Below are 57166 nucleotides of genomic sequence, written 5' to 3' on the forward strand. Positions count from 1 at the left end.
GATTCGAACCCCGGATACGTTGCCGTATACACACTTTCCAGGCGTGCTCCTTCAGCCACTCGGACACCTCACCATATTGTTGTTCCTGTGCTACCGGAACGGGCGCTAATGTAGGGGAAACACCGCCCCGTCGTCAATCAACTTTTTGAAAAAAATGTGCATTTACACAAACTTCAAGCAACATGGAGCATAAATAAGCGGGAATTGTTTTTTTTGCCAGCATCCTAAAATTTGCTACTCTGATGTTCCCTCGGAAAATGATGATAATAAGTGCGAGAAAGTTCCGCACAACAATGTTCAGGAGACAATGTGGATATAATTTTCTATCACCCAACATTCGATACGACCTGGTGGATTAATGCGTTGGCAAAGGCAATACCTGGTGCAAACGTACGTGAGTGGAAAGCGGGTGATAATGCACATGCTGACTATGCGCTGGTCTGGCATCCGCCGGTTGAAATGCTCGCAGGACGAAAATTAAAAGCCGTATTTGCGCTAGGCGCGGGCGTCGATTCTATTCTCAGTAAACTCAATGCTCATCCGGAAATGTTGGATGCGTCGATCCCGCTTTTCCGTCTGGAAGATACGGGTATGGGCCTGCAAATGCAGGAATATGCGGTTAGTCAGGTGCTGCACTGGTTTCGTCGCTTTGATGATTATCAGGCATTGAAAAATCAGGCGAAATGGCAACCGTTGCAGGAATATACTCGTGAGGATTTTACCGTCGGGATCATGGGGGCAGGTGTATTGGGCGCAAAAGTTGCCGAAAGCCTGCAAGCATGGGGATTCCCACTGCGCTGCTGGAGCCGTTCGCGTAAATCCTGGTCTGGCGTGGAAAGCTTCGCCGGTACTGAGGAACTGGGCGCGTTTTTGAGCCAAACTCGTGTGCTTATCAACCTCCTGCCTAATACGGCAGAAACCATAGGTATTATTAACGCTGATTTACTTAGCCAATTGCTGGATGGCGCCTACGTACTGAACCTGGCGCGTGGCGTTCATCTCAATGAAGACGATCTTCTGGCATCGCTGGACAGCGGCAAGGTGAAAGGTGCCATGCTGGATGTCTATAGCCGTGAACCGCTGCCGGAAACCAGTCCTCTGTGGAAACATCCGCGTGTGGCAATGACGCCGCATATTGCCGCGGTAACGCGCCCGGCGGAGGCGGTGAACTATATCTCCCGCACGATTTTGGATCTTGAGAGCGGGAAATCCGTTACGGGTCAGGTCGATCGCGTTCGGGGATACTAATGCTAACCCGGCGGATGCCGGGTTTCAGCTAATAAATAGCGGCGATACCTGCTATCCTTGACGAAAAATGACTACAGGAGAGAGTTATGTATCCCGTTGACCTGCATATGCATACCGTCGCCAGCACCCACGCCTACAGCACCTTAAGTGATTACATCGCTGAAGCCCGTCGCAAAGGCATCAAGCTGTTTGCTATTACCGATCATGGACCGGACATGGCGGACGCGCCTCACCACTGGCACTTTATCAATATGCGTATTTGGCCACGTGTTGTAGATGGCGTAGGGATCCTGCGCGGCATTGAGGCGAATATTAAGAATATTGAAGGCGAAATTGACTGTTCAGGTCCGATGTTTACCTCTCTGGACCTCATTATTGCGGGCTTCCATGAGCCAGTTTTTGCACCTCACGATAAAGAAACCAATACCCAGGCAATGATAGCCACGATGGCCAGCGGTAATGTGCACATCATTAGCCATCCGGGAAATCCCAAGTATCCGGTTGATATTACTGCAATTGCCCAAGCGGCGGCAAAGTACCAGGTTGCACTGGAAATCAATAACTCTTCGTTTTTGCATTCGCGTAAGGGCAGTGAGGATAATTGTCGTGCGGTTGCTGCGGCTGTGCGCGATGCTGGCGGCTGGGTGGCGTTAGGGTCGGATTCACATACTGCTTTCACGCTGGGAGAATTTGGCGAATGCCGTAAAATCCTGGATGATGTTAATTTCCCTGAAGACAGAATTTTAAACGTCACACCTAAACGCCTGTTGGCGTTTCTGGAATCGCGAGGCATGGAGCCGATCGCGGAATTTGCTGAACTGTAATTGTTACTAACTGGAATATATCAATGAACGAGTTTTCTATCCTGTGTCGTGTACTGGGCTCGCTGTTTTATCGCCAACCGCAGGACCCTTTACTGGTTCCCCTGTTTACCTTAATTAGTGAAGGTAAACTGTCCGCCAACTGGCCGCTGGAACAGGACGAACTGCTCACTCGTCTGCAGAAGAGCTGCGATATGCCCCAATTGGCTGCAGATTACAACGCGCTGTTTGTCGGTGAAGAGTGTGCTGTGCCGCCTTATCGTAGCGCCTGGGTAGAAGGGGCGAAAGAATCGGATGTTCGTGCATTTCTTTCTGCCCGCGGCATGCCGCTGGCAGATACGCCGGCAGATCACATTGGTACGCTGTTGCTGGCGGCTTCATGGCTTGAAGACCAGTCTGCGGAAGATGAAAGTGAGGCGCTTGAAACCTTGTTTGTAGACTACCTGCTGCCCTGGTGTGGTACGTTCCTTGGCAAAGTTGAGGCGCACGCAAACACGCCGTTCTGGCGTACCATGGCGCCGCTAACACGTGATGCTATTAGTGCAATGTGGGACGAATTGCAGGAAGATACTGACGAGTAAATGTGATTTAAATCACTTTAAACTGCAACGCAAATTACATGCTTGCATAAATTGTGTGCACGATCTCATTCCTATGTCGTTTTTCTGCTAAGATACGCGGCATGAACATACTTCTCTCAATTGCAATCACAACGGGCATTCTCTCTGGGATCTGGGGATGGGTGGCCGTTTCTCTTGGCTTACTCAGTTGGGCTGGCTTTCTGGGTTGCACGGCCTATTTCGCCTGCCCGCAAGGTGGGCTAAAAGGACTGTGGATCTCGGCGTGTACGCTGCTAAGCGGTGTGGTGTGGGCGTTGGTGATTATTAACGGTAGCGCGCTTGCCCCGCATATGGACATTATTGGTTATGTCATGACGGGAATTGTCGCGTTTCTGATGTGTATCCAGGCAAAGCAATGGTTGCTTTCATTTGTACCGGGCACGTTTATTGGCGCATGTGCAACATTTGCAGGGCAGGGCGACTGGCGACTGGTTGTACCGTCACTGGTACTGGGCCTGGTATTCGGCTATGCGATGAAAAACAGTGGTCTGTGGCTGGCATCTCGCCGTGAAAATCGAATATCGCCGACGCTGACCAGTAAATAAAAAAGCGTGAGGGTTTTCCTCACGCTTTTTATGCAGTAAAGATCCATCAGGATTCTGGCGGTACCGACATATGGCGGTATTTAACCAGAATGTCATTATCAACTTGTTTCTTATCCTGCAAATCCCACAATCCGCGATCGATGCCGTCATTAATTAAGAAGATAACGCCTGTTTCAATCGCTGACATCAGACAAAGCATAACCGGTTCGTTAGAGGTGTAGCCAATTTCACCTTCCAACAGACGCTGGTAGTCAATAAAGCGGAACACTCCAGCCTGTACTTCATAAGACAAAATGGTTTTACTGGTGTTCACTGACGACAGGATCTCACCGGTGCTGACGTTAACTACGCGCAGGTTTACCGCTATCTGGTCGAGCTGGTATTGCGTATCGGCGCCAATACCGAAATAACGCGCACCGACACCACCCGATTTAACGTTGCTTTCATAACCGATAATTGACCCTTCCACCATGACGTTTGCCGCGGTCAGGGACTGTAGCGGGATCCGGTTATTAATCGCAACCGTACCGTTTTCCTGAGCCGCACGAATGATTTTACGTTCGTTCAGCAAGTTCTGTAGCCCCTGACGTTCCAGAGGGACGAACCAACGAGAATCTTTCAATGCGGTGACAAGCATAGCCGTGGCGCTTTGCGGGACGGCGGTAGAGAAGTTACTTGCCGGGTAAGGTTTAAATTGGCCAGTCTCATCCTGAATGTTGTATACCGACACAAAGATCTTACCTGTAGGCATAGGCAGATGCGTCAAATCTTTATAGCTTTGGGCCCGGGGCATTAATGTCGGCTTAGCGGCTTCTTGAGGCGGAGCTGTTAAACATCCGCTGAGTAAAATTACTGCCACCATGATAAGTAAGCGCTGCATGATTTTTTCCTTTCGTGGCTATAATTTAGAAATCGGTCGACTGATTTTGTAAACCCGACACTTCAATAGTCGACGTTCTCCCCGTTTTCCTGTCCGTGACATTCAGTTGCAGTTGCCCATCCCGGTTGGCGATATCAACGATAAAATCGCTGGTTACCATCCTCCCCGGTTTACCGGTATTGATATTGGTGAGCAAGCCACCGAGTATTTGCGACTGTATTGCCTGGGTAAAGTTATCCAGTGCTGATGGGGTTTCAATCCCGTAATCGCCAGCACTCGGATCCTTATACGAGTTTTGCGCCTGAGCGCTGTTCAGTAAAAAAGAGCCGTTATTTGGGTTGCCACCAAAGTTAGGGTTGCGGAACTGGAACGTCATATTTCCGGCCCAACTTAATGGTGAAATCAGCATGAGCAAAACCACTGCATGTTTGACACGCATGAAAGCCTCCGGACAAAATCATGTTTTAGAATTCATCGCGCGCTAAATCGCTCGTACTTAATAGCGTTTGATCTATTTGCCGACGATTTAATGCTTCCTCAGTTTCTGCCAATGCGAAGACCACAATTTTGTCGAAGTCTCTTTTCGTCGGGAATAAAAAAGTCTGGAAGATAACGTCCTGATTGACAGTTATGGTGATCCAACTTCCCCAACGTGCACTGGGCCTTTCATTAATGGTTAAGTTTCCTGTGTACTTACTTTCCCACTTGTCACTAAAGGCACGATAAAAATCATGGCCAATAGAAGAGACAGTGTGGTCAGTCAACAGTCCGGGAACCTCCACCTCTACAGCAGCGTGTAGATTCCCGGCAGCAAGGAACAAATTTGCTGCCACAATCCAGGACAAATAGCTTTTCATGGCTTTATCGCCTGAGGTTATCATTGGCCCACGAGACCGCCTGCGTACGATTTTTGACAGCTATCTTTTTGAAAAGATTATAAAGATGTGTTTTAACCGTATTTTCACTAATAAATAGTGAACGCGCGATTTCAATATTTGAGGCGCCAATACGCAGTTTATTAAGGATTTCTTTTTCACGGTGCGTAAGTAATGCCGACTCCGTGCTGTTATAGCGGTAGTTCCCGGAATGCGTGATCAGGTAGCTGGCAAGTTTTTGTGAAAAGTAGCATTCGCCACGCAACACACCTTGCAATCCGCTGACGACACGCTGCTCATCTTCCGTTGCGTAGAATACGCCATTGATATGCGGCCAGTTTTCAATATCCCGATAAGGATAATCATCTGGGGTATTCAACAATAACGTCTTTATATTGTTGTTTTTTCTGCTCAAATTATCTTGCCAGTAATGGATCAGTTTTTTGTCTGCCTCCATCATGTCCAGTAGAACAATGCAGCTGGAGGAAATATCATCCAGAGAACGTTGAATATTATGTAGTTTTCCGGTTAACGCCAGCGATTGTTTTAAATGCTGTAATAACGCAGTTGCCTGCAGGGATGGTTTAGTGATCAACAATAATGTATGACCATGAATACTATGGACTTCATTAAACATGATGAAACTCCACTTTTTTAGTCGCACACCTGACAGCTGTCTCTACTAAAATAGAGGCACCAGAAGTACTGACAGATGTTGCACTGCTGTGTAGAAATAAAATATCGACCCAACGGGGTGAAAATATTAAAACAAATGGACTTCAACTGATTTCAATCTAGCTATTACAAATCTTAAAGCAAGTGTTAAACATGTTACATAATGTAAATTTATATATTAAAATGTGATTTTTGGGTTTTTTAGAAGTTTAGATTTGATAGTAAAGTTGTACATTTTGGCGATACTGCATAGATTTAAAAAATCATACAAATTATAATATAGTATTGATTTTAAAGGATTAAATTTATGCTTAGATGGTTTTTGATTTCTAATAAATTCCGATCTTTTCGTCTTACTTTAAGTTGGACAATTTTAGATAGAAAAAAATGACGCTTGTCACGACTTGTACTGCTAACTATCGAAGTACCTCGCTACGAGGCCCAGAAAACGCGGAAAACGCGTTTTTTTTGTTACTGCATAGAAATTCATTCACCGGGTTAAAAAAGAAATGAAATCCAGAGCTGTAACGGTATTGTTCGCTGTTAATTAGTACTTTGGGGTGAATCTGAATATAAAAATACAACTGGCGGGTGAGTTATTTAAAATGTTTCCGCAGACATACTCTTCATCGTAACGTGGCATTAACAAATGTAAGTCATGTTAACAACAATTTGAGTGGTAATTAATTTAACTTCATGTACGACCAGGTCCAGGGTGACAACATGAAAAACAAGTTGTTATTTATGATGTTTACAATGCTGGGTGTGCCTGGGATTGCAGCCGCGACTACAAGTTATGATTTAGCTAATTCAGAATATAACTTTGCGGTAAATGAATTAAGTAAGTCTTCATTTAATCAGGCAGCCATTATTGGTCAGGTTGGCACTGCGAACAGTGCAAATACCCGCCAGGGGGGCTCGAAGTTATTGTCAGTCATTTCGCAAGAAGGTTCTGGTAATCGAGCGAAAACAGACCAGACGGGATCATATAACTTTGCATATATTGATCAAACGGGTAGTTCCAATGATGCGAGTATTAAACAAGGTTCATACGGTAATACGGCGGTAATTATCCAGAAAGGCTCTGGTAATAAAGCCAATATTACCCAGTACGGTACACAAAAAACAGCAGTTGTGGTGCAGAGACAGTCGCAAATGGCAATTCGCGTGACTCAACGCTAATCCATTAACGACGTTTAAATCAATCCGATGGGGGTTTACCATGAAACTTTTAAAAGTGGCAGCATTCGCAGCAATCGTAGTTTCTGGCAGTGCTCTGGCTGGTGTTGTTCCGCAATGGGGCGGCAATCATCATGGTGGTGGCAGTAATTATGGCCCAGACTCTTCACTGAGTATCTACCAATATGGGTCAAACAACTCTGCAAGTGCTCTGCAAAGTGATGCGCGTAAATCAGATGTCACCATCACACAACACGGGCGTGGCAACGGAGCTGTTGTTGGTCAGGGTGCTGATGACAGTACCATTAGCCTGAAACAGACCGGCTTCCAGAACAGTGCCACTATCGATCAGTGGAATGCAAAAAATGCTGATATTAGCGTGACCCAGTTCGGTGGCCGTAACGGTGCGTTGGTTAATCAGACAGCCTCTGACTCCAATGTGCTGATTCAGCAGGTTGGCTTTGGTAACAACGCTACAGCTAACCAACACTAATTCAGTTTTCTGACTGATAATAAACAGGGCGTGAGCCCTGTTTTTTTTTCGGGAGAATATTATGCATACGCTATTACTCATTGCCGCGCTGGCAAATCAAATAACATTCAATACAACTCAGCAAGGTGATATGTACACCATTATTCCTCAGGTGACGTTAACTCAACCGTGCGTATGTGAGGTACAAGTCCTTGCCATACGTAAAGGGTCCGGGGGACAAAGCCAATCGCAGCAGAAAACAAGCCTTTCGGTCCCCGCTAATCGGCCGATTGAATTAACTAAACTGAGTTTTAATATTTCACCTGAGGATTCGGTCAAAATTATCGTTACCGTTTCGGATGGGCAGTCTCTGCATCTGTCTCAGCAATGGCCAGATTCAAACGGTCACCCGTGATTTTTTGATGTATTTGCATTAAGGGTGTGGCTGGGAATGCACTGCTGTTCTATGAATATAGAGACGTTTGAACGTTTTAATTTGATCGTTAATCACAGCGGCGAAGGATCATTTCGATCCCTCAAGGATGGCTAATCATTGAGGAACCCTTATGTGTACATTATTAAAGCGTTTTTTAAGTATCAGCTTGTGCAGCATTTCTCTTTTTACCCTCCCCGCAATGGCGCAACAAATCTCAACCGGCGGGGTTATTCATTTTCGCGGTGCAATAGTTGAATCACCTTGCGATGTTAACGCTCGGCAGCAGCAAATTGAATTGTCATGTATGCGCGACGGCACCACCCGTAATAGTCTCTACAGTCAGCAACAGGTCGCGACTGCCCCTCAAAATGTGCAGCAAATTGCCACAGTCAAAATGCACTATCTCAATGAACAGAAAAACATGGCAATTCTTAACATTGAATATAAATGAATCATTCCGGCGTACATATGCACACGTTTGGTTAAAAAGTGAGATTTCCGGGAAAACCCTGCTGTACACTTAACAAATAGTGTTTGGTCAGGGGAAACTTATGCAATCACGTGTTCATGTGTTACATGGCGATATTACGACGATCGCTGTTGATGTGATTGTCAACGCGGCGAATCCATCGCTATTGGGCGGAGGTGGCGTCGATGGAGCGATTCATCGCGCTGCAGGGCCTGCGTTGCTGGCGGCCTGCAAACAGGTTATCCAGCAACAGGGCGAATGCCCAACCGGTCATGCGGTTATCACCCTGGCGGGAAACTTGCCCGCCAGGGCGGTGATCCACAGCGTGGGGCCCGTATGGCAGGGTGGCGATCATCATGAAGCTGAACGCCTCGAAGAGGCTTACTTTAATAGCTTGCAACTGGCCTTAGCCAATGGCTATCAGTCCATTGCTTTTCCGGCGATTAGCACCGGGGCTTATGGTTATCCCCGCGCTGCAGCGGCAGAGATCGCGGTTAAAACGGTGTTGAAATTTATCACCCGACGTGCGCTTCCCGATCAAATATACTTCGTGTGCTTTGATGAAGAAAACGCTCGGCTATACAAGAGATTACTTACCCAGCAAGGCGATGAACGCACGGACTGATATGACGCGACTTGAGCGTGCCATCACGCCACTTTGTGAAAACCACCCGGGAGAATGCGGCATTCTGACGTTGGATGACAGCCTGGATGCATTTGCTGCTCGCTATCGGTTGACGGAAATGGCGGAACGTACCCTGGATGTTCAGTATTACATCTGGGAAAGCGACATGTCCGGGCTATTACTATTTTCCGTTTTGCTGGCCGCGGCGAAGCGGGGCGTCCGGGTGCGTTTGTTGCTGGATGATAACAACACGCCAGGTCTGGATGACACGCTGCGTTTGCTGGACAATCACCCTAATATAGAAATCCGTCTGTTTAATCCCTTTTCCTTTCGTATCCTGCGTGCACTAGGCTATTTAACCGATTTTGCCCGGTTGAATCGACGTATGCACAATAAAAGTTATACCGCTGACGGCGTCGTAACTCTCGTGGGCGGGCGAAATATCGGCGATGCCTATTTTGGCACAGGCGAACAACCGCTGTTTTCCGATCTGGATGTTATGGCTATCGGGCCGGTGGTCCAGGATGTTGCTGACGACTTTGAGCGTTACTGGCACTGCCGCTCGGTTTCAACATTGCAAAATGTACTTGAGGTGGCTGAGCCAGCTTCAACGCAAAAAATCGAACTTCCAGAATCCTGGTATAACGATGACATCACGCGTCGCTATCTACATAAGCTGGAAACCAGCCAGTTTATGACCCACCTCGATCAGAGGTCGCTACCGCTGATTTGGGCGAGAACGCGCTTGCTGAGTGATGATCCCGCAAAAGGAGAGGGGAAAGCGCCGCGCCACTCACTATTACCGCAGCGTTTGTTTGACGTGATGGGATCTCCCACCGAGCGTATTGATATTATTTCCGCCTACTTTGTACCAACTCGCGCCGGTGTGGCGCAGCTCCTGAGACTGGTGAGAAAAGGCGTTAAGATCGCGATTTTAACTAATTCTCTGGCGGCGAATGATGTCGCAGTCGTTCACGCAGGCTATGCACGCTGGCGAAAAAAGCTCTTGCGCTACGGTGTGGAGTTATACGAGCTCAAACCAACTCGCGATCGCGTTTCAGCAGTACATGACCGGGGATTAACCGGTAATTCAGGCTCCAGCCTGCATGCGAAAACCTTCAGCATTGACGGTTGTAAAGTGTTTATCGGCTCGCTTAATTTTGATCCCCGTTCAACGCTGCTCAATACGGAAATGGGGTTTGTGATTGAGAGTGAAGTACTGGCCGAGTTGATTCATAAACGTTTTATGCAAAGCCAGCGTGAAATGGCCTGGCAACTACGTCTTGATCGGTGGGGAAGAATCAATTGGGTCGACAGACTTTCTGGCAGTGAACAGGTACTGAAAAAAGAACCCGCCACAGGATTCTGGAAGCGGGTTCTGGTAAAGCTGGCGTCCGTGTTACCCATTGAGTGGTTGCTCTGAACCACACAATGATTGACGGAAAACTAACCGGCCACGGCCTTGTTTTTATCCTGCCTGACGGGTGGTTTACCCGAAAAGAGAAACTTCAGCACCGGGATCCGTAAATGGATTTCGTACAGTATTACCGCAATCCCGACTACAAACAGTAGACCGCAGAGAAAGCCCAGCAAATTCGACTTGATATGCGGTGTGATGTAAGCGCCAAAAAACAGCGTTAACGGATGATGCACCAGATAGATAAACAGAGATGCGTTGACAAAATAGGTTACGCGGGCTGACTGGAAATTCAGCAAACGGTGACCAAGTGAAAAGACGACGTTCACCATCCACAGGCCCATGACCATGGTAATAACATATTCGGTTTCATACATCCAGGCATCGCCGTTGCCGTAACGTTGATTGAGCAGGTATGCGACAAATGCGCATGCGGCGCCCAGCGTGCAGCCGCGCGATGGCGTGGTAAACAGCGCTTTCAGATTAGGATTGATAAACGCCAGCGCACCGAGCATAAAGAAAGGCACATAAAACAACGTTTGCATAACGATAAAATTAAACATGCCATCGCTGAGAATCGAAGGGTAGAGGATGAAAATCGTCCTTCTGACGGCGGCATAACCGAAACCCAGCACTGCAAAAATCAGCGTTAACTTCGTCATTGACACCGCAGGCGCGCTGCCGACGTCTCTTTGCGTCAATCTGTGTTTCATCTGGGTAAACACCCACATGCTCAGGGTCGTTAACACCACGAGAACCAGTAAAAACCACAGATGGGAAATCAGCTCCCAGGCCAGCGCGTTGTATTTATCGTAGCCGCTGAGGGTATGCCAGCTGTCTGCTTTCCCTTTCACGTATTGCAGCATGATAAATTGCGGCAGCGTAAGCAGTGGAATCGCAGTCAGCATAGGGATCCCCACGCGTTCTACACGCACTTTCCACCAGCGCTTTAACGGATAGCGTAGAAATAGCATGTAGGAAAAATAACCCGAAATGACAAAGAAGACTTGCATGCGAAAAGCATGGATAAAGTCATTGAACAAGGTCAACCACCACGATGGTTCTGCGCTGTTCACGTGCCATGTGTGGGTGGAGTAGATCAATGAAATATGAAACGGGATCCCTAACAACATTAGCCAGGCACGGATGGAGTCAAGAAAATATTCGCGTGGTGGTGATACAGAGCTCATAGACAGTTATGTATTCTCAGACTTTTCGTCTTATCCCTAAGACGAATAATGGTTACATTCGAGGGCAACCCTACACGAAGTCTAACAACCTGTCTCCAGGATAAGCACGCAAAGTGAAAACAGGCAGACGAACCTGCTTAAACCATGAGCCAGCGCGCGAACAATACAGGGATTCAGTTGTCGGAATACCCGATTATCCATTAAAATGGATCGGATCAATATAAGCACACAAAGGGGGAAGTGCTTACTAATTATGAAACATAAACTACAAATGATGAAAATGCGTTGGTTGGGTGCAGCAGTCATGTTAACGCTGTACACATCATCAAGCTGGGCATTCAGCATTGATGATGTTGCAAAACAAGCTCAATCCTTAGCCGATAAAGGCTATGAGGCGCCAAAAAGTAACTTGCCCTCCGTTTTCCGCGACATGAAATATGCGGATTATCAGCAGATCCAGTTTAATCGCGATAAAGCCTACTGGAGCAATCTCAAGACCCCATTTAAGCTCGAGTTCTACCACCAGGGTATGTACTTCGACACGCCGGTCAAAATCAACGAAGTGACCGCTACTGCGGTGAAAAGAATCAAATACAGCCCGGATTACTTTAATTTCGGCGATGTTCAGCATGATAAAGACACGGTAAAAGATCTCGGTTTCGCCGGGTTCAAAGTGCTGTATCCGATCAACAGCAAAGATAAAAACGACGAAATCGTCAGCATGCTCGGTGCCAGCTATTTCCGTGTTCTGGGTGCAGGCCAGGTCTACGGCCTTTCTGCGCGCGGTCTCGCGATTGATACCGCTCTGCCTTCTGGTGAAGAATTTCCCCGCTTTCGTGAGTTTTGGATCGAGCGTCCGAAACCAACTGATAAACGTTTAACCATTTATGCCTTACTGGATTCTCCGCGTGCTACCGGAGCGTATCGCTTTGTCATCATTCCTGGTCGTGACACGGTAGTCGATGTTCAGTCCAAAGTTTATCTGCGCGACAAAGTGGGCAAACTTGGCGTGGCACCGTTAACCAGTATGTTCCTGTATGGACCTAACCAGCCTTCTCCGACGACTAACTATCGTCCAGAACTGCATGACTCTAACGGTTTGTCCATCCACGCTGGCAACGGCGAATGGATTTGGCGTCCGCTGAATAACCCGAAACATCTCGCGGTGAGCAGCTTTGCTATGGAAAATCCGCAAGGTTTCGGTCTGTTGCAGCGTGGCCGTCAGTTCTCGCGTTTTGAAGACATCGACGATCGTTACGATCTGCGCCCGAGCGCCTGGATCACGCCAAAAGGCGATTGGGGCAAAGGTAAGATTGAGTTAGTTGAAATTCCAACTAACGATGAAACGAACGATAACATCGTTGCGTACTGGACTCCGGATCAACTGCCTGAAGCCGGTAAAGAAATGAACTTTAAATATACCCTGACGTTCACGCGTGATGAAGACAAGCTTCATGCGCCTGATAACGCCTGGGTACAGCAGACACGTCGTTCTACCGGTGATGTTAAACAGTCCAATCTCATTCGTCAGCCTGACGGTACCATCGCGTTTGTGGTGGACTTTTCCGGCACCGATATGAAAAAGCTGCCGCAGGATACGCCGGTTACCGCACAAACCAGTATTGGTGACAACGGTGAAATCGTTGAAAACACCGTGCGCTACAACCCGGTCACTAAAGGTTGGCGTTTGGTATTGCGCGTGAAAGTGAAAGACGTGAAGAAAACCACTGAAATGCGTGCTGCCCTGGTCAATGCCGATCAGACGCTGAGTGAAACCTGGAGCTACCAGTTACCTGCCAATGAATAAGACAACTGAGTATATTGACGCAATGCCGCTTTCGGATATCGAAAAAGCGGCACTGCCGAAAACTGACATCCGCGCTGTTCATCAGGCGCTGGATGCTGAGCATCGTACGTACTCGCGCGAAGATGATTCACCGCAGGGTTCTGTAAAAGCTCGTCTTGAGCAAGCATGGCCGGATTCTCTGGCTAAAGAGCAGTTGGTTAAGGACGATGAGGGGCGCGATCAGCTACAGGCGATGCCAAAAGCAACGCGTACCTCTATGTTCCCCGATCCCTGGCGTACCAACCCGGTTGGCCGTTTTTGGGATCGTCTGCGTGGGCGCGATGTGACTCCGCGTTATCTTTCGCGTTTGACCAAAGAAGAACAAGAGAGCGAGCAAAAATGGCGTACCGTAGGCACCATCCGCCGCTATACGTTGTTGATCTTAACGCTGGCGCAAACGGTCGTTGCAACCTGGTATATGAAGACGATCCTTCCTTATCAGGGGTGGGCATTCATTAATCCTGCAGACATGATGGGGCAGGATTTGTGGGTCTCCTTTATGCAACTGCTGCCCTACATGCTCCAGACCGGCATTCTTATTTTGTTTGCCGTACTTTTCTGTTGGGTATCAGCGGGGTTCTGGACCGCGCTGATGGGCTTCCTGCAATTGCTGATTGGACGGGATAAGTACAGTATCTCGGCCTCAACGGTCGGGGATGAACCGTTGAATCCTGAACACCGTACGGCGTTGATTATGCCTATCTGTAACGAGGACGTTGATCGCGTATTCGCGGGACTTCGCGCCACGTGGGAGTCGGTCAAAGCAACGGGCAACGCTGAGCATTTCGATGTTTACATTCTGAGCGACAGCTACAATCCAGATATCTGCGTGGCAGAACAAAAAGCGTGGATGGAGCTGATTGCCGAAGTGCAGGGCGAAGGACAGATTTTCTACCGCCGTCGCCGTCGTCGCGTGAAGCGTAAAAGCGGCAACATTGATGACTTCTGCCGTCGCTGGGGAAATCAGTACAGCTACATGGTTGTGCTGGATGCGGACTCAGTGATGAGCGGTGACTGTCTGAGCGGCCTGGTGCGCCTGATGGAAGCGAATCCGAATGCCGGGATTATCCAGTCTTCACCGAAGGCTTCCGGTATGGATACGCTGTATGCGCGCTGCCAACAGTTTGCGACCCGTGTTTATGGGCCGCTGTTTACCGCCGGGCTTCACTTCTGGCAGTTAGGCGAATCGCACTACTGGGGCCACAACGCAATTATCCGCGTGAAGCCGTTTATCGAGCACTGTGCGCTCGCGCCGTTACCGGGCGAAGGTTCGTTTGCGGGATCGATTCTCTCCCATGACTTCGTGGAAGCGGCCTTGATGCGTCGCGCTGGCTGGGGCGTGTGGATTGCCTACGATCTACCGGGCTCTTATGAAGAGCTACCGCCGAACCTGCTGGATGAACTCAAGCGTGACCGTCGCTGGTGCCACGGCAACTTGATGAACTTCCGTCTGTTCCTGGTTAAGGGGATGCACCCGGTTCACCGCGCGGTGTTCCTGACTGGTGTGATGTCCTATCTGTCCGCGCCGCTGTGGTTTATGTTCCTCGCGCTCTCTACCGCATTGCAGGTGGTGCATGCGTTGACGGAACCGCAGTACTTCCTGCAACCGCGTCAGCTATTCCCGGTATGGCCGCAATGGCGACCTGAACTGGCGATCGCGCTGTTTGCTTCAACGATGGTGCTGTTGTTCCTGCCGAAGTTGCTGAGTATTTTGCTCATCTGGTGTAAAGGGACGAAAGAGTACGGCGGGTTTATCCGCGTTACGCTGTCGCTGCTGCTGGAGGTTCTGTTCTCCGTGCTGCTGGCACCGGTGCGCATGCTGTTCCATACCGTCTTCGTCGTGAGCGCTTTCCTCGGTTGGGAAGTGGTGTGGAATTCGCCGCAGCGCGATGACGATTCCACCCCATGGGGTGAAGCGTTTATGCGTCACGGTTCTCAGTTACTGTTGGGGCTGGTGTGGGCTGTGGGTATGGCCTGGCTGGATCTGCGTTTCCTGTTCTGGCTGGCACCGATTGTCTTCTCGCTGATCCTGTCGCCGTTTGTTTCAGTGATTTCCAGCCGTTCCACGGTGGGGTTACGTACCAAGCGCTGGAAGCTGTTCCTGATCCCGGAAGAGTATTCCCCGCCGCAGGTGCTGGTGGATACCGATACTTATCTGGTGATGAACCGTAAACGTACGCTGGACGATGGCTTTATGCATGCGGTGTTTAACCCGTCGTTTAACGCACTGGCCACGGCCATGGCGACTGCACGCCACCGCGCCAGCAACGTGCTGGAGATTGCACGCGATCGTCATGTGGAACAGGCGCTGAACGAAACGCCGGAGAAACTGAATCGCGATCGCCGCCTTGTATTGTTGAGCGATCCGGTGACCATGGCACGTTTACATTATCGCGTCTGGAATTCACCTGATAAGTATTCTTCGTGGGTGAACTACTATCAGGGGTTGACTCTGAACCCGTTGGCGCTCAGGAAAAAATAAGCGTTCTGTTACGTGAAAATACCGGCCTGGTGCCGGTATTTTTTTATATTGAATAGAATGAGACGTGAGGTAGCAGGTGCGAATATTGGCTGTAGGAATAATGATCTTCTTCCTGAGCGGATGCGGCAGCATTATTAGTCGTACCATCCCAGGGCAAGGACACGGAAATCAATACTATCCTGGCGTGCAATGGGATGTTCGGGACTCCGCATGGCGCTACGTCACTATCCTCGATCTGCCTTTTTCGCTGGTGTTTGATACGTTGCTGCTACCGCTCGACATACATCATGGACCTTACGAGTAATTATCGCTCATCCCATTCATCGGCTGCGGTATGCCCCTCTTCGGTATCAAGGGGAGGTTCCAGCTGGAATTCACCTTCATCCCATTCGTGAAGCGTATTTTCTTCCTGCCACTCCTGGCGAATTTCAATTTCATCATAGTCGCCATCAAAAACGCTCTGAGCCGCTTCTCCGCTCAGTATTGGTAGACATTCACCATCTACATCATCCTCGTCAGCAAAGAATTCCGCCTGCCACATAATGTCGCCATCCTGTAGCACGTATTTTTGGATGCTTAGCTGTTGAACGCTGGCGTCGTCTGACTCAAGGTCAGGGTTATCAGCCAGAAACACTTCACGAGCCGCATCAATAGCCTCTTCCAACGTGGCATAAAAATTCATGTCATTCTTTGCCATATTTCTTCTCCTAAGGCGAACAATAAAGGGGGATGATTCAATCTATAGACGGCGATCCGCAGAGCGTCAAACCCGTTAGCTGCATGGCTAACTCAATCAGATGATTACTGCCTGCAATGCCAACGAGAGCAGGTGAAAGTAACCTCGATAGTTTATGAAAAAATTTACATAGGCAGATACTGAAGCCGACGTAATATCAGGAAAAAAATTCAAGAAAAAAGAGTAATGTATGTGGTTTGCAATGCAGTAATGAAAATCAAATAAATAAAAGTTGGCGTTATATTAGAAAATCTTCAGTTTTAAACACCAATTTTTATGTGTTTTAGAGGGGGAATGCGAACGTTTATGAATTAATATTACATAACTCAATCAAAATAAAGGAGAAAATTAATGCCCAATACGGAAGTGTTGCAGAGGTAATCAATGAAAGTGGCTAAACTTAGTGGTGTCTCTGGAAGTGACAAAGTGTCTTTTGCGTATAGGGGTTGTGAATGGTGCGAGTGATACTGGAATAGTATACATAATAAAAGATTATTAATGACAAAGGTTATAAATCTATAAGAAACCATTAAATAAGAAATGAATTAATGTTATTGAAATTGTGCGGGTATAATAGTTTGCAAAATCTTATGCTTTATTATATAAAATGCAAAATTAAGAATTACCTTAAGGTTGTTATGGATAACTATAATTCAAATAATGGAAGGTTAATGGCTTTCTATATAATCTGTTTGGCTAGCTATGTTCTTGGCGGTTTGTGTCTTACACAATTTAAATTAACGATGCAAAGTGTCCCGCAAACAGTATATCTGATTATAATTGTAGGGTTGTTCTTTTTATATGGAATAATTTTCCTGTTTATGTTATTTCAGTATCTTTGTAGAAAAGATCTCACCTGCCTCATGATATTAGGCATGGCGTTTCTTGGCAATAACATATTTTTCGTCGAGACTATCTACATCGTTCAGGACTTGATTAATGATCATGCATCAATCGAAAAAAGAACTAACGATATAGCTATATTTTATTACTTTCGGCAGATTAGTTTCATCGCTCTGCTATTTGTTTCATTGAAATCTTATAAAATATCCTCGACAGTTATTGAAACCAAAGAAAGAGAACCTTGCTATATCGTTCTGTCTTTTTTAATCATGCTTGTTATCGCGGTGATGGCGCACACTCTGGCCAGTTACAACCCTAATTTTACACTCGAGATAACAAGCCTGAAGCCTGATAATGTCACGGTGCACTGGCATATTGGGTACATTTATTCGCTTATTATATCCTGGGGGCTGGTCCTGTTGTATTTAATCATAAAAACCAGAACGCACAACATCTTGTGGAAAAGTATAGGGCTACTGTGTTGCTCAGCAATATTGACCAATGTACTACTTCTGAGCCTGGATGAATATAGCATGTATATTTGGTATGTTAGCCGGGGAATTGAGGTGATAAGTGCCCTGTGTATAATCTCAATACTGATGTACAACACCTTCATCATCTTAAAAAAAGAAACGGATTCAGCTATTAAAGACGCAATGACTAAAATATATAATCGTAAACTATTCTATAAGTCATTAAAATCATCATTAGCAAAAGGTGCAGTGTGTGTAATGGTTCTGGATATTGATAAATTCAAACGGATTAACGATACCTACGGTCATCAGGAAGGTGACAGAGTAATAATCAGCATTGTCGATATTATCAATAAATCAATCAGAGATACGGATATTTTTGCCAGAGTAGGAGGCGAAGAATTTGCGATCCTTCTTAAGTGTAACGATAAAGATGAGGCAATTGTTGTTGCAGAACGAATTAGGCGAAATGTGGAGAATGGTACGACAATACCAAATTCATATGATTTAAAAGAAAAAATGACGATAAGTATCGGTGTATATTGCAGTAAAATTGATGATGAATCAGCGGATAAAGTTGTTTCATATGCTGATGCCGCTTTGTATGAAGCCAAAAACTCTGGCAGAAATAAGGTGTGTTACTATTATCATTAAGACTGAAATATATGTCATGTGAGATAATTTTTATTCTGAACCTAAGAATATAAATATATAAATCATCCCACGACCTCTGTACTCCGACGACGGCGCAGGCTATTCCACGAGTACAGGGCGTTGAACAGTACGACTCCTGCGGTCACACAGAATACAGCACGAAAACCGTAGTTGGCGGATATCGCTGCCCCCATTAGAGGTCCTGTTACGTTACCAATGTCGCGAAATGACTGGTTATAACTGAAAATACGTCCAGCTATTTGATTAGTCGAGTTATAGACCAGCAGCGTTTGTACCGCCGGGAGCAGAGCGCCGTCGGCCGCCCCCAATAAAAAGCGCAGAATACCAAGCTGCCAGGGCGTCTGGACAAATGACATTGGAATTAGCAGTAACACGGAAACGATCAGCGCGACGATCAGGATCTTCTCCGGGCCAATCCGATCGCCTAATTTGCCAAGTTTAGGGGCGCTGATTAATGCCGCAACGCCGGGGACAGAGGCTATCATCCCACTGATAAACGCAATATTGCTGACGTTGCCAGCCAACTCTCGAACGTACAGTGTCAGTATTGGCGCGATAGAACCGGTGGCTACCTGAATGATCAAAGTGGTGACAAACAGGCTCAGCACCAGTTTGGGGTTCCTTAAAGAGGCCACGACTTCACGAATGTGCAGCATTTCCTTCTTGCTCACCGGATGGAAACGCTCGCGGATAAAAAATAGCGTCAGGATGAAGCAGACCAACAGCACGCTGGCGGTGATGAAAAATACGGGACGCAGTCCGTACTGATCCGCGAGGAGGCCGCCCGCTAGCGGCCCGAGCAGTGCGCCACTAACGCCACCGGTGGAAAGCGTTCCCAGTGCCCAGCCGCTTTTATTGCGTGGAACCTGGGTGGCGATCAGTGCATTCGCATTGGGGATGAATCCACCAAGCAGCCCCAACAAGGCGCGCAGGATCAAGAACTGCCAGATATTTTGCGCCAGTCCCATCAGCAGCATCACAACAGCCATACCCAACGCAGAGCGTAGCAGCATGATTTTTCGCCCCTTGCGATCGGCAAGGCCGCCCCAGAAAGGAGAGGCGATAGCGGAAAAAAGAAAGGTGATGCTGAAGACCAGGCCTGACCACATATTCAGTGCGCTATGTCCCGTGACGCCGAGACTTTCGACATAAAGCGGCAAAAAGGGCATGACCAGGCTAAATGCTGCGCCGGTTAAAAAACAGCCTAACCAGGCAACAGTGAGGTTGCGTTTCCAGTTTATGGGAGCATCTGAGGGTGACATAGCGTTCCGCAGTGTGGCGCGCTGTTTGCGCTATCGATTGAATATAAGTAAGCAGGCTAATTATGCGCTTGGTAGATAATTGCTGCAATGCGGATAGCAGTTAAACCTAAAGCAGGCAGGGAAGGTGTTGCAGCCCACAGGGCTGCAACAGTGTTTTAGTACAGGGAAGGAGAACCTTCAGGGCGCGTCTTGAAGCGACGATGCAGCCACATATACTGCTCTGGCGCCATCATGATGCATTGCTCAACAATTTTGTTCATCCACGCGGCAGTGGTCTCTGCGTCGTCCAAAGGCGGTGAACACTCCGGAGGCAGCATAATCAATTGATACCCTTTACCGTCAGGTTTGCGGCGAGGAACAAACGGTACCAGGCAGGCATTGGACATGCGCGAAAGCATCCAGGTCCCAGAGGTTGTTGCGGCTTGTTCAACGGCAAAAAGTGGTACAAACACACTGGCACGAGGGCCGTAATCGTGATCCGGCGCGTACCAGACCACTTCGCCCTTTTTCAACGCTTTAATCATCCCTTTCAGGTCTTTACGATCGAGCATTGATTTATTCGAGCGCATACGGCCCCAGGTTTGTAGCCAGTCGAGAAGCGGGTTGTCGTTAGGGCGATACACACCAATACCCGGTTCCTGCAAACCAAACTGACGCGCACCCAGTTCCAGAGTCAGAAAGTGCAGACCCACTAACAAGATCCCGCGTTTTTGCGCCTGAACGTCACGGATATGTTCCATCCCGATCACTTCAGTCCAGCGTGAAATACGCTTATCGGACCAAAACCAGGCCATTCCGGTTTCCATTACGCCCATGCCCACGGATTCGAAGTTCTTGACGACCATCTGCTGGCGTTCCTGCTCACTCATCTGCGGGAAGCACAGTTCCAGATTTCGGGAAACAATTTTTGCCCGACGTTTCATCAAACGTAGCGCCAGTCGACCTAATGCACAGCCCAACTTAAAGAGGATGGGGTAGGGTAACTGCACGATTAACCAAAGGATGCCAATACCCAGCCAGGTTAACCAATAACGTGGATGCAGTAATGCAGCCGAAAACTTGGGTAAATTCGTCATGTCTATCCTGTTTTCAAACGACCAATTCCCTGTATTGTCGCATTTTTTCGCGCGTATCAAAAATTTGTGACGGGAGAACGGTGATTAATTCCGCAATTGTTGTTGCAACTTTATAGTGAAGTATGAAATGTAGCGTAAAATGTGTGGATGTAAATTGGCGATGTTTGCTTTATTATGCCGCCGATTTTCATTTATTCCCTATTTGCAGGATACGTACACCATGCCAGTGTTACACAACCGCATTTCGAACGACGCCCTCAAAGCCAAAATGCTGGCCGAGACCGAGCCGCGTACGACGATCTCATTCTATAAATATTTCACCATTGCCAATCCTCAGCACACGCGTGATGCACTGTACCAGATGTTCACCGCATTGAACGTCTTCGGGCGAGTATATCTTGCCCATGAAGGAATTAATGCGCAAATCAGCGTACCGCAAAGCAACGTCGAGGCATTTCGCCAGCAACTCTATGTGTTTGATCCTGCATTGAACGATTTACGTCTGAATATTGCGCTGGATGATGACGGTAAATCGTTCTGGGTACTGCGTATGAAAGTCCGTGAACGTATCGTGGCGGATGGTATCGACGATCCAGACTTTGACGCCAGCAATGTGGGGGATTATCTCAAGGCAGCAGAGGTGAATGCCATGCTTGACGATCCTGAAGCGGTATTCATTGATATGCGCAACCATTATGAATATGAGGTGGGTCACTTCGAGAATGCGCTGGAGATCCCGGCAGACACATTCCGCGATCAGCTGCCGAAAGCGGTTGAAATGATGCAGGCGCATAAAGATAAAAAAATCGTGATGTACTGCACGGGTGGGATCCGCTGTGAGAAAGCTAGCGCCTGGATGAAACACAATGGATTTAGCAAAGTCTGGCACATTGAGGGCGGTATTATTGAGTATGCCCGCAAGGCGCGTGAGCAGGGACTTCCGGTGCGTTTTGTCGGTAAAAACTTTGTCTTTGATGAGCGCATGGGCGAAAGGATCTCTGAAGATATTATCGCACATTGTCATCAGTGCGGCACGGCGTGCGATAGCCATACTAATTGCAAAAATGATGGCTGCCATCTGTTGTTTATTCAGTGCCCGGCTTGTGCGCAGAAATATAAAGGCTGCTGTAGCGAGCTGTGTAGCGAAGAGAGTGAGTTGCCGGAAGAGGAACAACGGCGTCGTCGCGCTGGGCGTGAAAATGGCAATAAAATCTTTAATAAATCACGTGGTCAACTGAATACCAAACTGGGTATTCCAGACCCTGCGCAATAACATGATTCCGGATGAGGGGCAGAACCTCATCCGGCAATTCATGCGTTACTTCTGTTGAACACCTTCCACTGAGATGATTAAATCGACTTCCTGTGACGCCGGACCGAGATCGGTGGTGATGTTGAAATCCTTCAGCTTAATCTTACCTTGCGCTTCAAAACCAGCGCGCGTACCGCCCCAAGGATCGCCGCCCTGACCGATGAGCTTCGCATCCAGCGTAACCGGTTTGGTAACGCCGTTCAGGGTCAAATTACCGGTGATATCCAGGTCATTACCTTCTTTCTTCACGCTGGTGGAGCTGAAGGTCGCCTGCGGGAATTTCGCTACGTTAAGGAAATCTGCGCTGCGCAGATGCTTGTCACGTTCGGCGTGATTAGTGTCAACGCTGTTGGTGTTGATGGTTACGTTAACCTTATCGGCTGCGGGATTTTTCTCATCAAAGGTAAACGTACCGTCGAAATCTTTAAATGTGCCATACAGCCAGCTGTAACCCAGATGCTGAATACGGAAATTAACAAAGGCATGCTGTCCTTCCTTGTCAATTTTGTAATCTGCCGCCACGGCCGACCCGGTGGTGAATAACAGAGAGGCGAGTGTAAGTCCCAGCAGGTTTTTTTTCATTTTAAGCTCCATAGTCAGATGACGATTTTCCCAACATGCGATTGAGGGTATCGTCGTTATCAATAAAGTGATGTTTCAGGGCCATCAGTCCGTGCAGTAGGGATAAAATCACCACGGTCCACGCAAGCCACAGGTGCAAGCTACCGGCGAGGTCGGCCTGAGCACCTGCGTTGGCAACGGTGGCTGGAATGTCGAACCAACCAAAGACGCTTATCGCTTTGCCATCTGCGGTGGAAATTAGATATCCGCTAATGGCAATCGAAAAGAGCAGCAAATAAAGTGCGAGGTGACCCATTGCCGCTGCGATGCGGGTTAAACGGGAGTAGCTTGCCAACGCAGCAGGCGGAGGGGAGAACAACCGCCAGATAACGCGGATAACCAGTCCCATCATGAGTAGGATGCCGATGCTTTTATGCAGTTCAGGGGCCTGGTGATACCAGCCGTCATAGTAGCTAAGCGTGACCATCCATAAGCCCAAGGCGAACATGCCATATACAGCAATTGCAACCAGCCAATGTAATGTGGCTGACACTACGCCATAGCGCTGTGGACTATTTTTGAATTGCATAAGCACACCGATTTATATTTCAGAAGTGAACGAAAATGGCGTGTAAAAGACATTAATGCAACTAATAAATAACAATGATGATGATATTTGTTTTTTGTTCAGTAAAGTTGACTGATTATTGAATTAATCATCAAGGGATTAGTGTGAGAATAGGTGGGAGTGCTTGGTTTATGGGTGGTTATGATTTTTATTATTATTCAGTTTATTGCAATGAAATTAAGCTAATTTAAATTTTTGTCAATTATTGTCAGCGCACAGGAATCAGAAAAACATAATATATATTACATCCATAATGGCCAGCAGCGACCATAAAATAATGTAGAGCATAAGATGCTCGCGAATATTATTAACCAGATAGTGAAAGATACGGCGCATTGACGTTATTCCTGTCATTAAAAATGGCCTCACCGTCGAGGCCATTCATTTATTATCACTTAAAACGGCTTAGCCTGAAGGGGGTCAGGTCAAAGTCAGACGGTTTGTCCTGAGCGAAGTTTGCCGCAATCTCTCCCAGAACAGAGGCAAACTTAAAGCCATGTCCGCTCAGCCCGGTAATGATTAGCGTGTTGTCGTGCGCTGGCAGAGTATCGATAATAAAGTCTTCATCCGGTGAATTATCGTAAGTGCAGGACGCGCCGTGCAGGCAGCAGCCAACGCCCGGCAGAATTGTGCGCAGGAATGGGAAGGCTTCAGAACCATCGCTGGCTACAGCGGCAAATGGCTTACGCTCATCAGCAGAGTGAATGACTTGTCCGCCGTTGTGCTTACCAATTTTCAGCTCGTCGTTTTCTGCCGGGAAACCGTAGTATTGATCACCATTTGGCAGCTCGCCGGTGAAGGCTGGGAAGTTATTTTTAACGCTGTAGCGCCCATCGGCCTGATACCAGGCGAACACTTTGCGCACCGGTTGTATCGGTAGTTCAGGGACTAAAGCCTGCACCCAGGTACCGGCGCTGATCACTGCTTTTTTCGCGTGGTAGTCACCGTCAGCCGTTTCTACCGTGATGCCATCATCACCGTGATGAATTGCGCTGACCGGGCATTTAAACAGTTGCGCACAGCCTGCTTCTTCCGCCAGACGGATCCAGGTTTTAATTGCTAACTCACTGCGTAAAAAACCGGACTCCGCTTCAAACAGACCGATATAGTTGTCAGGTACACGAATCTCTGGCCAGCGCGCCATGATGGCTGCCGCATCCAGTTGTTCAACGTTGAGTTGCCACTGTTTGGCGCTTTGCGCTGCAGTCGCTAAGAAGGTGGACTCTGCCGGACCGAGGTTGATAACACCGGAGCGAACAAAAATCGGTTCTTCATTATGGGTGGATAGTTCATCCCACAATGTTTGCGCACGTAGCACTAGCGGAACGTATTTTTCACCTTCGCCATAAGCATGACGAATTAATCGAGTGTCGCCGTGGTGGCTGCCCTGCTGATGCGGAGGCATATGTGCATCGATCATCAGAACCTTCAGACCGGCACGAGTGGCATAGTATCCAGCTGCGGCGCCTACTGAACCGCTGCCAATAATGATTAAGTCGTATTTCATCCGCTTCTCTCTGCAATCGCGATAGTAGCAGGTTAAATAACTGACCCGGAATATTCAACCTGGAAATAAGAAAGGCACCGTTAAGGTGCCTTTTGATGGTTGGATGTATCAGGTTCAATGTCGCTGATACTCATTTACCTGGTAATCGCCAGATTCAATTTTGGCGATTCCTGCTTCTAATATCGAAATAAATTGCCTGGCAACATCAGTGGTTAACCAGAGCGTTTGACCAACTTCAGTCCCATCCGGGTCAGGGCGATTCGGGGTCTGGTAGTGCAAACGCAGCATCAGCGCATCGTAGCTATCAACAGTGCTGATGTCCCACCCTACAAGCGGATGAGTCTGAATGACTTCATTATTCTTTTCCATCATGCCCCCTAATTCGTGTTACTAGACAACGGTTTTCGAGGTTCAATGCGTTTTTTTCTGAAGCAACTTCAGTATATCAATAAATAAGGGTATTCATTGAAAATTTAAAGAGGGAAGGGCATAAATTTTTTGTTTTCAGCGTTATCTGACTAAGAAACCAACATGTTATTCATTTTTTTTTAGTATGTTGCACAATTATTTTGTTGTTTTGGTTAAAAGATAATCGGTGGGTTAATATTAAATTAAATACTCGTCAGAAGAAATGCGCGATTGATTACAGGATAGTGTGTATAAAAAAGCCGGGGCGACCCGGCAAACAAACATCACTGCATATCATTATTTATTCGTTGATGAACCAGTCATCCGCGCTTTCCCAGGTTTCCTGTAGGATCTCGCTGATGCGTTCTTTGTCCTCTTTAGTCGCGCCAATAACCGACAAATTGTTTGCGCCGGCATAACGGACGGTAACGTTACCTTCGTTATCCGGAAAATGGTGCTGAATACGGCGGGAGAGTTCACCTGCCAGTGCGTCAATTGCACCGGCAGGTAAAGGTGAAGTTTTGGCAATAGTGACTTCAATACGCATAGTAGCCCCCTGTGGAATATACTGTTTATTTATACAGTTATTCGCATCGATTGGCTACACTTTTTTTAGCTTTTTACTGACCAGCGTACCGTTTCGCCACCCAGGAAAGGCACCAGCGTATCGTCTTCCAGTGCAATGCTCTCAGGAACCAGGTGCTCCATGCGTTCCAGCTCAATAAAGGTCTCATTTACCGGCAAGCCATAGAACTGTGGGCCGTTGAGTGAGCAGAAGGCTTCGAAATGGTCCAGCGCATTCATCTCTTCAAACACGGTGGCATAGCTGCCCAGCGCGGTCGGTGCATTAAAACAGCCCGCACAGCCACAGCTTGACTCTTTGCGATGACGCGCGTGCGGCGCTGAGTCGGTACCGAGGAATGCGCGCTTAAACCCGCTGGCAACCAGTTCACGCAGCGCCTGTTGGTGGACGTTACGTTTGAGGATTGGCAGGCAATACAGGTGAGGGCGAATCCCGCCAACCAGCATGTGGTTGCGGTTAAACATCAGGTGCTGTGGCGTAATGGTCGCAGCCAAAAGTTCGTTACCATCACGCACGTATTCGGCAGCATCTTTGGTGGTGATATGCTCGAACACCACTTTCAGCGAGGTCAAACGCTGACGCAGAGGTTCCATCACCGTTTCAATAAAGCGCGCTTCGCGATCGAAAATATCGATATCTGCATGCGTGACTTCGCCGTGCACCAGCAGTGGCATACCCAATTTTTCCATCCGCTCCAGCACCGGCATGATGGCGTCAATAGAGGTTACGCCATGCGTCGAGTTGGTGGTGGCATTGGCTGGATAGAGTTTTGCCGCGGTGAATACGCCTTCGTTGAATCCACGTTCCAGCTCGTTGGGATCCAGCGTATCCGTTAAGTAGCAGGTCATTAATGGCGTGAAGTCGTGTCCGGCAGGTACCGCGTCAAGAATGCGCTGGCGATAAGCGATAGCCGCGTCAACCGTGGTGACGGGCGGTGCCAGGTTCGGCATGACAATGGCGCGGCCATAAACTTCACTGGTATAGGGCACGACAGTTTTTAACATGTCGCCATCGCGAAAGTGAAGATGCCAGTCGTCTGGGCGGCGGATCTTTAAAACCTGGGATGGTGCAGTCATCAATATGCTCCGGCTGAGGATAGTCTTTTTTGCCGGAAACAAAGGATAAGCGGAAACGTTTTCGTTTGCACGAAAAAAAAGGGCGCATCAGCGCCCTCAGTTTTATTAGTCGGTGAACGGGATGATGATTTCACCCGGTTTCACCTCAATACCTTTCGCCAGTTTTTTCGCCAGCGCTTCACCCTGGCTGCTGTCATCCTTCAGAATGTACGCTGGTTGCTGGTTGAAATAATTACGCAGCGATTGATTTAAATACGGCATCAGCGTTTGCAGTACTGACTGCATTTTTTCTGGCGTGACGGTGGCGTCGACGACTTCCATCTCTTGCAGATAAATCGCGCCTTTTTCTTTATTGAAAACCGGTAAGGCTTTCAGCTTCAGCTTCATGGTCGCTTTCTGACTGCCAAACAGGGAGTTCATGTCCAGGTTGGCATCGCCGGTCAGGGTTACTTTGTTTGGCTCTTCACGACCAATCTGGCTGGCGAGATTATTCAGTACGATATGTGCTTCAGCAACGCCGGGCAAACCGATGTCTTTTGAAAAGTTATTATGCTTTGCCAGGGCTTGATTAATTTCTTGCTCGCTAACCGTGTATTGCGTGAGTTGATTACAACCAACCAACAGGCCGCTGACAATCAGTGCAGCGGCAAAAAAAAACTTTTTCATGGGGTTCCTCAACATGATGCATGTGGTGTAATCGTGACACAAAGCATCATCGAGTACCAGCGCCCCGGACGCCAGCAGAAAAAACTGAAAAGTGCCCGGACGCAGGTTCGGCTATCAGGCGTCTGGCTCCAGCATACCTCGCGTTGGGCGTTTGAGACTGAATTGCCAGCCCAGCGCCAGGAAGGTGATGAAGCCAATAATACCGAGCATCATCCAGGGCAGCTCAGGCTGTGCCAGGGCCTTGCCCATGTCAAACAGCCAGCCGCCGCCGACATAGCCAATTGCGCCGCCGATGGCGAGTCCCAGTCGGCTGAAGCCCATATAGCTTCCTCTGGCCCGCGCATTCGCCAGCGAGGCGCTCAGAGTTTCACGCGCCGGTTCGGCGATGATCGAGCCAATATAGAACGTGCAGATCAGGGTGAACAACTGCTGTAAATTCCCGACCAGGCCAATGGGCATCATACTTAGAGACATCACCAGCAGGCCCGCCATCAGACGATGTTCAAGGCGAAAGCGTTTTTCACTCCAGCGGGCAATCGGGTACAGCAGCGTTAAAGAGAGACATGCCTCAATGGCATACATCCATTTCACGGCGGCTGGTGAGCCAGCGATGTCGTTCACCATGATGGGCAGCATCAGCATCACCTGTACCGCCAGCATGTAATAGCCCGCCAGCGTCAGCACATAGGTGACAAAGCGCTTGTCATGCATCACGTGGCTCATCCCTTCGCGCACCGGAATTTTCACCGTCGACAGCTTCCATGCCGGGAGCAGCCAGGCGTTAAACGCCGCGCACAGAACGAACAAAATTGCGCCGGTGGCACATACCAGACGGAAATCGTATTGCAATAACCAACTGCCGAGTAACGCGCCGACCACGGCCCCGGCGCTATCCTGCATCATCAGAATAGAGAAAAAACGCCCGCGCTTTTCCGGGCGGATCAGCTTGACTACCAGCGCCGAACGGGGAGGGTCGAACAGCGTGCCACCCAGCCCGGAAAGAAAGCAGGAAAACCACAGCAGCCACGGTTCATGCGCAATGCCCATGGTGGCGAACCCGGCTGCGCGCATCAGCATGCCGGTGACGATCATCGGTTTGGCGCCGAAACGGTCAGCAATAGCACCGCCGAAAATACCCAACCCCTGCTGGATAAATTGACGTAATCCAAGCGCGATACCGACCATCACGGCGGCCCAGCCCATTTGGTCGACGAAACGAATTGAGATCAGCGGGAAAACGACGAAGAAACCCAGCACGACCAGCATATTATCGATGAGAAGGAAGTATTTACCCAGGTTCCTTGCCTGCGAGACTTGCGACATTTCCCCTCCAGGGAAAAACTCGTCACTCTGGATAGAGTTTAAAAGATAAGCACCTCCTATTCTGCGGTGTCGTCATCGCTTTTCCCACCCTTCGCGGGACAATATTTTTTTATCAAAAGTCCGTCTTGATAGAGAGTTTTCATCAAAATGTGTGAATAATTCAAAAAATGGCATTTTGCTCTTTTCACAGGGTGTATTCGCACAGGTATAGTAATGCGAATAGCGTATTGAAGACGTTACGGGAAGGAGTAGGTATAGAATGTTTGGCTATCGCAGTAACGTGCCAAAAGTGCGCTTAACCACGGACCGCCTGGTCGTGCGTTTAGTGCATGAGCGTGATGCCTGGCGTCTGGCAGATTATTACGCAGAAAATCGTCATTTCTTAAAACCCTGGGAACCTATTCGCGATGAAAGCCACTGCTATCCGTCCGGCTGGCAGGCGCGTCTCGGCATGATCTCTGAGTTTCATAAACAGGGCACCGCTTATTATTTTGCGCTGCTCGATCCGGACGAAAAAGAGATTATCGGCGTTGCGAACTTCTCAAACGTGGTGCGGGGATCCTTCCATGCCTGTTATCTCGGCTACTCCATTGCGCAGAAATGGCAGGGGCAGGGGCTAATGTATGAAGCCTTAACTTCGGCCATCCGTTATATGCAGCGCACTCAGCATATTCACCGCATTATGGCTAACTACATGCCACATAATAAGCGCAGCGGTGACCTGTTGGCGCGACTGGGTTTTGAAAAAGAAGGGTATGCCAAAGACTACCTGCTGATTGACGGGCAGTGGCGCGATCACGTGCTGACGGCGTTGACCACATCAGAATGGACCCCCGGCCGCTAAGTTTCAGATGCAGCCATGATTAATGGAGAAGACGATGAAATACGAATTAACCGCCACCGAAGCACGAGTGATTGGCTGTTTATTAGAAAAACAAGTGACAACGCCGGAACAGTACCCACTCTCCGTTAATGGAGTCGTAACAGCCTGCAATCAAAAAACGAATCGTGAACCGGTGATGAACCTGTCGGAATCGGACGTGCAGGAGCAGTTGGATAACCTGGTTAAGCGACATTTTCTGCGCACGGTGAGCGGCTTTGGCAATCGCGTCACGAAATATGAGCAGCGTTTCTGCAACTCTGAATTTGGCAATCTGAAGCTTAGTGCCGCAGAGGTGGCCGTAATCACTACACTGCTGCTGAGGGGCGCTCAGACGCCTGGTGAATTGCGTAGTCGCGCATCCCGTATGTACGAATTCAGCGATATGGCCGAAGTGGAATCGACACTGGAAAATCTGGCAACCCGGGAAGATGGGCCTTATGTGATCCGCCTGGCGCGCGAGCCGGGCAAACGTGAAAGTCGCTATATGCACCTGTTTTGCGGTGAGGTTGATGAAGCCATTGCCGCGGCAGATCAACTCCCTGCAGCCTCCGGTGATCTGCAGGCACGCGTGGAAGTGCTGGAAACGGAAGTCGCAGAACTTAAGCAGCGACTTGATTCATTGCTGGCGCACCTGGGAGACTAACGTGAATAAATTACGTATCGGCGTAGTCGGCCTTGGCGGTATTGCACAAAAGGCCTGGCTACCCGTGCTGGGCACCTCCGCGGACTGGACGCTGCAAGGCGCCTTTTCACCTTCGCGCGATAAAGCACAGCGTATCTGTGATACCTGGCGGATACCCTACGTGGATTCACTGATGAATCTGGCGCAAACCTGCGACGCGGTTTTCGTCCATTCCAGCACCGCGACGCACTATGCGGTCGTCAGTGAATTGCTGAATGCCGGAGTTCACGTGTGTGTGGATAAGCCGCTGGCGGAAAACCTGCGTGAGGCTGAGCAACTGGTGGAACTGGCCGCGCGGAAAAAACTCACGCTGATGGTCGGGTTTAACCGCCGGTTTGCACCGCTGTACCAGGATCTCAAAACCCAGTTGAGCACCGCAGCGTCTGTACGTATGGATAAGCACCGTACGGATAGCGTTGGGCCGCACGATCTGCGTTTCACTTTGCTGGACGACTATCTGCACGTAGTCGATACCGCATTGTGGCTGGCGGGAGGGCAGGCGCAGTTAAATAACGGCACGCTTCTGACCAATGAATCTGGTGCGATGCTTTACGCCGAGCACCATTTTTCTACCGGTCAAATGCAGATAACGACCAGTATGCATCGCCGTGCCGGTAGCCAGCGTGAGAGCGTGCAGGCGGTGACGGACGGTGGCCTGATTGACGTAATTGATATGCGGGAATGGCGGGAAGAGCGTGGGCAAGGTGTTGTTCATAAGCCGATAGCGGGCTGGCAAACGACCTTAGAACAGCGTGGTTTTGCCGGATGTGCGCGTCATTTCATTGAGTGCGTGCAAAATCAGACGGTTCCCCAGACGGCAGGCGAGCAGGCGCTACTGGCCCAGCGTGTTGTTGAAAAGCTGTGGCGGGAGGCGATGGCTGAATAACCCCCTGTAACATCTGGCGGTAGTAATTCATTGTAATCCAGGTACTATATGCCCACTCAAAATAACACCTCTTTTCAACCATAGGCTGATTTGTCGGCCTGATAAGGCGCTACGGTGTCGCCATCAGGCACAGCAAAAGTGTCGGATGGCGGCGAAAATGCCTTATCCGACCTACGGGCAGGTTTGTCGGGGTTTTGCCTCAGAGTCTGGAATACAACATAGATGAATTTATTAAAGTCGCTGGCAGCCGTCAGCTCGATGACGATGTTTTCACGAGTGCTGGGTTTTGCGCGTGATGCGATTGTCGCCAGAATCTTTGGTGCAGGGATGGCGACAGATGCCTTTTTTGTGGCATTCAAACTTCCTAACCTGCTACGCCGAATTTTTGCCGAAGGCGCATTTTCGCAGGCGTTTGTGCCGATTCTTGCTGAGTACAAAAGCAAGCAGGGGGAAGATGCTACCCGCGTGTTTGTTGCCTACGTTTCCGGACTGTTGACGCTGGCGCTGGCTGTGGTGACGGTAGCCGGGATGTTGGCTGCGCCATGGGTGATTTTAGTTACCGCGCCGGGGTTTGCCGACACAGCGGATAAATTTGCGCTGACCACTCAACTGCTGCGGATCACTTTTCCCTATATTCTACTGATTTCACTGGCCTCACTGGTTGGTGCGATCCTTAACACCTGGAACCGCTTTTCTATTCCTGCGTTTGCCCCGACTTTTCTGAATATCAGCATGATCGGTTTCGCGCTGTTTGCGGCCCCTTATTTTCATCCGCCAGTGCTGGCGCTGGCGTGGGCCGTTACCGTGGGTGGCGTGCTACAGCTGATTTACCAGCTTCCGCATCTGAAGAAAATTGGCATGCTGGTACTGCCGCGTGTGAACTTCCGCGATGCGGGGGCGATGCGCGTCGTCAAGCAGATGGGCCCGGCGATCCTTGGGGTATCAGTCAGCCAGATTTCACTGATCATCAATACGATTTTCGCCTCGTTTCTGGCCTCTGGCTCAGTTTCGTGGATGTACTATGCCGACCGTCTGATGGAGTTTCCGTCCGGTGTGCTTGGCGTAGCGCTGGGGACTATCCTGCTGCCATCGCTGTCAAAAAGCTTTTCCAGCGGTAATCATGATGAGTATTGTCGCCTGATGGACTGGGGCCTGCGCTTGTGTTTCCTGTTGGCATTACCGAGTGCCGTAGCGTTGGGTATTCTGGCCAAACCGCTGACGGTGTCTCTGTTCCAGTACGGTAAATTTACTGCCTTTGATGCTGCGATGACCCAGCGTGCGCTGGTGGCGTATTCGGTAGGTTTGATTGGCTTGATCGTGGTGAAAGTGTTGGCTCCGGGCTTTTACTCGCGCCAGGATATAAAAACGCCAGTGAAGATTGCCATTGTGACGCTGATTATGACCCAGGTGATGAACCTGGCCTTTATCGGGCCGTTAAAGCATGCCGGGCTGTCGCTGTCGATTGGTCTTGCCGCGTGTCTGAACGCTTCACTGCTGTACTGGCAGTTGCGTAAGCAGAAAATCTTCACCCCGCAACCGGGCTGGACCTGGTTCCTGGCGCGACTGGTGATTTCCGTGTTGGTGATGTCGGCGGTGCTGGTTGGGATGCTCTACATCATGCCAGATTGGTCACAGGGAACGATGTTGTGGCGCCTACTGCGTCTGATGGCGGTCGTGGTGGCAGGTATTGCTGCTTACTTTGCAGCACTCGCTGTACTGGGCTTTAAAGTAAAAGAGTTTGTGCGTCGGACGGCGTAAAGAATCAATGCCGGATGGCGGCATAACGCCGTATCCGGCCTACAAAAAGCGTAGGCCTGATAAGCAAAACGTTATCAGGCTTGCATCAGATAGAGAATTTTTTCCCGCCGCGGTGCGCAGCAGAAGTTTGACCGTTTGCGCCATATAACGCCGGTTCCTGGTGCGGTTTCAGCACTTGTATTGCTTGTTGATTACGCTCGATCTGCCCTTCCAGCAGCCAACCGTTGTGCTGGTTGAGGTCGCGTAAGTGCTGCGTTTTCTTGGTGATAGTCTGCCAGCGTTCAGCAATCTCATCATTGGCGCTGCGCGTGGCGTCATGCTCCAGGCGGCGCTGTTGCTCAAGATAATCAAGGGTTGCCAGCAGCGAGCTTTTTTCTTCTGTAATACGCTGTAGCTGGCTGCCATTGATATGCCCTGCGGAAAGCTGCTGCTGTTCAGCATCCATTACCGTTTTCAGGTCATTGAGGACAGTCGTCATCTGGTCAAGTATTTCTGACAAACGAGTCATACTTTATTTACTCTGTAGGTAGCTCTGCGCCTCGCGAATCAGCGAGTCGGCAATTTTTCCGGTATCCATTTTCAATTCACCGTTACGGATTGCGGTTTTCAGTGCTTCCACGCGTTCCATATTGATGTCATTGGTGCCGGGCTGCATCAGTTTGGCCTGGGCGTCGCTCAGCATGACGCTGGTGCTGGTGGTCGCGGTGGTTTTTTCCTTCTGCGCTTTTTGTACCGGCGCATCGCTGGTTTCACGCGGCTGAACGGTGCTTACTGGCTTCAATGGTGAGGTACGATCAATGCTCATTTTATTTTTCCTCATCGAGGGGTTACGCTATAGCGGCCCGCTGTAATCATTGGTTGTTTATCTATCGGCACACGCTAAAAAATCTTTAACCTATTATAGGTTAATAAGAATATTCCCATCAGAATCGACGACGCCGCTCACCACCTGGCCTGAAATCATCCGCACTCGCGCATTCTGTGCGACAGCGGCGTTGTTCAGCGCTTTACCTTCGGCGTTAACCCGAAAGCCATCTCCGTTGGCAATAACCAGCACGCGCTGACCGGCCTTGATCCGCCATGCCTGGCGCAACATCGAAAGCTGTATCGGTTGGCCCGGGACCAGATCGCGCAGGCTCACAGCATCCTGCACCTGACTCATATCCAGCACCGCGCGCGGCGGTAGTTGGTCCAGCCGACCACGTTTCAGCGTTACGCTGGCTGGGGTCAGGGTGCTACCTCGCGCTACAGGCGCGGCGGCTACTACGTAGTTTCCCGTCGCCTGCACGTTCACCTGCAGATAACGTTTTTCGTTGGCGCAGCGAGCCAGCACATTCACATTACCCCACAGTTTCGCGCTACCTGACACGCTTAATGCCGGTTGCTCACAGCTCGGCAATAAGTTTGGTGACGTTCGGATAGTGACCACCACCTCATCGCTAAATCCGGCCAGGCGCTGGGAAAACCATGCCGTTAGCTGCGAATTCAGGTCTTGCGCCAGCGTCATAGGGCTGAACAGCAGTGCTGCCACGACTATTCCACGTTTAAACGTTTGCATCAAAACCTCGCGTTTTTTCAGGTAGTGGCAGGATTTTACCTGTGTGACGCAGTCATCAACGCAACAAATAGCGACGCATTTTGCGTTTATTCCGGCGATAACGCGCGCGTAATGGGATTTAAGCTGTCGGCTGAATTTTGTCATTTGCGGAGGAGATATGCTCGATAAGCTCGACGCCGCCTTACGTTTTCAACAGGAAGCGCTGAATTTGCGCGCCCAACGCCAGGAAATATTGGCGGCCAACATTGCCAATGCCGACACGCCGGGGTACCAGGCGCGCGACCTGGATTTCGCCAGTGAATTAAAAAAAGTCATGGTGCGAGGACGGGAAGAAACCGGCGGCGTTTCGTTGACGCTGACCTCTGCACAACACATTCCGGCCCAGACCGTTTCTTCGCCGTCTACGGAGCTGCTCTACCGTATTCCTGACCAGCCATCTCTTGATGGCAACACGGTGGATATGGACCGGGAGCGCACGCAATTTGCAGACAACAGCCTCAAGTATCAAATGGGGCTGACCGCGCTGGGTGGGCAAATCAAAGGCATGATGAACGTGCTGCAAGGAGGGAACTAATTCGTGGCGCTGTTAAATATTTTTGATATCGCAGGTTCTGCGCTGACGGCTCAGTCTAAACGCCTGAACGTCGCGGCCAGTAACATGGCGAATGCGGATAGCGTCAGCGGGCCCGACGGTCAGCCGTATCGCGCGAAACAGGTTGTTTTTCAGGTAGATGCTGCGCCAGGTGCGGCAACTGGTGGCGTAAAAGTTGCTGACGTCATTGAAAGTCAGGCACCGGATAAGCTGGTTTATGAACCCGGTAATCCGCTGGCCGATGCGAATGGCTACGTAAAAATGCCGAATGTGGACGTTGTTGGCGAGATGGTCAACACCATGTCTGCCTCACGTAGCTACCAGGCAAACGTCGAAGTGCTCAACACCGTAAAAAGCTTGATGCTCAAAACGCTTACGTTAGGCCAGTAAAGGAGGCGCATATGTCTATTGCTGTAACCATGAATGACCCGAGCAATGCAGGCGTTAAAGCTGCCACCGGGAATAGCTCCCTGACGGGCAGCAATGCCGCTGACCTGCAAAGCAGTTTTCTGACGTTGCTGGTCGCACAACTGAAAAACCAGGACCCAACCAATCCGCTGCAAAACAATGAACTGACTACCCAACTGGCGCAAATCAGTACCGTGAGCGGGATTGAGAAACTGAACACCACGTTAGGGTCGATCTCCGGGCAGATCGACAACAGTCAGTCGCTGCAGGCCAGTACGCTGATTGGCCACGGGGTCATGATTCCGGGTACCACCATCCTGACCGGTAAGGGGACGGAAGAGGGTGCCAAAACCACGACAACACCATTTGGCGTTGAGCTGCAGCAACCGGCAGATAAGGTTACCGCAACCATTACCGATAAAGACGGCAAAGTGGTACGCACCATTGACATTGGCGGATTGAAAGCAGGCGTTCATACCTTTACCTGGGACGGCACCATGACCGATGGCACGGATGCACCAAGCGGTTCTTACAACGTGTCAATTGCTGCCAGCAATGGCGGAACGCAACTGGTGGCACAGCCGCTTCAGTTTGCGCTGGTGCAGGGCGTTATTCGCAGTAACGGCGGTAATACGCTGGATCTTGGCACCTATGGAACCACCACCCTCGACGAAGTACGGCAGATAATTTAAGCCTTCACACTTATCAGGAGTAAGTCATGGCCTTTTCTCAAGCGGTCAGCGGTCTGAACGCTGCAGCGACCAACCTCGATGTCATTGGTAACAACATCGCCAACTCCGCCACCTACGGTTTTAAATCCGGTACGGCATCTTTTGCCGATATGTTTGCCGGTTCGAAAGTCGGTTTGGGCGTTAAAGTTGCGGGTATTACTCAGGACTTTACCGACGGTACTACCACCAACACCGGACGTGGTCTGGATGTTGCTATCAGCCAGAACGGTTTTTTCCGTATGGTAGACAGCAACGGTTCCGTTTTCTACAGCCGTAACGGTCAGTTCAAGCTCGATGAAAATCGCAATATCGTTAACATGCAGGGGCTGCAGCTGACGGGCTATCCGGCTACCGGTACCCCACCGACAGTTCAGCAGGGTGCAAACCCGGCACCGATCACTATCCCGAATACGCTGATGGCGGCAAAATCAACCACCACTGCGTCAATGCAGGTCAACCTGAACTCCACTGACAAGGTCCCTACCAAAACCCCGTTTAACCCAAGCGATGCCGATTCCTACAACAAAAAAGGCAGTGTTACCGTTTTCGATAGCCAGGGTAACGCTCATGACATGAACATTTTTTATGTCAAAAATGCGCAGAGCAACACTTGGGAAGTTTTCACTCAAGATGCTTCTACTGGGGATGCTGAGAAATCGGCAGGGTTTATGCGTTTTGATAATAATGGTTTGTTTTTAGGTATTAGTGCCACGGCAGCCGAGTTACCACCGACGGCTCCAGCCGTCTGGCCAAAGGATATCAAAATTACAACCGGTACGATCAATGGCGCAGTTCCGGCGAACTTCTCTCTGAGCTTCCTGAACTCCATGCAGCAAAACACCGGCGCCAACAACATCGTCGCCACGAATCAGAACGGCTACAAGCCGGGCGATCTGGTGAGCTACCAGATTAACAATGACGGTACGGTGGTCGGTAACTACTCCAACGAACAGCAACAGGTTCTCGGGCAGATCGTGCTGGCAAACTTTGCCAATAACGAAGGTCTGGCGTCTCAGGGCGATAACGTCTGGGCCGCGACTCAGGCCTCCGGCGTGGCGCTGCTGGGTACCGCAGGCGAAGGTAACTTTGGCAAACTGACCAACGGCGCGCTGGAAGCGTCAAACGTGGATTTGAGTAAAGAACTGGTGAATATGATTGTCGCCCAGCGTAACTATCAGTCGAACGCGCAGACCATCAAAACCCAGGATCAGATCCTCAACACGCTGGTCAACCTGCGCTAAGCGCCTGACGGGATGGCTTAATGGATCACGCAATTTATACCGCCATGGGCGCGGCCAGTCAGACGCTGAATCAACAGGCGGTGACGGCCAGCAACCTGGCAAACGCCTCCACGCCAGGGTTTCGTGCGCAGCTCAATGCACTGCGCGCGGTTCCTGTAGAAGGATTGTCTTTACCGACACGTACGCTGGTCGTGGCCTCCACGCCGGGGGCCGATATGACGCCGGGTCAGATGGACTATACCTCCCGCCCGCTGGATGTGGCGCTGCAACAGGATGGCTGGTTAGCTGTGCAGACCGCAGATGGTAGCGAAGGATATACCCGTAACGGCGCTATTCAGGTAAGCCCAACGGGTGAACTGACTATTCAGGGACACCCGGTAATTGGCGAAGCCGGACCGATAGCCGTACCAGAAGGTTCAGAAGTCACCATTGCGGCGGACGGGACAATTTCTGCACTTAACCCTGGCGATCCGGCTAATACGGTCGCGCCAGTGGGGCGGTTGAAGCTGGTGAAGGCAACAGGGATCGAAGTGCAACGTGGCGATGACGGTATGTTCCGTCTGACCCAGGCCGCACAGGCTACCCGTGGTGCGACGTTACAGGCCGACCCCAGCATCCGTGTGATGTCGGGCGTGCTGGAAGGCAGTAACGTTAAACCGGTTGCTGCGATGAGCGACATGATCGCCAACGCCCGCCGCTTTGAAATGCAGATGAAAATTATCAGTAGCGTGGATGATAACGCGGGCCGCGCCAACCAACTGCTGTCGATGAGTTAATACAGGACATTTTATGATCAGTTCATTATGGATCGCCAAAACCGGCCTGGATGCGCAGCAAACCAACATGGATGTGATTGCCAACAACCTGGCAAACGTCAGCACCAATGGATTTAAGCGCCAACGTGCCGTGTTTGAAGATCTGTTGTACCAGACGATTCGTCAGCCTGGCGCACAGTCTTCTGAGCAGACCACATTGCCGTCTGGTTTGCAGATTGGTACCGGCGTACGTCCGGTTGCGACCGAGCGTTTACACAGCCAGGGTAACCTGTCGCAGACCAACAACAGTAAAGATGTGGCGATTAAAGGCCAGGGCTTTTTCCAGGTCATGTTGCCCGATGGTACGTCCGCTTATACCCGCGACGGTTCTTTCCAGGTGGATCAGAACGGTCAGTTGGTGACGGCGGGTGGTTTTCAGGTTCAGCCTGCCATCACCATTCCGGCCAACTCGCTCAGTATCACCATTGGACGCGACGGGATTGTCAGCGTGACCCAACAGGGACAGGCGGCGCCTGTTCAGGTCGGGCAGCTTAACCTGACAACTTTCATGAACGATACCGGTCTGGAAAGCATTGGTGAGAATCTGTACACCGAAACGCAGTCATCCGGTGCGCCGAACGAGAGCACGCCGGGGCTGAACGGCGCGGGTCTGCTGTATCAGGGCTATGTTGAAACCTCTAACGTCAACGTGGCGGAAGAGCTGGTAAACATGATCCAGGTTCAGCGCGCTTACGAAATCAACAGTAAAGCGGTATCGACCACCGATCAGATGCTGCAAAAACTGACGCAACTCTAAAGTGGAGTCCGGTGGGGTGAAAACCTCACCGGCACACTGATTTTGAAGATGACCGCAATGCGAAAATACGCGCTTCACCCATACCCTATTTTAGCCCTGCTGGTGGTTTCACTAACAGGATGTGCCTGGATCCCGGCTACTCCCCTCGTGCAGGGCGCGACGACTGCCCAGCCCGTTCCAGGTCCAACGCCGGTGGCGAATGGCTCAATCTTCCAGTCGGCACAACCGATTAACTATGGTTATCAGCCACTCTTTGAAGACCGTCGTCCACGCAATATTGGCGATACGCTGACCATCGTATTGCAGGAAAACGTCAGCGCGAGCAAAAGCTCTTCGGCGAATGCCAGTCGCGACGGCAAGACAAACTTTGGCTTTGATACCGTACCGCGCTATCTGCAAGGTCTGTTCGGTAACGAACGTGCCGACGTAGAAGCCTCAGGCGGTAACTCCTTTAACGGTAAAGGCGGCGCGAACGCCAGAAATACCTTCAGCGGTACGCTGACCGTAACGGTCGATCAGGTACTGGTGAATGGCAACTTACATGTCGTGGGTGAAAAACAGATCGCCATAAATCAGGGCACTGAATTCATTCGCTTCTCCGGGGTCGTTAACCCGCGCACCATCAGTGGCAGCAACTCCGTACCGTCAACCCAGGTTGCGGACGCGCGTATTGAGTACGTCGGCAACGGCTACATCAATGAAGCGCAAAATATGGGCTGGTTGCAGCGTTTCTTCCTTAACTTGTCGCCGATGTAAGCGAGGTACCCCGTGTTTAAATTTTTTGTTGGAATGGCACTGGTGCTGGTAACCGCCTTCGCGCATGCCGACCGTATTCGTGACCTGACCAGCGTGCAGGGCGTGCGGGAAAACTCGCTGATTGGTTATGGGTTGGTGGTGGGTCTGGATGGTACAGGTGACCAGACCACCCAGACGCCGTTTACCACGCAAACGCTCAACAACATGCTGTCGCAGTTGGGGATCACCGTGCCCACCGGCACCAATATGCAGTTGAAAAACGTGGCAGCGGTAATGGTCACCGCGCAGTTCCCGGCCTTTGGTCGTCAGGGGCAAACTATTGACGTTGTGGTCTCTTCCATGGGTAATGCTAAAAGTCTGCGCGGCGGAACGCTGCTGATGACCCCGCTGAAAGGGGTCGATAGCCAGGTATATGCGTTGGCGCAGGGGAATATTCTGGTTGGCGGTGCGGGCGCGGCTGCGGGTGGCAGCAGCGTGCAGGTAAACCAGCTCAATGGCGGACGCATTACCAACGGCGCGACCATCGAACGTGAATTACCCAGCCAGTTCGGCGGCGGTAACACCATTAATCTGCAACTGAATAATGAAGATTTCACGATGGCGCAGCAGATTACCGACACCATTAACCGCTCGCGTGGCTTTGGCAGCGCAACGGCGTTGGACGCCCGCACTATTCAGGTGCGCGTGCCAAGCGGCAACAGCTCGCAGGTGCGTTTCCTTGCTGATATCCAGAATATGGAGGTGAACGTCACGCCGCAGGATGCGAAAGTGATTATCAACTCACGCACCGGATCTGTCGTCATGAACCGCGAAGTAACGCTGGATAGCTGTGCCGTGGCACAAGGCAACTTGTCGATCACGGTGAACCGCCAGGCGAACGTCAGCCAGCCGGACACACCGTTTGGCGGTGGACAAACCGTAGTGACGCCACAAACCCAGATTGACCTGCGCCAAAGCGGTGGTTCGCTGCAAAGCGTACGTTCCAGCGCCAACCTGAACAACGTTGTGCGTGCGCTGAATGCGCTGGGAGCGACGCCGATGGATCTGATGTCCATTCTGCAATCGATGCAGAGCGCGGGTTGCTTACGCGCCAAACTGGAAATCATCTAATGATTGGTGACAGCAAACTGCTGACCAGTGCCGCCTGGGATGCGCAATCTCTGAACGAACTGAAAGCGAAAGCGGGTCAGGACCCGGCGGCGAATATCCGCCCGGTCGCCCGTCAGGTTGAAGGGATGTTCGTGCAAATGATGTTGAAAAGCATGCGTGAAGCGCTGCCGAAAGATGGCGTGTTTAGCAGCGATTCAACGCGCTTGTATACCAGCATGTATGACCAACAAATTGCGCAGCAGATGACCGCAGGCAAAGGTCTGGGGCTGGCTGAAATGATGGTCAAGCAGATGACTGAAGGGCAAGCGCAACCTGCGGATGACGCGCCGCAGGTGCCGATGAAGTTTTCACTGGAAACGGTGACCAGCTATCAAAATCAGGCACTGACGCAACTGGTCCGCAAAGCCATCCCCCGGGCGACAGAAAGCAATGATGAGCCGCTGTCAGGTGACAGCAAAGACTTCCTCGCCCAGCTGTCACTGCCGGCTAAGCTGGCCAGTCAGCAGAGCGGGGTCCCGCATCATCTGATTTTGGCGCAGGCGGCGCTGGAGTCCGGATGGGGGCAGCGACAAATTCGTCGCGAGAATGGCGAACCGAGTTTCAACATTTTTGGTGTGAAGGCTTCGGGAAGCTGGAAAGGTCCAACCACTGAAATCACCACCACTGAATATGAGAACGGTGAGGCGAAAAAGGTGAAAGCCAGATTCCGCGTCTATAGCTCTTACCTTGAGGCGTTGTCGGATTATGTCGGTCTGATATCCCGTAACCCGCGCTATGCGGCGGTGACCGCTGCTGCGACCGCCGAACAGGGGGCGCAGGCATTGCAAAATGCGGGCTACGCCACAGACCCTAACTATGCACGTAAATTAACCAGCATGATCCAGCAGTTGAAATCGATGAGCGAAAAGGTGAGTAAAACCTACAGCACGAATCTCGATAATCTCTTTTAAATAGCTCAAGTCTACCGACCTGCTGCCGATAATAACGAGTATTGAAGGATTACAAGGAACCTCCATGTCCAGCTTGATTAATAACGCGATGAGTGGACTCAGCGCAGCGCAGGCCGCGTTGAATACTGCCAGTAATAACATCTCCAGCTATAACGTTGCCGGATATACCCGACAAACAACAATTATGGCGCAAGCGAACAGCACGCTGGGTGCGGGGGGCTGGGTAGGCAATGGCGTCTATGTTTCTGGTGTACAACGTGAATATGACTCCTTTATCACTAACCAGTTGCGAGCAGCGCAGAACCAGAGCAGCGGTCTGACGACGCGTTATGAGCAAATGTCAAAGATAGACAATTTGCTCTCCAGCAAAACCAGTTCTATTTCGACCTCAATGCAGGGTTTTTTTACCAGCCTGCAGACGCTGGTCAGTAACGCCGAAGATCCGGCGGCACGCCAGGCGCTGATCGGTAAAGCTGATGGATTGGTAAATCAGTTTAAAACGACCGACCAGTATCTGCGCGATCAAGATAAGCAGGTTAATACCGCGATTAAAGCCAGCGTCGATCAGATCAACAACTATTCGAAACAAATTGCCAGCCTCAACGACCAGATTTCTCGTATGACAGGCGTCGGCGCAGGTGCATCTCCTAACGACCTGCTTGACCAACGCGATCAGCTGGTCAGTGAACTGAATCAGATTGTCGGTGTTGAAGTCAGCGTTCAGGATGGTGGCACCTACAACCTGACAATGGCCAACGGCTATTCGCTGGTGCAGGGCAGCAATGCACGTCAACTGGCGGCAGTGCCTTCCAGCGATGATCCTAATCGTACAACGGTGGCCTACGTTGATGGCGTTGCCGGAGCTGTTGAAATTCCTGAGAAACTGTTGAATACCGGTTCACTGGGCGGACTGCTCACCTTCCGTTCTCAGGAGCTGGATCAGACGCGTAATACCCTAGGCCAACTGGCGCTTGCATTTGCCAGTGCATTTAACGCCCAGCATAAAGAAGGTTTTGATGCCAACGGCGATAAGGGTGAGAATTTCTTCGATATCGGCAGCCCGTCTGTACTGAGTAATGCTAAAAATACTGGCAAAGCGGAATTAACTGCAGAAGTTGGTGACAGTTCGAAAGTACAGGCTACCGACTATAAGGTTGTGTTCAGTGGCGGTAAGTGGCAGGTGACGCGTCTGGCAGATAACACAACGTTTGAAGCTACACCAGGTGCGGACGGAAAACTGGATATTGATGGTCTGAAAGTGACAGTGACTATTAATCCCCCCAACCCCGGGCCTCAAGAGAATGACAGTTTTATTCTGAAACCGGTAGAGAACGTCATCGTTGACATGAAAGTCAAGGTGACCGACGAATCGAAAATCGCCATGGCGTCAGAGAAAAACACTGATCCTGCTGCGGATACAGGTGCAAGTGATAACCGTAACGGTCAGAAACTGCTGGATCTGCAAACCAAAGCGACTGTCGGCAATAAGACCTTCAACGATGCATATGCCACGCTGGTAAGCGATGTCGGGAACAAAACCGCTACGCTGAAAACCAGCGCCACCACCCAGAACAACGTGGTGACACAGCTTTACCGGCAGCAACAGTCTATTTCCGGCGTTAACCTCGACGAAGAGTACGGTAATTTACAGCGTTTTCAGCAGTATTACCTGGCTAATGCTCAAGTGTTGCAGACCGCGAATGCGTTGTTTGATGCACTGATTAATATCCGCTAAGGGAGAGGGACACAATGCGTATCAGCACCCAGATGATGTACCAGCAGAATATGCGTGGCATCACTAACTCTCAGGCTGAATGGATGAAGTTCGGCGAGCAAATGTCAACGGGTAAACGCGTGATCAACCCATCAGACGATCCGATTGCCGCCTCGCAGGCCGTGGTACTTTCTCAGGCTCAGGCGCAGAACAGCCAATATACGCTGGCACGCTCGTTCGCGACGCAAAAGGTGTCGCTGGAAGAGAACGTTCTGAGCCAGGTGACGACGGCGATCCAGACCGCGCAGGAAAAAATCGTTAGCGCGGGCAACGGTACGTTAAGTGATGATGACCGTGCATCGTTAGCCACCGACCTGCAGGGGATCCGCGATCAGCTGATGAACCTGGCGAACAGCACCGACGGTAATGGGCGCTATATTTTCGGTGGATATAAAACAGAATCCGCACCGTTTGCGCAGGCTGATGGTTCCTACAGTGGCGGTGCCACAAATGTGACCCAGCAGGTTGATGCTTCCCGTACCATGGTCATTGGCCATACGGGCGATAAAATCTTCGCCAGCCTGACCAGCAACGCCGTACCGGAACCACCGGGTAGCACTCAGGAAAAGAACCTGTTCAAAATGCTGGATAGCGCGATTGATGCGCTTAACACACCGATTGCGGGCAATGATGCGGCAAAAGATATCGCCGCAGCAGCTATCGATAAAACCAATCGTGGTCTGAAAAACTCACTGAATAACGTGCTTTCCGTTCGTGCAGAATTAGGTACGCAACTGAGTGAATTAAGCTCGCTGGATTCACTGGGCGCCGATCGTGCATTAGGGCAAACCCAACAGATGAGTAACCTGGTGGATGTCGACTGGAACGCCGCGATTTCGTCCTACGTGATGCAGCAGGCCGCACTACAGGCATCTTACAAAGCGTTTACCGATATGCAGGGCATGTCGCTGTTCCAGCTTAACCGGTAACGACTGATTTTGAACATATCATGAAACTGGATATGTTTGTCTGCCCGCTCCCTTAACACCCGGAGCGGGCATTTTTTTAGGCAACCGACGCCTTACTAAGCGACGGGTTCCCCGTCAGTCTTATGACCAACGCGATCGCACTGCTGAAGGTTGCCAGCGTCACCACACCTTCCCAGTTGGCAAGCGCATAGACCTGACTCCCGAGAACGGAACCCAGCGCCATACCGATAAACACCATGGTAAACAGCAGAGCGTTCAATCGTCCTCGTGCCTGAGGCTCCAGGCTATAGACCAGGTTTTGGTGGGCAACCAGGCTGGATTGCAATCCGAGATCAAAACCTACCGCCGAAAGGGCGATAAGCAGCCACTGCCCCTGAACGGGCAGGGCGGGTAACAAAAACATCAGTGCGAAAGATACCGTTACCAGCAAAGCACCCAATTGCGTCACTTTTGCTGCACCCACTTTATCGGCAAGATGGCCCGCCATGGGTGCAGCAAGGGCTCCGGCTGCTCCCGCGATACCAAAAGCACCCGCTATAGCGCTACCCAGGTGGTAATGCTCAGATAACATCACTGCCAGCGTAGACCAGAAGGCGCTAAAAGCAATGGACAGAAAGCCTTGTGCCAGTGCTGCGCGGCGCAAGGTGGAATATCGTTGCCAAAGTTGCACCATCGAGAGCATTAATGATGGATAGCTCAACGTGGAATGGACCGTAAAACGAGGCAGTGCTTTCCACAAAATCGCGGTAATTACGGCAATACTGACGGCAGCAAGTTGGTACATCTCACGCCAGCCAAACGCCTCACCGACCAGTCCACTGACGGTACGTGAGAGCAAAATTCCCAGCAGAAGGCCCGTCATTACGGTGCCCACCGTTTTTCCCTGTTTGCCTTCGGGCGCCAGTATTGCCGCCGCAGGCACAATATCTTGTGCCATGGTTGCCGCCATGCCCATCAACAGGCTCACTATTAACAGTGAATGCAACTGCCCGGTAAAGCTGCATGCCAGAAGCAGCACAGCAAGAGAGATACTTTTCAGCAGGATTAATGTCCTGCGGTCATAACGATCGCCCAATGGCAATAAAAACAAAATACCCAGCGCGTATCCCGCCTGGGTCAGCGTCGGGACCAACCCCATGCCGGTAATACTTAAGTTCAGATCCTGACCCATTAAAGGCAGAAGGGGCTGGGCATAGTAGATAGCAGCGACACTGAATCCGGCACCTACTGCCAGAACGAAAGTGACCCAACGGGAAAGTGCGGTATATGTGTTCACAAATGATTCCTCAATCACTGGATGTGCGGCTATTTTTATCCTTCAGCGAGTGGCGTGGTAGCGAGTGCAGTGGTAAAACAGTTATACGTCAGACGTATGATGAAACAGAAAATGATAAAAAATGAGCGTATAGACAGGGTGGAGCTGATGCGTACGTTTGTACGTATTGTCGAAGCAGGATCGCTTTCGGCAGCGGCAAAACAGATGGGGACAACGCAAGCGACCGTAAGCCGACGGTTGCAATCCCTGGAAACTCTGCTGGGTGTGAAACTGATCATGCGTACCACGCATGCGATGAAATTGACCGACGACGGCGAAAGAGGTTACCAGCATGCCAAGAAGATTATTGATGCCTGGCTGGCGCTGGAAGATGGACTTAATGTCACGGAAGATGAACCGGTGGGGACGTTGCGAGTCCGTGCACCGCATGCGTTCGGGCAACAACAACTGCTTGAGCCGCTTTTGCAGTTTCTTTCGCGCTATCCCCAGGTGGCAGTAGAGTGGATGCTCAACGATAAAACCGTTGATTTTCTGAGCGATAATATTGATTGCGCTATCAGGGTTGGTGCCGAGGTGGATCCGGCCACGGTTTCCGTTTTACTGGCTGAAGTTCCCCGTAGTATGGTGGCGAGCCCTGGGCTGCTGGAGCAATACGGCGAGCTTTCTCATCCTGAGCAGTTATCAGCACTGCCCTGGATTGCCGTGAATACGTTTTATCAACATAGCGTTTCGTTGTTGCACCAATTGCGTAATGAGCCAGTCACGTTGAATATTTCACCCAGATTAAGTACCGACAGTATTTATGTCGCAAGGAATGCCGCGCTGGCGGGGTTGGGAGTGACTATTGTTTCAAGTTGGATGGTGGCGGAGGATATTGCCAACGGACGTCTGGTTGCGTTGCTACCTGAGTGGCATGCGGCGCCGTTGCCTGTACATTTGGTTTATCCGTGGGCGCGTTACTATCCGACTCGCTTACGCAAGTTTCTGGCCTTAATGAAGGAGGTTATGCCGCAGCTGACGGGGATGAAAGGTGTAGATCAGATATAAAAAAGCCGACCCGAAGGCCGGCTTTGATATTGATTATGGCTTACTCGACAGGCTGAGGACGTGTTGCTGGCGCAGTCGCTTGATGCGTTGCGCTGTGTCCACCTGCGGCACCTTTGCCTTCAAAGGCGAATGCCGGACGCTGCCAGTCGCTATGACGCGGCGCTTCTGGCACATATTCCGGTGCCGGGGCGCGGGTCATCGGTGCGGTCGCATGGCTGTGAAGGTGTTCAGCGTCAACACTGGCTGCGACAACTTCAGGCTTAACGACAGTCGCTTCTACAATTGGCGCTGCAACAACTTCCTGCGGTGCAGCAACTTCTTCAACAACTGGCGCTGTTTCCACAACTTCGGCAATCTCTTCAACCACTTCTGGCTGGGAAATAACAACCTCTGCAGGCTCTTCGACAACCGGCGCAGTCACAACGTCAGCCACAGGTTCGGCTTCAGCGGCGATTTCTTCTGCAACGGGCGCATCAGATGCAGCGATAATTTGTGGTTGTTCCTCGACCGGGGTCGCAATGACTTCCGGATGCGTGGTTTCAACCTGTGTGGTTTCAACAACGGGGGCCTGAGGCTCAGCTACGACAATCTCTGGCTGCACGGCTTCAACTGGCGCAGGGGCATCCACAATGTGTTCCACGGCAGCTGCAGCAACCTGAGGCTCTACAGCGACAGGTGCGGCTTGCTGCTGGACCATTTCTTGTTCGCGCTGTTCTTCAACCTGCTGATCCTGAGGACGTGCGACAGGGTAGCGGATCCAAACTTTACCGGACGCTAATTCAGGAGATGCACAGGCGACCGTTAACGGCATCGGTGACTGAACCGGATAACGCTCGTCACGGTAACGACGACGACGCTGTCCACTGACGCGCAGATGGCGAGGGGAGCGACGGGAGCGACGCGGCATACCATTGGAGTCACGCGCGTCGCTGTTGTCTTCCTGCTCAGTCGCAACGACGGCTGGCAGATCAACTTTCGCCAGTTCGGTGCGTTGTGCTGGTGCAGGCTGTTCTGTTGGCTGAGCGGCAGCGGTTTCAGCGACTACTGCGGCAGTTGCCACTTCGGTTTCAACCGCCGGGCTGTCAGTGAAACGAACTTTCTGAGTCAATTGACGCTGTTTACGGCGAGTCTGAGGCTGACGTACGCGCTCTTCCTGCTCGGCATCCTGCACAGGTTGTTCAGCCTGGGTCAGCTCTTTAACTTCCTGCTGAGCCTGACGCTTGTCATCGTTACGACGGCGGTTGCGTTCGCGACGCGGAGCCTGCTGCTCATCGCCAGATTTCGCTTTGTCTGCAACGTCAGTAGTTTGCTGGCGGTTATCGCGAGCTTCCGCATTTTGCTGCTGTGACTGACGACGGTTACGGCGGTTATCTTCACGGTTTTCGCCGTTTTCTGAACGTTCGTTACGGTTGTCACGGTCGCCGCGATTATCACGGTTATCACGACGATCGTTACGGTCGCGACGATTGTTCTGACGCGGTTTACGACGATCCTGCTGGCGTTCGGTTTTCTCTTCAGCTTTCGGTGCAGGCTGTTCAACCGGTTTCACTTCTTCGCTACCACCGAAGATGGACTTCAGTGCGCCAAAGAAACGGCTAATCAAACCGGGCTGTGCGGCAACGGCTGCGGTCGCTGCCGCAGCTTTAGGCGCGGCGGCTTTCGCGGCAGGTTCCTGCAGAGCAGGGGCTGGCGGAACGTCTGGCATGGCGAAGGTGGCCAGCGCCGGTTGCTCAGGCTGTTTACGCTCGACGTACTCTTCTTCCGTCGGCAATGCCATTGCCTCTTCATGTAGTTTCGGCAGTAGATAGCTCAGGGTCGGCGTTTCTTCCCCTTTACGTACGCGCAGCACAGAATAGTGCGGGGTTTCCATCTGATCGTTTGGCACGATCACACAGCGCACGCCATTCTGACGCGTCTCGATTGCATTTACCGCGGTACGCTTTTCGTTGAGCAGATAGGAAGCGATAGGCACAGGAACAATAGCGTGTACTTCCTGCGTATTTTCTTTCAGTGCTTCTTCTTCGATCAGACGCAGAATAGACAGCGACAGTGATTCGTTATCACGTACAGTACCGGTACCGGAGCAGCGCGGGCACACGTGATGGCTGGATTCACCCAGTGACGGGCTCAGACGCTGACGGGACATTTCCAGCAGACCGAAGCGAGAAATATGGCTGATCTGAATACGCGCTCTGTCCTGGCGTACGGCCTCGCGCAGACGGTTTTCAACCGCGCGCTGGTGACGAACCGGCGTCATATCAATGAAGTCGATTACAATCAGACCGCCGAGGTCGCGCAGACGCAGCTGACGCGCAATTTCATCGGCTGCTTCAAGGTTGGTGTTGAACGCTGTTTCTTCGATGTCGCCGCCGCGGGTTGCGCGTGCGGAGTTGATATCGATAGCGGTCAGTGCTTCAGTGCTGTCGATAACGATTGAGCCGCCGGACGGCAGACGCACTTCGCGCTGGAACGCGGACTCAATCTGAGACTCGATCTGATAGTGGCTGAACAGCGGGATTTCGCCGGTGTACAGTTTGATTTTGCTGCTGAAATCCGGACGACCCAGCGCCGCGATGTGCTGACGCGCCATCTCCATGACTTTTGGGTTGTCGATGAGGATTTCGCCGATGTCCTGGCGCAGATAGTCGCGGAAGGCACGCACGATAACGTTGCTTTCCTGATGGATCAGGAACGGAGCAGGGCGGCTGTCAGCGGCTTTTTGAATCGCTTCCCAGTGCTTCAGGCGGAAGCTCAGGTCCCACTGCAGCGCTTCGGCGGATTTGCCTACCCCTGCGGTACGCACGATAAGCCCCATGCCATCAGGCAGTTCCAGGCTTGCCAGCGCTTCTTTTAATTCGGTACGGTCGTCGCCTTCAATGCGACGGGAGATGCCGCCCGCGCGCGGGTTGTTCGGCATCAGAACCAGATAACTACCCGCCAGGCTGATAAAGGTAGTCAGCGCAGCGCCTTTGTTGCCGCGTTCTTCTTTATCGATCTGAACGATGACTTCCTGACCTTCACGCAACACGTCTTTAATGTTGGGGCGACCATGGGAGTTGTAGTTAGCGGGAAAGTATTCGCGGGCAATTTCTTTTAACGGGAGGAAACCGTGACGTTCAGCGCCGTAATCAACAAAAGCAGCTTCCAGACTCGGTTCAATACGGGTAATTTTGCCTTTATAGATGTTGGCTTTTTTCTGTTCGTGTCCAGGACTTTCGATATCCAGATCGTACAGACGTTGCCCATCTACAAGGGCGACACGCAACTCTTCCTGCTGAGTCGCGTTAATTAACATTCTTTTCATCGTAACTTACTCATTATTCTTACATTGACGACTAAGCTGCGGGCAGAGTAATGCCTTTCCGGGTGTGAACCGATGGCCTCGTGTCTATTCGCGTCGCCAACCTCACGGTTATCGTCAGCTCAAAGAGGCGCAGAGTGTCGGTTGCCTGTATTTCATACGGAAACACAGCGCAATTATCAGGGGAACAGTCTGGGTGTTACTCTCCAGAGAAGCTTCCATTGTGCTTGTCGTCTTTCACGCTGTCGGTGCGTTGGCTTTATCTTCTCACCCTGGTCACTTACAGGAGTAAGAACCTGGGGGTATCCAGACTTGCCGCCTTCCTACAATGTGAAATCCATAGAGCACTTACCGGTAAGGACTGCAACCCGCAGCCCGCTAACTGCCTGAAAGATCAATACGTCTTACGCCATTGCTGCGTTGATGATCGGTCGGGCAAAATTGGGTCATTCCGGAAAAGTTCTTGTTTTAACAAGATTCAACACGGAAACAACCGCATTATTCCACTGCTAACCTTGTTATAGCAAGATGACTTTTGCCATTTATCACCCGGTTACTCACAGTTTTTTCACTTCCGCGTAGTGATTGCTTTAATAACCACCAAATCGGCTATGTCAAACTTAAGTAATAAGGTATAGCAGTTAATATAAGCATAGAAAAATGTGTGGCGCGAATCTTGATGGCTATTTAAAATCGGCCCCCATGAAAACAGAGACTCCAGCCGTAAAAACAGTTGCCATTACTGCCGACGAAGCAGGGCAACGCATCGACAACTTTTTGCGCACCCAGCTTAAGGGCGTGCCGAAAAGTATGATTTATCGCATTTTGCGTAAAGGCGAAGTGCGGGTGAATAAAAAACGCATTAAACCCGAGTACAAACTCGAAGATGGGGATATTGTGCGTATTCCACCTGTGCGTGTCGCTGAACGTGAAGAAGAGGCCATTTCGCCAAACCTGCAGAAGGTTGCGGCGCTGACCGATGTCATTTTATATGAAGATGACCACATTCTGGTGCTTAACAAACCTTCAGGTACGGCCGTGCATGGCGGAAGCGGGTTAAGCTTTGGCGTCATTGAAGGATTACGTGCGTTGCGTCCGGAAGCGCGTTTCCTTGAGCTGGTGCATCGCCTCGACCGGGATACCTCTGGTGTGCTGCTGGTTGCCAAAAAACGCTCAGCCTTGCGTTCATTGCATGAACAACTGCGTGAAAAAGGCATGCAGAAAGATTACCTCGCGCTGGTTCGAGGCCAATGGCAGTCGCATGTCAAAACCGTGCAGGCGCCGCTGTTAAAGAACATTCTGCAAAGCGGTGAGCGTATCGTGCGGGTGAATCAGGAAGGCAAACCGTCAGAAACACGTTTTAAAGTGGAAGAGCGCTATGCGTTTGCCACGCTTGTGCGCTGTAGCCCGGTGACCGGACGTACGCACCAGATCCGTGTGCATACCCAGTATGCCGGTCATCCAATTGCTTTTGACGATCGCTACGGTGACCGTGAATTCGATAAGCAACTGGCGGATACGGGGTTGAACCGACTTTTCCTGCATGCCGCAGCGTTGAAGTTTACTCATCCGGGTACGGGAGAATTGATGCGTATTGAAGCGCCAATGGATAAGCAGTTGAAGCGCTGCCTCGAGGTATTACGCAGCAAAGCCTGATGCGCGTTGCTTATCAGGCCTACAATCGTGTGATGGACCGTAGGCCTGATAAGACGCATCGCGTCGACATCAGGCAGATTAATCAGGCGTTCAACGGGTTCATTTCCTCCCGCCGCAGCATTTGACACAACGCGATCAGCGGCAAACCTACCAAGGTATTTGGGTCACGGCCCTCCAGGCGTTCAAAGAGTGCAATACCTAACCCTTCACTTTTGAAACTACCTGCACAATGGAGCGGACGCTCTTTGCGCAGATAATCATCAATTTCCGCCTCGCTTAAATGACGGAAATGGACGTCAAAAGGTTCTACTTCAGTTTGTAAATGTCCGGTCGCAGAATTATACAGCGCCAGTCCGGTGTAAAACGTCACAATATTACCACGGGCTTTGAGTAACTGTTGGCGCGCATTTTCTTCTGTTAATGGTTTGCCGGTTATTTCACCATCAAGAACACAAATTTGATCGGAGCCAATAATCAGATGCGAGGGATAACGGTGGGCGAGTGATTGTGCTTTTTGCTGAGCCAGTCGCAACACCAGATGACGCGGCGCCTCGCCTGGTAATGGTGTTTCATCAACCTCTGGTGCTGCGCATTCGAACGGAATTGCCAGTTTTTCGAGTAAAGCGCGACGCCAGGGAGAGGTGGAAGCAAGAATAAGTTGAGGCATATTTTTTCCCTCGCATATAGCGTATTGATGAGAGCCATTTTAAACTATGGACTTCGACCTACAAGCTGGCTGTAGTGGCTTGTCTTGAGCGATTTTAAGTCGATGACCCGCAATGTGTGCGAATTATTGGCAAAAGGCAACCACAGGCTGCCTTTTTCTTTGACTATATGACGTTACAAAGTTAATATGCGCGCCCTATGCAAAAGGTAAAATTACCCCTGACTCTTGATCCGGTTCGTACGGCTCAGAAACGCCTCGATTATGAAGGTATCTATACTTCTGATCTGGTTGAGCGCGTCGCCGATTCTGTAGTCAGTGTGGACAGTGATGTGGAATGCTCCATGTCGTTCGCTATCGATAACCAGCGTCTCGCCGTTATAACCGGTGATGCGAAGGTATCGGTTACGCTCGAATGTCAGCGTTGCGGGAAACCGTTCCCACTTCATGTTCACACAACATATTGTTTTAGTCCTGTCCGTTCTGACGAGCAGGCTGAAGCACTCCCGGAAGCGTATGAGCCGATTGAGGTTAACGAATTCGGTGAAATCGATCTGCTTGCAATGGTTGAAGATGAGATTATCCTCTCCTTGCCGGTAGTTCCGGTGCATGATTCTGAACACTGTGAAGTGTCCGAGGCGGACATGGTCTTTGGCGAATTGCCTGATGAAGCGCAAAAACCAAACCCATTTGCCGTATTAGCCAGCTTAAAGCGTAAGTAATTGAGGAGTAAGGTCCATGGCCGTACAACAGAATAAACCAACCCGTTCCAAACGTGGCATGCGTCGTTCTCATGACGCTCTGACCGCAGTCACCAGCCTGTCTGTAGACAAAACTTCTGGTGAACAACACCTGCGTCACCACATCACTGCCGACGGTTTCTACCGTGGCCGTAAGGTAATCGCTAAGTAATCACGCATGACTCAATGGCTTTCCCACCCCTGGTGAGAAAGACAAAGAGTGAACGCGTGATGAAGCTTAGTGAGGCTTTCCCCGGGTAACTGGGGAAACACCTAACCGGGCAGCGACGATACCTTGACACGTCTAACCCTGGCGTTAGATGTCATGGGGGGAGATTTTGGCCCTACCGTGACAGTGCCTGCAGCATTGCAGGCACTGAATTCTAATTCGCAACTCACACTTCTTTTAGTCGGGGATCCCGATACAATCACGCCATTACTTGCCAAAGCTGACTTCGAACAACGTTCGCGTCTGCAGATTATCCCTGCTCAGTCAGTTATTGCCAGTGATGCCCGGCCCTCGCAAGCTATTCGCGCCAGTCGTGGAAGCTCAATGCGTGTTGCCCTGGAGCTCGTGAAAGAAGGTCAGGCACAAGCTTGTGTCAGCGCCGGTAATACGGGCGCACTTATGGGACTTGCGAAGTTATTGCTCAAACCCCTTGAGGGGATTGAGCGTCCGGCGTTGGTGACGGTGTTACCGCATCAGCAAAAGGGCAAAACGGTGGTGCTGGATTTGGGCGCCAACGTAGATTGTGATAGCACGATGTTGGTGCAATTTGCCGTCATGGGTTCCGTGCTGGCAGAAGAGGTTGTTGGCATTGCCAATCCTCGCGTAGCGTTACTCAACATCGGCGAAGAAGAAACGAAAGGTCTCGACAGTATTCGAGATGCTTCAGCTGTGCTAAAAACAATCCCTTCCATTAATTATATCGGCTATCTTGAAGCCAATGAGTTACTGACTGGCAAAACCGATGTGTTGGTCTGTGACGGCTTTACAGGTAATGTCACATTAAAGACGATGGAAGGTGTTGTCAGAATGTTCCTTTCACTGCTGAAATCTCAGGGTGAGGGCAAAAAACGGTCGTGGTGGCTTCTGTTATTAAAACGTTGGTTACAAAAAAGCCTGACAAGGCGATTTAGTCACCTCAACCCCGACCAGTATAATGGCGCCTGTCTGTTAGGATTGCGCGGCACGGTGATTAAGAGTCATGGTGCGGCCAATCAGCGAGCATTTGAAGTCGCGATTGAACAGGCAGTGCAGGCGGTGCAGCGACAAGTTCCTCAGCGAATTGCCGCTCGCCTGGAATCTGTATACCCAGCTGGATTCGAACTGCTGGACGGTGGCGAAAGCGCAACCTCACGAGCACACAGATAACGGTGCGTTTGTGAATGTGGCCAACGTATCAGCGATTTGCTCGTGGCGGTATATAACCAAAAAGTGACTGAGCGTACATGTATACGAAGATTATTGGTACTGGCAGCTATCTGCCTGAACAAGTGCGTACTAACGCCGATTTGGAAAAAATGGTTGAGACATCTGATGAGTGGATCGTCACTCGTACAGGTATCCGTGAACGCCATATTGCAGCGCCAAATGAAACAGTTGCGACGATGGGCTTTGCCGCCGCAAACCGTGCGATTGAAATGGCGGGCATCGACAAAGAGCAAATTGGTCTGATTGTGGTTGCTACCACATCATCCACTCACGCATTTCCAAGCGCGGCGTGCCAGATCCAAAGTATGCTAGGGATCAAAGGCTGTCCGGCGTTTGACGTTGCAGCCGCTTGCGCTGGTTTCACTTACGCCCTGAGCGTTGCCGACCAGTATGTTAAATCTGGCGCAGTTAAGCATGCTCTGGTCGTTGGCTCTGATGTTCTGGCGCGCACCTGTGATCCAACCGATCGCGGAACGATCATCATTTTCGGTGATGGGGCGGGCGCGGTTGTACTGAGCGCATCAGAAGAGCCAGGCATTCTCTCCACGCATCTGCACGCTGACGGTCGCTATGGCGAACTGTTGACGCTGCCTAACGCCGATCGCGTGAACCCAGAAAACCCGATTCATCTGACGATGGCGGGTAACGAAGTATTTAAAGTCGCGGTGACCGAGCTTGCGCACATCGTTGATGAAACGCTGGAAGCCAATAATCTCGACCGTTCTGCGCTGGACTGGCTGGTACCGCATCAGGCTAACCTGCGCATTATCAGCGCGACAGCTAAAAAGCTGGGTATGTCGATGGATAATGTTGTCGTGACGCTCGACAGACATGGTAATACCTCTGCTGCCTCCGTACCGTGCGCGCTGGACGAAGCCGTCCGCGACGGGCGTATTAAAGCTGGGCAGTTGATATTGCTTGAAGCCTTCGGGGGTGGATTCACCTGGGGCTCCGCGCTGGTTCGTTTCTAGTATAAGGATTTAAACATGACGCAATTTGCATTTGTGTTTCCGGGGCAGGGTTCCCAGACCGTTGGGATGTTGTCTGAAATGGCAGCAAGCTACCCAATTGTTGAAGAAACATTTGCTGAAGCATCAGCTGCGCTGGGCTATGATCTGTGGGCGTTGACTCAGCAGGGTCCGGCCGAAGAACTGAATAAAACCTGGCAGACGCAGCCAGCGCTGTTGACCGCATCTGTCGCGCTTTATCGCGTATGGCAGCAGCAGGGTGGTAAAACACCTGCGCTGATGGCGGGTCACAGCCTGGGCGAATATTCTGCGCTGGTCTGCGCAGGCGTGATCGCATTTGCTGATGCCGTACGTCTGGTAGAACTGCGCGGTAAGTTCATGCAGGAAGCTGTACCAGAAGGCACAGGCGGTATGTCTGCGATTATCGGTCTTGATGATGCGTCTATCGCTAAAGCATGTGAAGAGTCAGCAGAAGGTCAGGTTGTTTCTCCGGTTAACTTCAACTCGCCAGGCCAGGTGGTTATCGCGGGTCATAAAGAAGCGGTTGAACGTGCGGGCGCTGCCTGTAAAGCTGCGGGTGCGAAACGTGCTCTGCCACTGCCAGTTAGCGTGCCGTCTCACTGTGCGCTGATGAAGCCTGCTGCTGAGAAACTGGCCGTTGAGCTGCAGAAAATCACCTTTAACGCACCGACAGTTCCGGTCGTGAACAACGTCGATGTGAAGTGTGAAACCACGGCAGACGCAATTCGTGATGCGCTGGTTCGTCAGCTGTATAGCCCGGTTCAGTGGACTAAAACCGTTGAATTTATGGCATCCCAGGGCGTAGAGCACCTGTATGAAGTTGGTCCGGGTAAAGTTCTGACCGGTTTGACGAAACGTATTGTTGACACCCTGACTGCTTCGGCACTGAATGAGCCGGCGGCACTGTCTGCGGCGCTAGAGCAATAAAAGAGGAAGACCATGAGTTTTGAAGGAAAAATCGCGCTGGTTACCGGTGCAAGCCGTGGCATTGGCCGCGCAATTGCTGAGACACTCGTTGCCCGTGGCGCGAAAGTTATCGGTACTGCTACCAGCGAAAGCGGCGCGCAGGCCATTAGCGATTATTTAGGTGCAAATGGTAAAGGTCTGATGTTGAATGTGACCGATCCTGCATCTATCGAATCTGTTCTGGAAAATATTCGCGCAGAATTTGGTGAAGTCGATATCCTGGTCAATAATGCCGGGATTACTCGTGATAACCTGTTAATGCGCATGAAAGATGACGAGTGGAACGATATCATCGAAACCAACCTGTCATCTGTTTTCCGTCTGTCAAAAGCGGTAATGCGAGCTATGATGAA

61 protein-coding genes (1 of these 61 cut by a window edge) are annotated in these 57166 nt (G+C 50.6%); 38 read left to right on the forward strand and 23 right to left on the reverse strand.

The annotated features are described in order from the left end of the window. Window positions 1-309 precede the first annotated feature (309 nt). The 4 genes from ghrA (at window position 310) to OGV71_RS03285 (ending at window position 3234) form a co-directional block, all read left to right on the forward strand. Window positions 310-1248, forward strand: coding sequence for a glyoxylate/hydroxypyruvate reductase GhrA (gene ghrA, locus OGV71_RS03270; protein ID WP_204583756.1), 939 nt, complete (start codon window positions 310-312; stop codon window positions 1246-1248). 86 nt (window positions 1249-1334) lie between these two features. Further along, window positions 1335-2072 carry a phosphatase gene (locus OGV71_RS03275; RefSeq protein ID WP_003836800.1) on the forward strand — a complete coding sequence of 246 codons (738 nt, stop codon included), beginning with the start codon at window positions 1335-1337 and terminating at the stop codon, window positions 2070-2072. 23 nt (window positions 2073-2095) lie between these two features. Next, the gene (locus OGV71_RS03280) at window positions 2096-2650 is read left to right on the forward strand and encodes a TorD/DmsD family molecular chaperone (protein ID WP_003836798.1); all 555 of its coding nucleotides are present in this window, start codon (window positions 2096-2098) and stop codon (window positions 2648-2650) included. Between the two features lie 101 nt (window positions 2651-2751). Continuing rightward, complete coding sequence (locus OGV71_RS03285; RefSeq protein ID WP_008320293.1) at window positions 2752-3234, forward strand: DUF1097 domain-containing protein; 483 nt, start codon at window positions 2752-2754, stop codon at window positions 3232-3234. Between the two features lie 46 nt (window positions 3235-3280). Here the strand turns inward: OGV71_RS03285 and csgG are convergent, their stop codons facing one another. Genes csgG through csgD form a run of 4 tightly spaced genes read right to left on the reverse strand, consistent with a single transcriptional unit; the run spans window position 3281 to window position 5626 of the window. Beyond that, window positions 3281-4114, reverse strand: a complete 834-nt coding sequence (gene csgG / locus OGV71_RS03290) for a curli production assembly/transport protein CsgG (protein WP_003036082.1) — start codon at window positions 4112-4114, stop codon at window positions 3281-3283. A 25-nt stretch (window positions 4115-4139) separates the two neighbouring features. Continuing rightward, window positions 4140-4553 (reverse strand): curli production assembly/transport protein CsgF, encoded by a 414-nt coding sequence (gene csgF / locus OGV71_RS03295; RefSeq protein WP_003036084.1) that lies wholly within the window; start codon window positions 4551-4553, stop codon window positions 4140-4142. A gap of 25 nt (window positions 4554-4578) precedes the next feature. Beyond that, window positions 4579-4971: a curli production assembly/transport protein CsgE gene (csgE, locus tag OGV71_RS03300; RefSeq protein ID WP_003036087.1), complete on the reverse strand. Its 393-nt coding sequence runs from the start codon at window positions 4969-4971 to the stop codon at window positions 4579-4581. A gap of 4 nt (window positions 4972-4975) precedes the next feature. Then, window positions 4976-5626, reverse strand: coding sequence for a biofilm master transcriptional regulator CsgD (csgD, locus tag OGV71_RS03305; RefSeq protein ID WP_003036091.1), 651 nt, complete (start codon window positions 5624-5626; stop codon window positions 4976-4978). Between the two features lie 761 nt (window positions 5627-6387). On the opposite strand from csgD, the gene csgB reads away from it, so the two are divergent. The 6 genes from csgB (at window position 6388) to OGV71_RS03335 (ending at window position 10268) form a co-directional block, all read left to right on the forward strand. After that, window positions 6388-6846, forward strand: a complete 459-nt coding sequence (gene csgB / locus OGV71_RS03310) for a curli minor subunit CsgB (protein WP_003036094.1) — start codon at window positions 6388-6390, stop codon at window positions 6844-6846. Window positions 6847-6886: 40 nt separating this feature from the next. Next, window positions 6887-7336, forward strand: coding sequence for a curli major subunit CsgA (gene csgA, locus OGV71_RS03315; protein ID WP_003846828.1), 450 nt, complete (start codon window positions 6887-6889; stop codon window positions 7334-7336). A gap of 61 nt (window positions 7337-7397) precedes the next feature. Further along, window positions 7398-7730, forward strand: coding sequence for a curli assembly chaperone CsgC (csgC, locus tag OGV71_RS03320; protein ID WP_032948973.1), 333 nt, complete (start codon window positions 7398-7400; stop codon window positions 7728-7730). Between the two features lie 151 nt (window positions 7731-7881). Further along, the gene (locus OGV71_RS03325) at window positions 7882-8202 is read left to right on the forward strand and encodes a YmdA family protein (RefSeq protein WP_032936233.1); all 321 of its coding nucleotides are present in this window, start codon (window positions 7882-7884) and stop codon (window positions 8200-8202) included. A 100-nt stretch (window positions 8203-8302) separates the two neighbouring features. Then, on the forward strand, window positions 8303-8845 hold the full coding sequence (ymdB, locus tag OGV71_RS03330; RefSeq protein WP_204583754.1) for an O-acetyl-ADP-ribose deacetylase: 543 nt from the start codon (window positions 8303-8305) through the stop codon (window positions 8843-8845). Then, window positions 8781-10268 (forward strand): phospholipase D family protein, encoded by a 1488-nt coding sequence (locus OGV71_RS03335; RefSeq protein ID WP_085952495.1) that lies wholly within the window; start codon window positions 8781-8783, stop codon window positions 10266-10268. The genes ymdB and OGV71_RS03335 overlap by 65 nt, the downstream gene beginning before the upstream one ends. 23 nt (window positions 10269-10291) lie before the next feature. On the opposite strand, the gene mdoC is transcribed toward OGV71_RS03335, so the two are convergent. Further along, the gene (gene mdoC, locus OGV71_RS03340; RefSeq protein WP_204583752.1) at window positions 10292-11452 is read right to left on the reverse strand and encodes a glucans biosynthesis protein MdoC; all 1161 of its coding nucleotides are present in this window, start codon (window positions 11450-11452) and stop codon (window positions 10292-10294) included. 271 nt (window positions 11453-11723) lie between these two features. Here mdoC and mdoG point away from each other — a divergent pair, with 271 nt between their 5' ends. The 3 genes from mdoG (at window position 11724) to OGV71_RS03355 (ending at window position 16084) form a co-directional block, all read left to right on the forward strand. Further along, window positions 11724-13259 carry a glucans biosynthesis protein MdoG gene (gene mdoG / locus OGV71_RS03345; RefSeq protein ID WP_003836790.1) on the forward strand — a complete coding sequence of 512 codons (1536 nt, stop codon included), beginning with the start codon at window positions 11724-11726 and terminating at the stop codon, window positions 13257-13259. Beyond that, on the forward strand, window positions 13252-15780 hold the full coding sequence (gene mdoH, locus OGV71_RS03350) for a glucans biosynthesis glucosyltransferase MdoH (protein ID WP_003036122.1): 2529 nt from the start codon (window positions 13252-13254) through the stop codon (window positions 15778-15780). The genes mdoG and mdoH overlap by 8 nt, the downstream gene beginning before the upstream one ends. A 76-nt stretch (window positions 15781-15856) precedes the next feature. Beyond that, window positions 15857-16084 carry a YceK/YidQ family lipoprotein gene (locus tag OGV71_RS03355; RefSeq protein ID WP_003832117.1) on the forward strand — a complete coding sequence of 76 codons (228 nt, stop codon included), beginning with the start codon at window positions 15857-15859 and terminating at the stop codon, window positions 16082-16084. Here OGV71_RS03355 and OGV71_RS03360 read toward each other — a convergent pair whose 3' ends face one another. Next, on the reverse strand, window positions 16085-16462 hold the full coding sequence (locus OGV71_RS03360) for a MysB family protein (protein ID WP_103856734.1): 378 nt from the start codon (window positions 16460-16462) through the stop codon (window positions 16085-16087). Window positions 16463-17154: 692 nt separating this feature from the next. Between OGV71_RS03360 and OGV71_RS03365 the strand changes: the two genes are divergently transcribed. Continuing rightward, on the forward strand, window positions 17155-18486 hold the full coding sequence (locus OGV71_RS03365; protein ID WP_204583750.1) for a sensor domain-containing diguanylate cyclase: 1332 nt from the start codon (window positions 17155-17157) through the stop codon (window positions 18484-18486). A 62-nt stretch (window positions 18487-18548) separates the two neighbouring features. On the opposite strand, the gene mdtG is transcribed toward OGV71_RS03365, so the two are convergent. Both mdtG and OGV71_RS03375 read right to left on the reverse strand, forming a co-directional pair. Next, on the reverse strand, window positions 18549-19769 hold the full coding sequence (gene mdtG / locus OGV71_RS03370; protein WP_048219120.1) for a multidrug efflux MFS transporter MdtG: 1221 nt from the start codon (window positions 19767-19769) through the stop codon (window positions 18549-18551). A 155-nt stretch (window positions 19770-19924) separates the two neighbouring features. Then, a complete protein-coding gene (locus OGV71_RS03375) occupies window positions 19925-20845 on the reverse strand; it encodes a Kdo(2)-lipid IV(A) acyltransferase (RefSeq protein WP_003036136.1) in 921 nt (306 codons plus the stop codon). A 220-nt stretch (window positions 20846-21065) separates the two neighbouring features. Between OGV71_RS03375 and trhO the strand changes: the two genes are divergently transcribed. Then, window positions 21066-22118: an oxygen-dependent tRNA uridine(34) hydroxylase TrhO gene (gene trhO / locus OGV71_RS03380; protein WP_204583748.1), complete on the forward strand. Its 1053-nt coding sequence runs from the start codon at window positions 21066-21068 to the stop codon at window positions 22116-22118. A gap of 45 nt (window positions 22119-22163) precedes the next feature. On the opposite strand, the gene OGV71_RS03385 is transcribed toward trhO, so the two are convergent. From OGV71_RS03385 to mdtH, 9 genes are all read right to left on the reverse strand, one after another. Next, on the reverse strand, window positions 22164-22739 hold the full coding sequence (locus OGV71_RS03385; RefSeq protein WP_003832130.1) for a YceI family protein: 576 nt from the start codon (window positions 22737-22739) through the stop codon (window positions 22164-22166). A 1-nt stretch (window position 22740) separates the two neighbouring features. Then, complete coding sequence (locus tag OGV71_RS03390; RefSeq protein ID WP_061547850.1) at window positions 22741-23307, reverse strand: cytochrome b; 567 nt, start codon at window positions 23305-23307, stop codon at window positions 22741-22743. Between the two features lie 261 nt (window positions 23308-23568). Next, complete coding sequence (locus OGV71_RS03395) at window positions 23569-23682, reverse strand: YceO family protein (RefSeq protein ID WP_003036148.1); 114 nt, start codon at window positions 23680-23682, stop codon at window positions 23569-23571. Window positions 23683-23737: 55 nt separating this feature from the next. Then, window positions 23738-24853 (reverse strand): N-methyl-L-tryptophan oxidase, encoded by a 1116-nt coding sequence (solA, locus tag OGV71_RS03400; RefSeq protein WP_003836779.1) that lies wholly within the window; start codon window positions 24851-24853, stop codon window positions 23738-23740. A 114-nt stretch (window positions 24854-24967) separates the two neighbouring features. Continuing rightward, window positions 24968-25222, reverse strand: coding sequence for a biofilm formation regulator BssS (bssS, locus tag OGV71_RS03405; RefSeq protein WP_003036154.1), 255 nt, complete (start codon window positions 25220-25222; stop codon window positions 24968-24970). A gap of 340 nt (window positions 25223-25562) precedes the next feature. Beyond that, window positions 25563-25808 (reverse strand): DNA damage-inducible protein I, encoded by a 246-nt coding sequence (gene dinI, locus OGV71_RS03410; protein ID WP_003036157.1) that lies wholly within the window; start codon window positions 25806-25808, stop codon window positions 25563-25565. Window positions 25809-25873: 65 nt separating this feature from the next. After that, window positions 25874-26920 (reverse strand): dihydroorotase, encoded by a 1047-nt coding sequence (gene pyrC / locus OGV71_RS03415; protein WP_199998406.1) that lies wholly within the window; start codon window positions 26918-26920, stop codon window positions 25874-25876. Window positions 26921-27025: 105 nt separating this feature from the next. Further along, window positions 27026-27586: a lipoprotein gene (locus OGV71_RS03420; RefSeq protein ID WP_003036163.1), complete on the reverse strand. Its 561-nt coding sequence runs from the start codon at window positions 27584-27586 to the stop codon at window positions 27026-27028. A 114-nt stretch (window positions 27587-27700) separates the two neighbouring features. Continuing rightward, window positions 27701-28909, reverse strand: a complete 1209-nt coding sequence (mdtH, locus tag OGV71_RS03425; RefSeq protein WP_003036166.1) for a multidrug efflux MFS transporter MdtH — start codon at window positions 28907-28909, stop codon at window positions 27701-27703. A 259-nt stretch (window positions 28910-29168) separates the two neighbouring features. Here mdtH and rimJ point away from each other — a divergent pair, with 259 nt between their 5' ends. The 4 genes from rimJ (at window position 29169) to murJ (ending at window position 33118) form a co-directional block, all read left to right on the forward strand. Further along, complete coding sequence (gene rimJ / locus OGV71_RS03430) at window positions 29169-29753, forward strand: ribosomal protein S5-alanine N-acetyltransferase (protein ID WP_016149925.1); 585 nt, start codon at window positions 29169-29171, stop codon at window positions 29751-29753. 34 nt (window positions 29754-29787) lie between these two features. Beyond that, a complete protein-coding gene (locus OGV71_RS03435; RefSeq protein ID WP_049016419.1) occupies window positions 29788-30435 on the forward strand; it encodes a YceH family protein in 648 nt (215 codons plus the stop codon). Between the two features lies 1 nt (window position 30436). Continuing rightward, the gene (locus OGV71_RS03440; protein WP_204583746.1) at window positions 30437-31360 is read left to right on the forward strand and encodes a Gfo/Idh/MocA family protein; all 924 of its coding nucleotides are present in this window, start codon (window positions 30437-30439) and stop codon (window positions 31358-31360) included. A gap of 222 nt (window positions 31361-31582) precedes the next feature. Beyond that, on the forward strand, window positions 31583-33118 hold the full coding sequence (gene murJ, locus OGV71_RS03445) for a murein biosynthesis integral membrane protein MurJ (protein ID WP_003036176.1): 1536 nt from the start codon (window positions 31583-31585) through the stop codon (window positions 33116-33118). An 85-nt stretch (window positions 33119-33203) separates the two neighbouring features. Here the strand turns inward: murJ and flgN are convergent, their stop codons facing one another. From flgN to flgA, 3 genes are all read right to left on the reverse strand, one after another. Then, window positions 33204-33626, reverse strand: coding sequence for a flagella biosynthesis chaperone FlgN (flgN, locus tag OGV71_RS03450; protein ID WP_003036178.1), 423 nt, complete (start codon window positions 33624-33626; stop codon window positions 33204-33206). A 3-nt stretch (window positions 33627-33629) separates the two neighbouring features. Continuing rightward, entirely contained in the window at window positions 33630-33923 is a 294-nt protein-coding gene (gene flgM, locus OGV71_RS03455) for a flagellar biosynthesis anti-sigma factor FlgM (protein WP_003036183.1), read from the reverse strand. Between the two features lie 93 nt (window positions 33924-34016). Continuing rightward, the gene (flgA, locus tag OGV71_RS03460) at window positions 34017-34676 is read right to left on the reverse strand and encodes a flagellar basal body P-ring formation chaperone FlgA (RefSeq protein WP_003036186.1); all 660 of its coding nucleotides are present in this window, start codon (window positions 34674-34676) and stop codon (window positions 34017-34019) included. A gap of 157 nt (window positions 34677-34833) precedes the next feature. Between flgA and flgB the strand changes: the two genes are divergently transcribed. The 11 genes from flgB to flgL all read left to right on the forward strand — a co-directional run bounded on the left by flgB (window position 34834) and on the right by flgL (window position 44739). Then, window positions 34834-35250, forward strand: coding sequence for a flagellar basal body rod protein FlgB (flgB, locus tag OGV71_RS03465; RefSeq protein ID WP_003846806.1), 417 nt, complete (start codon window positions 34834-34836; stop codon window positions 35248-35250). 3 nt (window positions 35251-35253) lie between these two features. Continuing rightward, a complete protein-coding gene (gene flgC / locus OGV71_RS03470) occupies window positions 35254-35658 on the forward strand; it encodes a flagellar basal body rod protein FlgC (RefSeq protein WP_003036191.1) in 405 nt (134 codons plus the stop codon). Window positions 35659-35669: 11 nt separating this feature from the next. Next, a complete protein-coding gene (flgD, locus tag OGV71_RS03475) occupies window positions 35670-36368 on the forward strand; it encodes a flagellar hook assembly protein FlgD (protein ID WP_003836761.1) in 699 nt (232 codons plus the stop codon). Between the two features lie 26 nt (window positions 36369-36394). Beyond that, window positions 36395-37648, forward strand: a complete 1254-nt coding sequence (gene flgE / locus OGV71_RS03480; protein ID WP_071697337.1) for a flagellar hook protein FlgE — start codon at window positions 36395-36397, stop codon at window positions 37646-37648. Between the two features lie 20 nt (window positions 37649-37668). Next, the gene (locus tag OGV71_RS03485) at window positions 37669-38424 is read left to right on the forward strand and encodes a flagellar basal body rod protein FlgF (protein WP_003036200.1); all 756 of its coding nucleotides are present in this window, start codon (window positions 37669-37671) and stop codon (window positions 38422-38424) included. Window positions 38425-38437: 13 nt separating this feature from the next. Next, the gene (flgG, locus tag OGV71_RS03490; protein ID WP_003036202.1) at window positions 38438-39220 is read left to right on the forward strand and encodes a flagellar basal-body rod protein FlgG; all 783 of its coding nucleotides are present in this window, start codon (window positions 38438-38440) and stop codon (window positions 39218-39220) included. A gap of 57 nt (window positions 39221-39277) precedes the next feature. Further along, a complete protein-coding gene (gene flgH, locus OGV71_RS03495; RefSeq protein WP_003836756.1) occupies window positions 39278-39976 on the forward strand; it encodes a flagellar basal body L-ring protein FlgH in 699 nt (232 codons plus the stop codon). Between the two features lie 33 nt (window positions 39977-40009). Beyond that, window positions 40010-41086 (forward strand): flagellar basal body P-ring protein FlgI, encoded by a 1077-nt coding sequence (locus OGV71_RS03500; protein WP_057063917.1) that lies wholly within the window; start codon window positions 40010-40012, stop codon window positions 41084-41086. After that, window positions 41086-42036 (forward strand): flagellar assembly peptidoglycan hydrolase FlgJ, encoded by a 951-nt coding sequence (flgJ, locus tag OGV71_RS03505; protein ID WP_032936209.1) that lies wholly within the window; start codon window positions 41086-41088, stop codon window positions 42034-42036. Before OGV71_RS03500 ends, flgJ begins: the two co-directional genes overlap by 1 nt. 64 nt (window positions 42037-42100) lie before the next feature. Next, the gene (flgK, locus tag OGV71_RS03510) at window positions 42101-43771 is read left to right on the forward strand and encodes a flagellar hook-associated protein FlgK (RefSeq protein ID WP_204583742.1); all 1671 of its coding nucleotides are present in this window, start codon (window positions 42101-42103) and stop codon (window positions 43769-43771) included. Between the two features lie 14 nt (window positions 43772-43785). After that, window positions 43786-44739, forward strand: coding sequence for a flagellar hook-associated protein FlgL (gene flgL, locus OGV71_RS03515; protein WP_086503949.1), 954 nt, complete (start codon window positions 43786-43788; stop codon window positions 44737-44739). Window positions 44740-44815: 76 nt separating this feature from the next. Here flgL and OGV71_RS03520 read toward each other — a convergent pair whose 3' ends face one another. Continuing rightward, the gene (locus tag OGV71_RS03520) at window positions 44816-46015 is read right to left on the reverse strand and encodes an MFS transporter (RefSeq protein WP_137348250.1); all 1200 of its coding nucleotides are present in this window, start codon (window positions 46013-46015) and stop codon (window positions 44816-44818) included. A gap of 21 nt (window positions 46016-46036) precedes the next feature. Here OGV71_RS03520 and OGV71_RS03525 point away from each other — a divergent pair, with 21 nt between their 5' ends. Next, window positions 46037-47062 carry a LysR family transcriptional regulator gene (locus OGV71_RS03525; RefSeq protein ID WP_243428824.1) on the forward strand — a complete coding sequence of 342 codons (1026 nt, stop codon included), beginning with the start codon at window positions 46037-46039 and terminating at the stop codon, window positions 47060-47062. A 40-nt stretch (window positions 47063-47102) separates the two neighbouring features. Here the strand turns inward: OGV71_RS03525 and rne are convergent, their stop codons facing one another. Beyond that, window positions 47103-50366 (reverse strand): ribonuclease E, encoded by a 3264-nt coding sequence (rne, locus tag OGV71_RS03530; RefSeq protein WP_204583736.1) that lies wholly within the window; start codon window positions 50364-50366, stop codon window positions 47103-47105. A 699-nt stretch (window positions 50367-51065) separates the two neighbouring features. On the opposite strand from rne, the gene rluC reads away from it, so the two are divergent. Beyond that, on the forward strand, window positions 51066-52019 hold the full coding sequence (rluC, locus tag OGV71_RS03535; RefSeq protein WP_174329982.1) for a 23S rRNA pseudouridine(955/2504/2580) synthase RluC: 954 nt from the start codon (window positions 51066-51068) through the stop codon (window positions 52017-52019). A gap of 82 nt (window positions 52020-52101) precedes the next feature. On the opposite strand, the gene OGV71_RS03540 is transcribed toward rluC, so the two are convergent. Then, complete coding sequence (locus OGV71_RS03540; RefSeq protein ID WP_003836743.1) at window positions 52102-52686, reverse strand: Maf family protein; 585 nt, start codon at window positions 52684-52686, stop codon at window positions 52102-52104. A gap of 197 nt (window positions 52687-52883) precedes the next feature. Between OGV71_RS03540 and yceD the strand changes: the two genes are divergently transcribed. From yceD to fabG, 6 genes are all read left to right on the forward strand, one after another. After that, a complete protein-coding gene (gene yceD, locus OGV71_RS03545; RefSeq protein WP_003036239.1) occupies window positions 52884-53405 on the forward strand; it encodes a 23S rRNA accumulation protein YceD in 522 nt (173 codons plus the stop codon). Window positions 53406-53421: 16 nt separating this feature from the next. After that, on the forward strand, window positions 53422-53595 hold the full coding sequence (gene rpmF / locus OGV71_RS03550; RefSeq protein WP_003036242.1) for a 50S ribosomal protein L32: 174 nt from the start codon (window positions 53422-53424) through the stop codon (window positions 53593-53595). Between the two features lie 123 nt (window positions 53596-53718). Further along, window positions 53719-54798 (forward strand): phosphate acyltransferase PlsX, encoded by a 1080-nt coding sequence (gene plsX / locus OGV71_RS03555; protein WP_003846798.1) that lies wholly within the window; start codon window positions 53719-53721, stop codon window positions 54796-54798. Window positions 54799-54875: 77 nt separating this feature from the next. Continuing rightward, the gene (gene fabH, locus OGV71_RS03560; protein WP_003832181.1) at window positions 54876-55829 is read left to right on the forward strand and encodes a beta-ketoacyl-ACP synthase III; all 954 of its coding nucleotides are present in this window, start codon (window positions 54876-54878) and stop codon (window positions 55827-55829) included. A 15-nt stretch (window positions 55830-55844) separates the two neighbouring features. After that, window positions 55845-56774, forward strand: coding sequence for an ACP S-malonyltransferase (fabD, locus tag OGV71_RS03565; protein WP_044700679.1), 930 nt, complete (start codon window positions 55845-55847; stop codon window positions 56772-56774). Window positions 56775-56786: 12 nt separating this feature from the next. Then, on the forward strand, window positions 56787-57166 hold the 5' portion of the coding sequence (fabG, locus tag OGV71_RS03570; protein WP_003036255.1) for a 3-oxoacyl-ACP reductase FabG. Its footprint extends 355 nt past the window's final position; only the first 380 of its 735 coding nucleotides appear in the window; its start codon is at window positions 56787-56789; its stop codon lies off the right edge, out of view.

The sequence above is a fragment of the Citrobacter sp. Cf088 genome, assembly GCF_030334295.1.
Lineage (GTDB): Bacteria > Pseudomonadota > Gammaproteobacteria > Enterobacterales > Enterobacteriaceae > Citrobacter > Citrobacter freundii.

Coding starts and splice junctions, on each gene's coding strand:
- csgA (WP_003846828.1), top strand. CDS start 6,887: ATGAAACTTTTAAAAGTGGCAGCATTCGCAGCAATCGTAGTTTCTGGC.
- fabD (WP_044700679.1), top strand. CDS start 55,845: ATGACGCAATTTGCATTTGTGTTTCCGGGGCAGGGTTCCCAGACCGTT.
- OGV71_RS03540 (WP_003836743.1), bottom strand. CDS start 52,686: ATGCCTCAACTTATTCTTGCTTCCACCTCTCCCTGGCGTCGCGCTTTA.
- OGV71_RS03395 (WP_003036148.1), bottom strand. CDS start 23,682: ATGCGCCGTATCTTTCACTATCTGGTTAATAATATTCGCGAGCATCTT.
- flgE (WP_071697337.1), top strand. CDS start 36,395: ATGGCCTTTTCTCAAGCGGTCAGCGGTCTGAACGCTGCAGCGACCAAC.
- csgE (WP_003036087.1), bottom strand. CDS start 4,971: ATGAAAAGCTATTTGTCCTGGATTGTGGCAGCAAATTTGTTCCTTGCT.
- csgD (WP_003036091.1), bottom strand. CDS start 5,626: ATGTTTAATGAAGTCCATAGTATTCATGGTCATACATTATTGTTGATC.
- ymdB (WP_204583754.1), top strand. CDS start 8,303: ATGCAATCACGTGTTCATGTGTTACATGGCGATATTACGACGATCGCT.
- flgN (WP_003036178.1), bottom strand. CDS start 33,626: ATGACTCGTTTGTCAGAAATACTTGACCAGATGACGACTGTCCTCAAT.
- mdtH (WP_003036166.1), bottom strand. CDS start 28,909: ATGTCGCAAGTCTCGCAGGCAAGGAACCTGGGTAAATACTTCCTTCTC.
- mdoH (WP_003036122.1), top strand. CDS start 13,252: ATGAATAAGACAACTGAGTATATTGACGCAATGCCGCTTTCGGATATC.
- flgB (WP_003846806.1), top strand. CDS start 34,834: ATGCTCGATAAGCTCGACGCCGCCTTACGTTTTCAACAGGAAGCGCTG.
- yceD (WP_003036239.1), top strand. CDS start 52,884: ATGCAAAAGGTAAAATTACCCCTGACTCTTGATCCGGTTCGTACGGCT.
- rne (WP_204583736.1), bottom strand. CDS start 50,366: ATGAAAAGAATGTTAATTAACGCGACTCAGCAGGAAGAGTTGCGTGTC.
- mdoG (WP_003836790.1), top strand. CDS start 11,724: ATGATGAAAATGCGTTGGTTGGGTGCAGCAGTCATGTTAACGCTGTAC.
- OGV71_RS03280 (WP_003836798.1), top strand. CDS start 2,096: ATGAACGAGTTTTCTATCCTGTGTCGTGTACTGGGCTCGCTGTTTTAT.
- pyrC (WP_199998406.1), bottom strand. CDS start 26,920: ATGACTGCACCATCCCAGGTTTTAAAGATCCGCCGCCCAGACGACTGG.
- flgD (WP_003836761.1), top strand. CDS start 35,670: ATGTCTATTGCTGTAACCATGAATGACCCGAGCAATGCAGGCGTTAAA.
- bssS (WP_003036154.1), bottom strand. CDS start 25,222: ATGGAAAAGAATAATGAAGTCATTCAGACTCATCCGCTTGTAGGGTGG.
- rpmF (WP_003036242.1), top strand. CDS start 53,422: ATGGCCGTACAACAGAATAAACCAACCCGTTCCAAACGTGGCATGCGT.
- csgC (WP_032948973.1), top strand. CDS start 7,398: ATGCATACGCTATTACTCATTGCCGCGCTGGCAAATCAAATAACATTC.
- OGV71_RS03485 (WP_003036200.1), top strand. CDS start 37,669: ATGGATCACGCAATTTATACCGCCATGGGCGCGGCCAGTCAGACGCTG.
- OGV71_RS03500 (WP_057063917.1), top strand. CDS start 40,010: ATGGCACTGGTGCTGGTAACCGCCTTCGCGCATGCCGACCGTATTCGT.
- rluC (WP_174329982.1), top strand. CDS start 51,066: ATGAAAACAGAGACTCCAGCCGTAAAAACAGTTGCCATTACTGCCGAC.
- csgG (WP_003036082.1), bottom strand. CDS start 4,114: ATGCAGCGCTTACTTATCATGGTGGCAGTAATTTTACTCAGCGGATGT.
- murJ (WP_003036176.1), top strand. CDS start 31,583: ATGAATTTATTAAAGTCGCTGGCAGCCGTCAGCTCGATGACGATGTTT.
- mdtG (WP_048219120.1), bottom strand. CDS start 19,769: ATGTCACCCTCAGATGCTCCCATAAACTGGAAACGCAACCTCACTGTT.
- flgA (WP_003036186.1), bottom strand. CDS start 34,676: ATGCAAACGTTTAAACGTGGAATAGTCGTGGCAGCACTGCTGTTCAGC.
- OGV71_RS03390 (WP_061547850.1), bottom strand. CDS start 23,307: ATGCAATTCAAAAATAGTCCACAGCGCTATGGCGTAGTGTCAGCCACA.
- fabH (WP_003832181.1), top strand. CDS start 54,876: ATGTATACGAAGATTATTGGTACTGGCAGCTATCTGCCTGAACAAGTG.
- dinI (WP_003036157.1), bottom strand. CDS start 25,808: ATGCGTATTGAAGTCACTATTGCCAAAACTTCACCTTTACCTGCCGGT.
- csgB (WP_003036094.1), top strand. CDS start 6,388: ATGAAAAACAAGTTGTTATTTATGATGTTTACAATGCTGGGTGTGCCT.
- OGV71_RS03375 (WP_003036136.1), bottom strand. CDS start 20,845: ATGACGAATTTACCCAAGTTTTCGGCTGCATTACTGCATCCACGTTAT.
- flgJ (WP_032936209.1), top strand. CDS start 41,086: ATGATTGGTGACAGCAAACTGCTGACCAGTGCCGCCTGGGATGCGCAA.
- flgL (WP_086503949.1), top strand. CDS start 43,786: ATGCGTATCAGCACCCAGATGATGTACCAGCAGAATATGCGTGGCATC.
- csgF (WP_003036084.1), bottom strand. CDS start 4,553: ATGCGTGTCAAACATGCAGTGGTTTTGCTCATGCTGATTTCACCATTA.
- OGV71_RS03420 (WP_003036163.1), bottom strand. CDS start 27,586: ATGAAAAAGTTTTTTTTTGCCGCTGCACTGATTGTCAGCGGCCTGTTG.
- OGV71_RS03385 (WP_003832130.1), bottom strand. CDS start 22,739: ATGAAAAAAAACCTGCTGGGACTTACACTCGCCTCTCTGTTATTCACC.
- OGV71_RS03275 (WP_003836800.1), top strand. CDS start 1,335: ATGTATCCCGTTGACCTGCATATGCATACCGTCGCCAGCACCCACGCC.
- OGV71_RS03525 (WP_243428824.1), top strand. CDS start 46,037: ATGTGCGGCTATTTTTATCCTTCAGCGAGTGGCGTGGTAGCGAGTGCA.
- flgM (WP_003036183.1), bottom strand. CDS start 33,923: ATGAGCATTGATCGTACCTCACCATTGAAGCCAGTAAGCACCGTTCAG.
- flgG (WP_003036202.1), top strand. CDS start 38,438: ATGATCAGTTCATTATGGATCGCCAAAACCGGCCTGGATGCGCAGCAA.
- flgH (WP_003836756.1), top strand. CDS start 39,278: ATGCGAAAATACGCGCTTCACCCATACCCTATTTTAGCCCTGCTGGTG.
- OGV71_RS03335 (WP_085952495.1), top strand. CDS start 8,781: ATGAAGAAAACGCTCGGCTATACAAGAGATTACTTACCCAGCAAGGCG.
- trhO (WP_204583748.1), top strand. CDS start 21,066: ATGCCAGTGTTACACAACCGCATTTCGAACGACGCCCTCAAAGCCAAA.
- rimJ (WP_016149925.1), top strand. CDS start 29,169: ATGTTTGGCTATCGCAGTAACGTGCCAAAAGTGCGCTTAACCACGGAC.
- OGV71_RS03365 (WP_204583750.1), top strand. CDS start 17,155: ATGGATAACTATAATTCAAATAATGGAAGGTTAATGGCTTTCTATATA.
- solA (WP_003836779.1), bottom strand. CDS start 24,853: ATGAAATACGACTTAATCATTATTGGCAGCGGTTCAGTAGGCGCCGCA.
- OGV71_RS03285 (WP_008320293.1), top strand. CDS start 2,752: ATGAACATACTTCTCTCAATTGCAATCACAACGGGCATTCTCTCTGGG.
- flgK (WP_204583742.1), top strand. CDS start 42,101: ATGTCCAGCTTGATTAATAACGCGATGAGTGGACTCAGCGCAGCGCAG.
- OGV71_RS03435 (WP_049016419.1), top strand. CDS start 29,788: ATGAAATACGAATTAACCGCCACCGAAGCACGAGTGATTGGCTGTTTA.
- OGV71_RS03325 (WP_032936233.1), top strand. CDS start 7,882: ATGTGTACATTATTAAAGCGTTTTTTAAGTATCAGCTTGTGCAGCATT.
- mdoC (WP_204583752.1), bottom strand. CDS start 11,452: ATGAGCTCTGTATCACCACCACGCGAATATTTTCTTGACTCCATCCGT.
- OGV71_RS03360 (WP_103856734.1), bottom strand. CDS start 16,462: ATGAATTTTTATGCCACGTTGGAAGAGGCTATTGATGCGGCTCGTGAA.